The organism is Serratia sp. Nf2 (assembly GCF_003028435.1).
In the GTDB taxonomy this organism is placed as follows: Bacteria; Pseudomonadota; Gammaproteobacteria; order Enterobacterales; family Enterobacteriaceae; genus Serratia; species Serratia marcescens_L.
Window position 1 is genome coordinate 55,888 of the sequence record NZ_PYTW01000001.1, and the last position, 56,966, is coordinate 112,853.

The 56,966-nt window shown below is 59.2% G+C and carries 52 protein-coding genes, 1 pseudogene and 1 riboswitch (1 of these 54 running past the window's edge); of the genes and pseudogenes, 28 read left to right on the plus strand and 25 right to left on the minus strand.

Features of this window, described 5'->3' with window-relative positions:
• Positions 1–724, plus strand: partial view of an aldehyde dehydrogenase gene (locus tag C9411_RS00285; RefSeq protein ID WP_107226176.1) — the 3' end only. It extends 743 nt beyond the left edge of the window; the window shows 724 of its 1,467 coding nt (coding positions 744–1,467); its start codon lies beyond the left edge, outside the window; it ends in the stop codon at positions 722–724.
• 161 nt (positions 725–885) lie between these two features.
• Positions 886–2,271 (plus strand): cytosine permease, encoded by a 1,386-nt coding sequence (locus C9411_RS00290; RefSeq protein WP_107226177.1) that lies wholly within the window; start codon positions 886–888, stop codon positions 2,269–2,271.
• Here C9411_RS00290 and pqqF read toward each other — a convergent pair.
• The 7 genes from pqqF to C9411_RS00325 all read right to left on the minus strand — a co-directional run bounded on the left by pqqF (position 2,268) and on the right by C9411_RS00325 (position 8,981).
• Complete coding sequence (gene pqqF, locus C9411_RS00295) at positions 2,268–4,592, minus strand: pyrroloquinoline quinone biosynthesis protein PqqF (protein WP_107226178.1); 2,325 nt, start codon at positions 4,590–4,592, stop codon at positions 2,268–2,270. The genes C9411_RS00290 and pqqF overlap by 4 nt on opposite strands.
• Before the next feature lie 2 nt (positions 4,593–4,594).
• On the minus strand, positions 4,595–5,731 hold the full coding sequence (gene pqqE, locus C9411_RS00300; protein WP_107226179.1) for a pyrroloquinoline quinone biosynthesis protein PqqE: 1,137 nt from the start codon (positions 5,729–5,731) through the stop codon (positions 4,595–4,597).
• Complete coding sequence (pqqD, locus tag C9411_RS00305) at positions 5,724–6,002, minus strand: pyrroloquinoline quinone biosynthesis peptide chaperone PqqD (protein WP_016927749.1); 279 nt, start codon at positions 6,000–6,002, stop codon at positions 5,724–5,726. Before pqqD ends, pqqE begins: the two co-directional genes overlap by 8 nt.
• Positions 6,002–6,757 carry a pyrroloquinoline-quinone synthase PqqC gene (pqqC, locus tag C9411_RS00310; RefSeq protein WP_107226180.1) on the minus strand — a complete coding sequence of 252 codons (756 nt, stop codon included), beginning with the start codon at positions 6,755–6,757 and terminating at the stop codon, positions 6,002–6,004. The genes pqqD and pqqC overlap by 1 nt, the downstream gene beginning before the upstream one ends.
• A gap of 9 nt (positions 6,758–6,766) precedes the next feature.
• Positions 6,767–7,678 carry a pyrroloquinoline quinone biosynthesis protein PqqB gene (gene pqqB, locus C9411_RS00315; RefSeq protein ID WP_107226181.1) on the minus strand — a complete coding sequence of 304 codons (912 nt, stop codon included), beginning with the start codon at positions 7,676–7,678 and terminating at the stop codon, positions 6,767–6,769.
• A 58-nt stretch (positions 7,679–7,736) separates the two neighbouring features.
• Positions 7,737–7,814 carry a pyrroloquinoline quinone precursor peptide PqqA gene (gene pqqA, locus C9411_RS00320; protein WP_004937827.1) on the minus strand — a complete coding sequence of 26 codons (78 nt, stop codon included), beginning with the start codon at positions 7,812–7,814 and terminating at the stop codon, positions 7,737–7,739.
• Positions 7,815–7,931: 117 nt separating this feature from the next.
• The gene (locus tag C9411_RS00325; protein ID WP_107226182.1) at positions 7,932–8,981 is read right to left on the minus strand and encodes a dipeptidase; all 1,050 of its coding nucleotides are present in this window, start codon (positions 8,979–8,981) and stop codon (positions 7,932–7,934) included.
• Positions 8,982–9,395: 414 nt separating this feature from the next.
• Here C9411_RS00325 and C9411_RS00330 point away from each other — a divergent pair, with 414 nt between their 5' ends.
• On the plus strand, positions 9,396–9,866 hold the full coding sequence (locus tag C9411_RS00330) for a DUF2846 domain-containing protein (protein ID WP_033653174.1): 471 nt from the start codon (positions 9,396–9,398) through the stop codon (positions 9,864–9,866).
• Between the two features lie 116 nt (positions 9,867–9,982).
• On the opposite strand, the gene C9411_RS00335 is transcribed toward C9411_RS00330, so the two are convergent.
• The 4 genes from C9411_RS00335 to C9411_RS00350 form a co-directional block, all read right to left on the minus strand.
• On the minus strand, positions 9,983–10,879 hold the full coding sequence (locus C9411_RS00335) for a LysR family transcriptional regulator (RefSeq protein ID WP_107226183.1): 897 nt from the start codon (positions 10,877–10,879) through the stop codon (positions 9,983–9,985).
• Positions 10,880–11,020: 141 nt separating this feature from the next.
• Positions 11,021–12,490, minus strand: a complete 1,470-nt coding sequence (locus C9411_RS00340) for an aspartate aminotransferase family protein (RefSeq protein ID WP_107226576.1) — start codon at positions 12,488–12,490, stop codon at positions 11,021–11,023.
• 18 nt (positions 12,491–12,508) lie between these two features.
• Positions 12,509–13,891: a diaminobutyrate--2-oxoglutarate transaminase gene (locus C9411_RS00345; RefSeq protein WP_071845411.1), complete on the minus strand. Its 1,383-nt coding sequence runs from the start codon at positions 13,889–13,891 to the stop codon at positions 12,509–12,511.
• Between the two features lie 505 nt (positions 13,892–14,396).
• Positions 14,397–15,617, minus strand: coding sequence for an NADH:flavin oxidoreductase/NADH oxidase family protein (locus C9411_RS00350; RefSeq protein ID WP_107226184.1), 1,221 nt, complete (start codon positions 15,615–15,617; stop codon positions 14,397–14,399).
• Between the two features lie 72 nt (positions 15,618–15,689).
• On the opposite strand from C9411_RS00350, the gene C9411_RS00355 reads away from it, so the two are divergent.
• Positions 15,690–16,112, plus strand: coding sequence for a MerR family transcriptional regulator (locus C9411_RS00355; RefSeq protein ID WP_063989861.1), 423 nt, complete (start codon positions 15,690–15,692; stop codon positions 16,110–16,112).
• Here the strand turns inward: C9411_RS00355 and eno are convergent.
• Genes eno through C9411_RS00370 form a run of 3 tightly spaced genes read right to left on the minus strand, consistent with a single transcriptional unit; the run spans position 16,099 to position 18,796 of the window.
• Entirely contained in the window at positions 16,099–17,382 is a 1,284-nt protein-coding gene (gene eno / locus C9411_RS00360; RefSeq protein WP_107226185.1) for a phosphopyruvate hydratase, read from the minus strand. The genes C9411_RS00355 and eno overlap by 14 nt on opposite strands.
• A 16-nt stretch (positions 17,383–17,398) precedes the next feature.
• Complete coding sequence (locus C9411_RS00365; protein WP_107226186.1) at positions 17,399–17,827, minus strand: universal stress protein; 429 nt, start codon at positions 17,825–17,827, stop codon at positions 17,399–17,401.
• A 3-nt stretch (positions 17,828–17,830) separates the two neighbouring features.
• Positions 17,831–18,796: a DHHA2 domain-containing protein gene (locus C9411_RS00370; RefSeq protein WP_080473393.1), complete on the minus strand. Its 966-nt coding sequence runs from the start codon at positions 18,794–18,796 to the stop codon at positions 17,831–17,833.
• A 39-nt stretch (positions 18,797–18,835) separates the two neighbouring features.
• Positions 18,836–18,911: riboswitch (Fluoride riboswitch) on the minus strand.
• A 168-nt stretch (positions 18,912–19,079) separates the two neighbouring features.
• On the opposite strand from C9411_RS00370, the gene C9411_RS00375 reads away from it, so the two are divergent.
• The 3 genes from C9411_RS00375 to C9411_RS00385 all read left to right on the plus strand — a co-directional run bounded on the left by C9411_RS00375 (position 19,080) and on the right by C9411_RS00385 (position 22,339).
• Positions 19,080–20,960 carry a diguanylate cyclase domain-containing protein gene (locus C9411_RS00375; protein WP_107226187.1) on the plus strand — a complete coding sequence of 627 codons (1,881 nt, stop codon included), beginning with the start codon at positions 19,080–19,082 and terminating at the stop codon, positions 20,958–20,960.
• A gap of 70 nt (positions 20,961–21,030) precedes the next feature.
• Positions 21,031–21,879, plus strand: a complete 849-nt coding sequence (locus tag C9411_RS00380; protein ID WP_107226188.1) for an AraC family transcriptional regulator — start codon at positions 21,031–21,033, stop codon at positions 21,877–21,879.
• Positions 21,880–21,931: 52 nt separating this feature from the next.
• Positions 21,932–22,339, plus strand: a complete 408-nt coding sequence (locus C9411_RS00385) for a DUF2000 domain-containing protein (RefSeq protein ID WP_107226189.1) — start codon at positions 21,932–21,934, stop codon at positions 22,337–22,339.
• Positions 22,340–22,351: 12 nt separating this feature from the next.
• Here the strand turns inward: C9411_RS00385 and C9411_RS00390 are convergent, their stop codons facing one another.
• Complete coding sequence (locus C9411_RS00390) at positions 22,352–23,221, minus strand: LysR substrate-binding domain-containing protein (protein WP_107226190.1); 870 nt, start codon at positions 23,219–23,221, stop codon at positions 22,352–22,354.
• 181 nt (positions 23,222–23,402) lie between these two features.
• On the opposite strand from C9411_RS00390, the gene C9411_RS00395 reads away from it, so the two are divergent.
• The 5 genes from C9411_RS00395 (at position 23,403) to C9411_RS00415 (ending at position 28,959) form a co-directional block, all read left to right on the plus strand.
• Positions 23,403–24,575: a nitrate/nitrite transporter gene (locus C9411_RS00395; protein WP_233221848.1), complete on the plus strand. Its 1,173-nt coding sequence runs from the start codon at positions 23,403–23,405 to the stop codon at positions 24,573–24,575.
• Positions 24,576–24,613: 38 nt separating this feature from the next.
• Positions 24,614–25,636 (plus strand): FAD-binding oxidoreductase, encoded by a 1,023-nt coding sequence (locus C9411_RS00400; protein WP_233221849.1) that lies wholly within the window; start codon positions 24,614–24,616, stop codon positions 25,634–25,636.
• Between the two features lie 235 nt (positions 25,637–25,871).
• Positions 25,872–26,189, plus strand: a complete 318-nt coding sequence (locus C9411_RS00405; protein WP_038871643.1) for a cupin domain-containing protein — start codon at positions 25,872–25,874, stop codon at positions 26,187–26,189.
• Positions 26,190–26,545: 356 nt separating this feature from the next.
• On the plus strand, positions 26,546–27,337 hold the full coding sequence (locus C9411_RS00410) for a helix-turn-helix domain-containing protein (protein WP_063989869.1): 792 nt from the start codon (positions 26,546–26,548) through the stop codon (positions 27,335–27,337).
• An 86-nt stretch (positions 27,338–27,423) separates the two neighbouring features.
• A complete protein-coding gene (locus C9411_RS00415; RefSeq protein ID WP_107226192.1) occupies positions 27,424–28,959 on the plus strand; it encodes a phospholipase D family protein in 1,536 nt (511 codons plus the stop codon).
• 136 nt (positions 28,960–29,095) lie between these two features.
• Here C9411_RS00415 and C9411_RS00420 read toward each other — a convergent pair whose 3' ends face one another.
• Together C9411_RS00420 and C9411_RS00425 are read right to left on the minus strand one after the other, a co-directional pair.
• Complete coding sequence (locus C9411_RS00420) at positions 29,096–30,481, minus strand: MmgE/PrpD family protein (RefSeq protein WP_063989871.1); 1,386 nt, start codon at positions 30,479–30,481, stop codon at positions 29,096–29,098.
• A gap of 2 nt (positions 30,482–30,483) precedes the next feature.
• Entirely contained in the window at positions 30,484–32,034 is a 1,551-nt protein-coding gene (locus C9411_RS00425; protein ID WP_107226193.1) for an MFS transporter, read from the minus strand.
• A gap of 117 nt (positions 32,035–32,151) precedes the next feature.
• On the opposite strand from C9411_RS00425, the gene C9411_RS00430 reads away from it, so the two are divergent.
• Positions 32,152–32,811 carry a TetR/AcrR family transcriptional regulator gene (locus C9411_RS00430; protein ID WP_233221850.1) on the plus strand — a complete coding sequence of 220 codons (660 nt, stop codon included), beginning with the start codon at positions 32,152–32,154 and terminating at the stop codon, positions 32,809–32,811.
• 4 nt (positions 32,812–32,815) lie between these two features.
• Here the strand turns inward: C9411_RS00430 and C9411_RS00435 are convergent, their stop codons facing one another.
• Together C9411_RS00435 and C9411_RS00440 are read right to left on the minus strand one after the other, a co-directional pair.
• A complete protein-coding gene (locus tag C9411_RS00435) occupies positions 32,816–33,931 on the minus strand; it encodes an ABC transporter substrate-binding protein (RefSeq protein ID WP_254623418.1) in 1,116 nt (371 codons plus the stop codon).
• 23 nt (positions 33,932–33,954) lie between these two features.
• On the minus strand, positions 33,955–36,096 hold the full coding sequence (locus C9411_RS00440; RefSeq protein WP_158263868.1) for a TonB-dependent siderophore receptor: 2,142 nt from the start codon (positions 36,094–36,096) through the stop codon (positions 33,955–33,957).
• 136 nt (positions 36,097–36,232) lie between these two features.
• Between C9411_RS00440 and C9411_RS00445 the strand changes: the two genes are divergently transcribed.
• The 9 genes from C9411_RS00445 to C9411_RS00485 all read left to right on the plus strand — a co-directional run bounded on the left by C9411_RS00445 (position 36,233) and on the right by C9411_RS00485 (position 47,055).
• Entirely contained in the window at positions 36,233–36,457 is a 225-nt protein-coding gene (locus C9411_RS00445) for a hypothetical protein (protein ID WP_063989876.1), read from the plus strand.
• Between the two features lie 300 nt (positions 36,458–36,757).
• Positions 36,758–38,362 carry an AMP-binding protein gene (locus C9411_RS00450; RefSeq protein ID WP_107226195.1) on the plus strand — a complete coding sequence of 535 codons (1,605 nt, stop codon included), beginning with the start codon at positions 36,758–36,760 and terminating at the stop codon, positions 38,360–38,362.
• Positions 38,359–39,087, plus strand: coding sequence for a thioesterase II family protein (locus tag C9411_RS00455; RefSeq protein WP_107226196.1), 729 nt, complete (start codon positions 38,359–38,361; stop codon positions 39,085–39,087). The genes C9411_RS00450 and C9411_RS00455 overlap by 4 nt, the downstream gene beginning before the upstream one ends.
• Positions 39,088–39,129: 42 nt before the next feature.
• Positions 39,130–40,158 (plus strand): pyridoxal-phosphate dependent enzyme, encoded by a 1,029-nt coding sequence (locus C9411_RS00460; RefSeq protein WP_107226197.1) that lies wholly within the window; start codon positions 39,130–39,132, stop codon positions 40,156–40,158.
• A gap of 22 nt (positions 40,159–40,180) precedes the next feature.
• Positions 40,181–40,738 (plus strand): hypothetical protein, encoded by a 558-nt coding sequence (locus tag C9411_RS00465; RefSeq protein ID WP_063989880.1) that lies wholly within the window; start codon positions 40,181–40,183, stop codon positions 40,736–40,738.
• Positions 40,739–40,778: 40 nt separating this feature from the next.
• Entirely contained in the window at positions 40,779–41,954 is a 1,176-nt protein-coding gene (locus C9411_RS00470) for an FAD-binding oxidoreductase (protein ID WP_063989881.1), read from the plus strand.
• A 13-nt stretch (positions 41,955–41,967) separates the two neighbouring features.
• On the plus strand, positions 41,968–44,847 hold the full coding sequence (locus tag C9411_RS00475; protein WP_107226198.1) for a type I polyketide synthase: 2,880 nt from the start codon (positions 41,968–41,970) through the stop codon (positions 44,845–44,847).
• A 16-nt stretch (positions 44,848–44,863) separates the two neighbouring features.
• Complete coding sequence (locus tag C9411_RS00480) at positions 44,864–45,901, plus strand: Glu/Leu/Phe/Val dehydrogenase dimerization domain-containing protein (RefSeq protein ID WP_063989883.1); 1,038 nt, start codon at positions 44,864–44,866, stop codon at positions 45,899–45,901.
• Between the two features lie 56 nt (positions 45,902–45,957).
• The gene (locus tag C9411_RS00485) at positions 45,958–47,055 is read left to right on the plus strand and encodes a hypothetical protein (RefSeq protein ID WP_063990349.1); all 1,098 of its coding nucleotides are present in this window, start codon (positions 45,958–45,960) and stop codon (positions 47,053–47,055) included.
• A 52-nt stretch (positions 47,056–47,107) separates the two neighbouring features.
• Here C9411_RS00485 and C9411_RS00490 read toward each other — a convergent pair whose 3' ends face one another.
• From C9411_RS00490 to C9411_RS00500, 3 genes are all read right to left on the minus strand, one after another.
• Positions 47,108–48,049: a sugar phosphate isomerase/epimerase gene (locus C9411_RS00490; RefSeq protein ID WP_107226199.1), complete on the minus strand. Its 942-nt coding sequence runs from the start codon at positions 48,047–48,049 to the stop codon at positions 47,108–47,110.
• 10 nt (positions 48,050–48,059) lie between these two features.
• A complete protein-coding gene (locus C9411_RS00495; RefSeq protein ID WP_107226200.1) occupies positions 48,060–49,235 on the minus strand; it encodes a Gfo/Idh/MocA family protein in 1,176 nt (391 codons plus the stop codon).
• Between the two features lie 67 nt (positions 49,236–49,302).
• Positions 49,303–50,226, minus strand: a complete 924-nt coding sequence (locus C9411_RS00500; protein WP_107226201.1) for a substrate-binding domain-containing protein — start codon at positions 50,224–50,226, stop codon at positions 49,303–49,305.
• 317 nt (positions 50,227–50,543) lie between these two features.
• Here C9411_RS00500 and C9411_RS00505 point away from each other — a divergent pair, with 317 nt between their 5' ends.
• From C9411_RS00505 to C9411_RS00515, 3 genes and pseudogenes are all read left to right on the plus strand, one after another.
• The gene (locus C9411_RS00505) at positions 50,544–51,554 is read left to right on the plus strand and encodes a LacI family DNA-binding transcriptional regulator (protein ID WP_107226202.1); all 1,011 of its coding nucleotides are present in this window, start codon (positions 50,544–50,546) and stop codon (positions 51,552–51,554) included.
• Positions 51,555–51,762: 208 nt separating this feature from the next.
• Positions 51,763–52,149 (plus strand): hypothetical protein, encoded by a 387-nt coding sequence (locus C9411_RS25930; protein WP_233221852.1) that lies wholly within the window; start codon positions 51,763–51,765, stop codon positions 52,147–52,149.
• A pseudogene (locus C9411_RS00515) lies at positions 52,128–52,580 on the plus strand (serine hydrolase); the annotation flags it as partial. The gene C9411_RS25930 and the pseudogene C9411_RS00515, both read left to right, overlap by 22 nt.
• 537 nt (positions 52,581–53,117) lie before the next feature.
• On the opposite strand, the gene C9411_RS00525 reads toward C9411_RS00515, so the two are convergent.
• Positions 53,118–53,453 (minus strand): hypothetical protein, encoded by a 336-nt coding sequence (locus tag C9411_RS00525; protein ID WP_107226205.1) that lies wholly within the window; start codon positions 53,451–53,453, stop codon positions 53,118–53,120.
• 25 nt (positions 53,454–53,478) lie between these two features.
• On the opposite strand from C9411_RS00525, the gene C9411_RS00530 reads away from it, so the two are divergent.
• The gene (locus C9411_RS00530) at positions 53,479–53,856 is read left to right on the plus strand and encodes a VOC family protein (RefSeq protein WP_107226206.1); all 378 of its coding nucleotides are present in this window, start codon (positions 53,479–53,481) and stop codon (positions 53,854–53,856) included.
• An 85-nt stretch (positions 53,857–53,941) separates the two neighbouring features.
• Here C9411_RS00530 and C9411_RS00535 read toward each other — a convergent pair whose 3' ends face one another.
• Positions 53,942–54,400 carry a YbaK/EbsC family protein gene (locus C9411_RS00535; RefSeq protein WP_107226207.1) on the minus strand — a complete coding sequence of 153 codons (459 nt, stop codon included), beginning with the start codon at positions 54,398–54,400 and terminating at the stop codon, positions 53,942–53,944.
• 168 nt (positions 54,401–54,568) lie between these two features.
• On the opposite strand from C9411_RS00535, the gene C9411_RS00540 reads away from it, so the two are divergent.
• Complete coding sequence (locus C9411_RS00540) at positions 54,569–54,994, plus strand: DUF2231 domain-containing protein (RefSeq protein ID WP_107226208.1); 426 nt, start codon at positions 54,569–54,571, stop codon at positions 54,992–54,994.
• 10 nt (positions 54,995–55,004) lie between these two features.
• Complete coding sequence (locus C9411_RS00545) at positions 55,005–56,306, plus strand: sorbosone dehydrogenase family protein (RefSeq protein WP_107226209.1); 1,302 nt, start codon at positions 55,005–55,007, stop codon at positions 56,304–56,306.
• Between the two features lie 41 nt (positions 56,307–56,347).
• On the opposite strand, the gene C9411_RS00550 is transcribed toward C9411_RS00545, so the two are convergent.
• Entirely contained in the window at positions 56,348–56,956 is a 609-nt protein-coding gene (locus tag C9411_RS00550; RefSeq protein WP_107226210.1) for a class I SAM-dependent methyltransferase, read from the minus strand.
• Positions 56,957–56,966: the final 10 nt, after the last annotated feature.

The window sequence follows — 56,966 nt, forward strand, 5'->3', positions numbered from 1 at the left end:
GCTGGGCGGGAAATCGCCGTTTATCGTCTTCGACGACGCGGATCTGGCGAGCGCGGCGAATGCGCAGGTGGCGGCCATTTTCGCCGCGTCGGGCCAGAGCTGCGTCGCCGGTTCGCGCCTGCTGGTGGCGGAAAGCATCAAAGACGCGTTTTTGGCCCGGCTGACGGAGAAGGTGCGCAGTATCCGCATCGGGCCGCCGGATCGCCAAGACACCCAATTCGGGCCGCTTTGCACCCGGCAGCAGCAAGAACGGATCGCCGCTATCGTCAGCCGCTCGTTGGAGCAGGGGGCGAAACTGGTGATTGGCCACGCGGCGATCGATTCACCGGGCTTTTACTACCCGCCGACGATCGTCGACTGCAGCGTGCAACCCGGCGCCGAGTGCGTGAAGCAAGAGCTGTTCGGCCCGGTATTGTCGGTGTTGACCTTCAGGGATGAAGCGGAGGCGATTCAGCTTGCCAATGATTCCGCCTATGGCCTGGCGGCCGGCATTTTCACGCAGAACCTGACGCGCGCGCATCGGGTGACCCGTCGCCTGCGGGTGGGCGTGGTGTGGCTGAATACTTATCGAGCGGTATCGCCGCTGGCGCCGTTCGGCGGTTACGGCAAGTCGGGATTTGGCCGCGAGGGCGGGATTGACGCCGCGCTGGAGTACACCACCAGCAAGACGGTGTGGCTGCGTACCAGTGACGATCCGATAGACGATCCCTTCGTCATGCGCTGACTCAGCGCAATCAGGCGCGATCTCGGATCGCGCCGGCAGCCCTGTTTTTATCGCGTTGATACAGGCGACCGCAATGTCGCCGGGGCAAACGCACGCTTTTTTCGGCGTATTCGCACCCTACAGGCTGCAAAAAATAAGAATCCAGGTTAACCGGGGGATATATGAATTCTCAGCCAGAGCAGACCGCGTTTATTGAAGACAAGTCGATCGATTTTGTTCCCGCCGGGGAGCGCCACGGCCATGCCCGCAGCCTGTTCACCCTGTGGTTTTGCACCAACATTGCGCCGCTGGCGGTCGTGACCGGGGCCATCTCCACGCAGACGTTTCATCTCGATATTCTCTCGGCGCTGAGTGCGATTATCGCCGGCCACCTGTTCGGCGGCATTTTTCTGGCGCTGACCTCGGCCCAGGGGCCGCAGGTCGGGATACCGCAAATGGTGCAAAGCCGGGCGCAGTTCGGCCGCTATGGTTCGTTGTTGGTGATCGTGTTCGCCACGGTGATCTATCTGGGGTTCTTTATTTCTAACATCACGCTTTCGGGCAAGGTCATCCATAACGTTATTCCGTCATGGAACATAGGTGTTGCGACGGTGATTGGCGCGGTGCTGGCGACGTTGATCGGGGTGGTGGGCTACCGTTTCATCCACAAGATCAATAAAGTCGGCGCCTGGGTGATGGGCAGCGCGCTGATTCTCGGATTGGTATTGATGTTTTCTCAACCGCTGCCGGCGGATTTTTGGCAGCGGGGATCGTTCAGCATTGCCGGTTGGTTCGCCACATTCTGCATCGGCGCCGTCTGGCAAATCAGCTTCTCGCCCTACACGTCAGACTATTCGCGTTACCTGCCGGCGGAAGTCGGCATTGCCAAACCGTTCCTGTATACCTACTTCGGCGCCTGCAGCGGTACCATTTTAGCCTTCGTGTTCGGCATGGTGGCGGTCAATCTGGTCGCCGGCAGCGACGATGTCATGGAGGCAGTGCGCCAGGCGACGGGAGGGTTGGGTCCGGTGCTGATGGTGCTGTTTCTGATCAACATCATCTGCCATAACTCGATGAATTTGTACGGTGCGGTGCTCTCGTTGATTACCGCCGCACAGACCTTCTTACCGCAGTGGATGCCAAATGCGCGCATACGTACGCTGTTCTCCGCAGTGATTTTGCTGGGCTCGGTGTGGGTGGCGCTGGTTGCCTCGGCCAACTTCGTTCATCTGTTCCTGAACCTGATCTTTGCCTTGATCTCGGTGCTGATCCCGTGGTGCATGATCAACCTGATTGATTTTTACCTGCTTAACCGCCAACGCTATGACATCTCGGCCATTTTCAGCGCTGACGGCGGGCGCTATGGTCTGCTCAACACCCGCGCGCTCGGCGTTTATTTCGGCGGTATTGCGGTGCAGGTGCCTTTCGTCGAGAACGCGTTCTTCTCCGGCCCTTACGCCAATCTGATCCCGGGCGCAGACATTTCCTGGGTGATCAGCATGGTACTGACCGGTATCGCCTATCCATTGTGTTGTTCACGACGGGCTAACTGGGCAGTGCAGCTTTAAATGTCATCGCCCTGGAAAAGCCGCTGCTGCCAGTGCGACAGTTGGGTCAGCGTGACTGGCGCAGCGTCAGCAATGGCCACGCGATCTTCCAAGGCAATTTCTCGGGCACGCTGCAACGATTCGGTGCTGAGGCGCTGCAAACTTTGCCACAGCGCCTGCTGCGTTTGCGCCAGCTCGCTTGCGCTCACGTGCGTCAGTTCATGACGCATCTGCAGTAAGAATTCATCGGTTAACTGCTGCAGCTGTTCAACGTTGAACGTCGGGGATTGCAGGGCGAACAGCAGGCCTTCGGCATCGGCGCAGCGATGGAAGGCGCATTGCACCACGTAGCCAACGTTGCGATCCACGCGCAACCGCTGAAAATAGCGCGGCGCGTAAAGCTGGGCCAGCACGCGCAGCGCCCAACGGCCTTCGGCTTCGTCGTTCGGCAGCGGGTAAAACTGCAGCAAGGCGTGTTCGGTGCCACTTTCCGTCAGCGTGACGGGGCGATGATGCTGATGTGCCGGCCGCGGCGGCTGCGCGGCTACGGAATAGGGGAAGTCGTACAGCAGGTGCGACAGCGACTGTTTTAACTCGCCATCGCCGCCGATCAAGGTGGCATGCCATTGTGCCGCTGCTGATGTTGGCGTGCTGAGCGCCGCCGGCAATTGGGCTAACAGGCGGCGAATGGCGATATCGTTTTGTTCTTTCAGCTGCGTATGGCGCAGGTTTCTTGCCGCCTCGTTGAGGATAGCCGGCGGCAACACCGCCAGCGCCCGGTTTACGACGCTCAGCCCGTGGCAAAGCAGCGCGTGGCTGCCCGCCAGCTGCAGCAGCCACACGCCCTGGTGGCGTTCGAAGCTTAAATGCCCCTCCCGATGCGCCAGATCTGCCGCCCCGGGGCGCAGCGCCGCCTGTAAGCCGTAGGCCTGTTCATCGCTGAAGGGGCTGGACGGCGTCGGCCGCAGCAGCAGCACCGGCTGCGCCTCGTCGGGGAGCAGATGCCGCAGCGGCGCCAGGCCGGCAGGCAATGTCGGGCTCGGCAGCGCCGCCGAGAAGGAGAAAAAGCGGAAAGGTTCCACTGTAGACGTCAGCGCGGCGCCGGCGAAGGGGCTAAGCGCCAGCGGCAACCCTTGAATTTCACGGGGATCGCCGCCGCCATCGGGCCGCACGGCCAGGCGACGGCGCGGCGCGCTAATCAGCGCCGCAATATGCCGTGGCCAATCGTCGTTCGGCTCCACCGGCGGCAACCCAAACGCTCTGGCGCGCAGCTGATCGAGCGGCGCCAAACGGTGGAAATCGCGATTTGCCAGCCGCTCGTAATGCGCAAGTTGAGCCGGTGCCAGCATCTGCAGCGCCTGCAACCACGCCAGCAGCGCGCTTTCGATGTGGGCAGCTTCAGCGGCGGAACCGTGATTGACGGTAAAGATAAAACTCAGCAGCGCGTTGTTCTCACTGCAGCGCGAATAATCGAGACGAACGGCGTCGCACCACGCCTGAGCGCGCAGCCGGGCCAGCAATCCGCCGGGGGCTTCGTCCAGCAGCAGGCGCTCCAGCCGCCGCAGCCAACCGCGCGAATGGGAGCGCGGCAGGGCAAACACCAGCCTCAGCTGCGGCGTGCCGGGAAGAGACAGAGTGTAATCTTCCGCAGCGGTCAGCGGCGGTGAGGCTTCGTGCGGGGCGGCGTTGCCCGATGGCAAGCGGCTGCCGCAACGCTGTGCCAGCGCATGCAGCTGCGCCAACGACTGCGGGCCTTGCAGCCACAGCGTCATATTAGGCGCGCGAAAATAGCGCTGGTGAAACTGCCGCAGCGCCTGATGCAAGGCGAAAATGTCGTTGCCGAAAGCGGCGCGGCTGCCGATATGAAAGCGATGCATTGCGTCAAGGCCGCCAAACATCTGCCGCTGTGCGGCTTCGCAGCGGGTTTCAACCTCGGCGCGCAGCAGGCGGTATTCGGCGTCGATGACCTCAACCTCCTGTGCGATCGCTTCGGCCGCCAGCTGTGGGGCGGCGAGCAAATCGCTCAGGCGCGCCAGCCCCTGCGCCAAATGATCGGCGCTCACCTCGAAGAAAAACGCGGTTTGCGTAGCCTGGGTGGTGGCGTTCAGTCGGCCACCCACCGACGGTACCCAGCCCATAAGGCCATCTTGCGCGCTGAAGTTCGCACTGCCGCGAAACAACATATGCTCCAGCAGGTGCGCCAGGCCTGGCCAGGCGACGGGCGCCTGAAAACTGCCTGCCTCAATGCGCACCAGCGCGGCGGCGGCGGCGACGGCAGGATCGCTTATCGCCTTGACGGCCAAACCGTTGTCGAGCTGCCACGAGGCGGCGGTGAGCGTCATCGTCAACCCTTGAAAATCAGACGAGAGTTGGTTTGATTGCGAAAACGCAGCTGATCGATACCGATCTGCGAACGGTTCGCCGCTTCCCGCGCCGCCAGAATGGTGCCGTGGTGCGGCGATTTGCCGCATACCGGGTCGGCGTTGTCGGCGTTACCGGTCAGCATGAACGCCTGACAACGGCAGCCGCCGTAGTCTTGCTCTTTCTCCGAGCAGGAACGGCAGGGCTCCGGCATCCAGTCATAGCCGCGATAACGGTTAAAGCCGAACGAGTGGTACCAAATATGCGGCAGATCGTGCTCCAGTACCGACGGGAAGGCGATCGGCAATTGACGGGCGCTGTGACAGGGTAACGCCATGCCTTCCGGCGTCACGCTCATGAAGATCGCTCCCCAGCCGCCCATGCAGCCTTTGGGGCGCTCCTCGTAGTAATCCGGCGTGACGAACAGCAGGTTGGCCAGCTTGCCGTCGGCGGCCATGCGTTCGCGGTAGCGTTTCACCACCGCTTCCGCGTCGGCGATCTGCTCGCGGGTCGGCAGCAGGCCCTCACGGTTGAGGTGCGCCCAACCGTAGAACTGGCAGGTCGCCAGCTCGACGTCGTCGGCGTCCAGCTGGATCGCCAGTTCGATGATGCGGTCGATCTGGTCGATATTATGGCGATGCAGCACGAAGTTGAGCACCATCGGATAGCCGAGCGCCTTGACCGCCTTGGCCATGGCCAGCTTCTGCTGAAACGCCTTGGCGGATCCCGCCAGCGCGGCGTTCAGCGTTTCGTCGCTGGCCTGAAAACTGATCTGGATATGGTCCAGCCCGGCGTCGGCGAAGGTCTGCAGCTTCTTCTCGGTCAGGCCGATGCCGGAAGTGATCAGGTTGGTGTAAAAGCCGAGATCGCGCGCGGCGGCGATCAGCTCGGGCAGGTCTTTACGCACCAACGGCTCGCCGCCGGAAAACCCGAGCTGCACGCTGCCCATCGCCCGCGCCTGGCGAAACACCTCGATCCACTGCGCGGTGGTCAGCTCTTTTTCCTGCGCGGCAAAATCGAGCGGGTTGGAGCAATAGGGGCACTGCAGCGGGCAGCGGTAGGTCAGCTCCGCCAGCAGCCAGAGCGGCGGGTTCACCGCCGGCGCGCGTGCATCAGTCACGGAAGGTCACCCATTTTTGTTCGTAGGCGCGCTGGAAAAATTCCAGCACGTCATCCGCCAACCCCTCGGCGCCGGGAAAGCGGGCGTTCAGCTGCGCGATGATGCCGTTCAGCGTGGTGTGGCCGTCGACCAGCTGCAAGATGGCGGCGGCGCTGTCGTTCAGCTTGGCCATACCTTCCGGGTAGAGGATCACGTGGCTGTTTTGCACTTGCTCCCATTGCAGGCGGTAGCCGCGGCGGAAGACGGGGGTGTGTTCAGGGTTCAGCGTCATTACACCAGCCTCTGGTTGTGCCATACCCGCGCGGCGGTCACGCTGTGGTAAGGCGGGCGGTTCAGGGTATAGGCCATGCTCATGGCGTCCAGCATGCTCCACAGAATATCCAGCTTGAACTGCAGGATCTCCAGCATGCGCTGCTGCTTTTCAACGGTGTCGCAATAGTCCAGCGCCAGCGCCAGGCCGTGTTCCACATCGCGGTTGGCCTGGCCGAGGCGGCTGCGGAAATAGTCGTAGCCGGCGGCGTCGATCCACGGATAGTGCTGCGGCCAGCTGTCGAGGCGCGACTGGTGGATTTGCGGTGCGAACAGTTCGGTCAGCGAGCTGCAGGCCGCTTCCTGCCAACAGGCGCGGCGCGCGAAATTGACGTAGGCGTCCACCGCAAAGCGCACGCCCGGCAGCACCAACGCTTCAGAGAGCAGGGTGTCGCGCTGCAGCCCGACGGCTTCGCCCAGGCGCAACCAGGCTTCGATGCCGCCTTCGCTGCCGCCGTAGCCATCGTGATCCAGGACGCGCTGCACCCATTTGCGGCGGGTTTCCGGCTGTGGGCAGTTAGCCATGATCGCCGCATCCTTAATCGGAATGCTGGTCTGATAGTAGAAACGATTGGCCACCCAGCCCTGGATCTGCTCACGGGTCGCTTCGCCGTTGTGCATCGCGATGTGGTACGGGTGGTGAATATGGTAATAAGCGCCTTTGGCGCGCAGCGCCGCTTCAAATGCCGGCGGAGTCAGGGGCAGTGGTTGCGTCATGGAGGTTCCCTACAGTTCGATATTCATGCCGTCCCAGCTCACCTCGATGCCGGCGTCGGTCAGGCTTTGCCGCTCTACCGAGTCTTCATTGAGGATAGGGTTGGTATTGTTAATGTGGATCAGGATTTTGCGCCTGGCGGGCAAAGTGGCGAGCAGGGCCGCCAGCCCGTGTTCTTCCGCCAGCGCCAGATGCCCCATGTCCTTGCCGGTATTGCGGCCCACGCCGGCATTGGCCAGCTCGTTGTCGCGCCACAGCGTGCCGTCGATCAGCAGGCAGTCTGCGCGGCGCAGCCACGGCAGCAGCGCCTCGTCCGGCTCACCCAGGCCCGGCGCGTACAGCAGCCCGACCCCGCGTGCGATATCTTCGATAAACAGCGCCACGTTATGGCCCGGCAACGGGCGATCGCGGTACGGCGAATAGGGCGGCGCATTGCTGAGCAACGGAATGGCGGTAAAGCGCACGGTCGGGCAGACCGCCGTGTGGAACGGCTCGCCGGGCGTTACCGGGTGGTGAATCAGCCCGCCGTTCCAGTGGGAGAGCATGGGAAACACCGGGAAGCCGGTGCTGAGATCGTCATGCACTTCGGGCGTGCACCAGACGTGATGCGGGCAGCCTTCGCGCAAATTGAGCAAGCCCGCGCTGTGATCGATCTGGCTGTCGGTCAGCACGATCGCGCCGATGCCGGTGCCGCGCAGCACCTCGGGATTATTCAATTCGGGCGAGGCCAGCAACTGATGGCAAATGTCCGGGGAAACGTTGCACAGCACCCAGTTTTTACCGTCGTCGCTGACGGCGATAGAAGACTGTGTGCGGCGCTTGGCGCTGATGCTGTGGTCGCGAACGCCCCGGCAGTTGTCGCAGTTGCAATTCCACTGGGGAAAGCCGCCGCCCGCCGCCGAGCCGAGAACTTTTATCTGCATGTCTAAACCAGAAAGAGAGGGAAAGAAATGCCCGCGCGAAAGGCGGGCAGACGGGCGATTAACGGTTGGAAATGTACAGCGTCACTTCCAGCCCCAGACGCAGGTCAACAAACTCAGGTTTAGTCCAGGTAGTCATAGCGGTGCTCCTTAGCATGCATCGTAATATGTCGAGCCTAATGAGAAACGTTCGCATTAGGCTGGCCCAATGTTGACGAAATGTGACGGAGATCGCAACCTTTAAAGCGTAACCGGGTTATTCACCCCAAGTGGCGGCGAGCACGTTCAGCCAGTTGCGCCAGGTCAGCTTCTCCAGCAGCCGGTTATCGAACCCGGCCTGTGCCAGCGCTTGCGTCAGCAGCGGCAGGCCACCGACATCCGCCAACGGTTGCGGTACGTTGACCCCGTCAAAATCAGAGCCAAATCCCACGCGATCTTCACCAAGTTTAGCGATCAAATACTCAACGTGTTTAACAATTTCTGTTAAGCCGGTTGTTGCACTGTCACGTTTGCCGTCCGCACGCAGGAAGGCGGTGCCGAAATTGACGCCGACCATCCCGCCGCTCTGGGCGATGGCGTCCAGCTGTGCGTCGGTCAGGTTGCGCGGCTGCGCGCAGAGGACGTGGGCGTTGGAGTGTGTAGCGACCAGCGGCGCGCGGCTCAACGCGGCGGTTTGCCAGAAGGTTTTTTCGTTCATGTGCGAGACGTCGATCATGATGCGGCGGCGGTTGCAGGCGCGGATCAGCGCCTCGCCGGCCGGCGTCAGGCCGGGGCCAGTATCGGGTGAGCCGGGGAACGACCCGCTAACGCCGGTGCCGAAGGCGTTCGGCAGATTCCAGAATGGCCCGATGCTGCGCACGCCAAGCCGGTAGAAGGCCTCCAGCTGCGTCAACTCCGCATCGATCATGCTGGCGCCTTCAATATGCAGCACCGCGGCGATTTGTCGGTTGAGGCGGCACTGCTCTATCTCGGTGGCGGTGCGACAGATGCGCAGCTGCCCCTGAGAAGCCTGCTCCAACTGTTGCAGGATGGCGATTTGCCGTTCGGCGATCGCCAGCGGATCGAAGGTGGCCTGCGCCTCGTCCTGCGTTTGGTTGCGCATCTGGGCGATGTAGCTGACCGGGGGAATAAATACCGCGAACAGTCCGCCGAAAAATCCGCCGCGCCGCATGCGGGAAAAATCGAGGTGGCCCGGCGTGACGCGGGAATAGAAGGCGGCGGCCGGATCGTCGTCGTGCTGCAGCCACAGATTGAGCAGCAGGTCGTTATGGCCGTCGAACACCGGCCAGAGGGGGGGAAGCGTCATGGGCATTTCACTGAGTCAGGCATCGTGAACGCTATGTTCTCCCATCGAGCGAGGGGGAACAACCCCCGCGCAGCGGGGAGATTCTGAATGCAGTGGACATACGGAGATTAACCTGAACGAAATTATTTTCGGCCAGTGGCCAAGGAAGTTTAAACGTGCGAGTCAGCGCTGATTAGGCCAATTAAGTTGATGATTCTGTAATATTTTAGACATTGATTCTTGAATCAAATTTTATTTGTGGCAATATCGTCATCGCGTGTCTGTTGGGCACGATTTCTCCCCTAACTCACTGTTTGAAAATGAATTTATCCACCATCAATATAATAACTGTTAGTTATGTTTAATGTGATAATTAAATGTTCACAGTGTATTAAGCGTTGTTCCTTGCTTCATTTTTATACCGAAGGATTTTTCATGACCAAAAGACTACTCCTCTGCGCCTCACTGGCGAGCGCATTATTGTTAAGCGGGTGTGCAAGCATCCCCCTCGCAACAGATCAAGAATCAGCGCACGCCAAAAGTTTCCCGGCGCTGGATGAAAACAAAGCGGGCCTCTATATTTATCGTGACAGTTTTGTCGGCAAGGCGCTGAAGAAAGATGTTTATCTTGACGGCAAATGCGTGGGTGAGACCGCGGATAAAACGTTTTTCTATACCCAGGTTGACGGCGGACAACAGCATAAAATCTCTACCGAATCTGAATTTTCTCCTAACGATCTTTCCATCTATACCGAAGCGGGGAAAAATTACTTCGTAAGACAATACATTAAGATGGGAGTATTCGTCGGTGGTGCCGGTCTGAGTCAATCGACAGAGGACGAAGGCAAACGTGTTATCTCTAAAGCTGCGGTAAAACTTGCCAAGGGCGGCCATTGCGATAACTAATGCGCAGTGACCGTGGAGTTTCAGGGTTATTCCTCCTGAAATTCCCATTATCTATTTAAACCTTCGCTGTTTACTTTACGATTATGAACGGAGTGACGATGTCACTCCGTTTTTCTTTAACGACAAACGCCCAACACCAGCTGCCGCAGCCAGCGGTGATCCGCCTCGGCATCCAGGCGCGGGTGCCACATTTGCGAGACGGTAATGGGCGGCGTTTTCACCGGCAGCTCGAAGACGCGCAGCGGGCCGCCCGCCGGTTGAGTATGCAGGAAGGAGGCGGGCAGCAGCGCCAGCAGGTTCGAGGCCTGCGCCACCGCCAGCGCGGCCGGAAAGCTCGGCACCACGGCGGCAATCTGGCGCGTCAGCCCCAGCTCCGCCAGCGCGGCGTCTACCGGCCCGAGGATGCGCCCGCTGCGCGAGGCCACCACGTGGCCGCAGGCGGCGTAGTCGGCGGCGCCGATCTCCGGCTGCTGCGCCAGCGGGTGCGCGGTTCTCATCACGCCGACGAAGCGATCGCGGAACAGCGCCTGCAGGCGGATTTCCGGGCCCATGTCACCCAGCACACCAATCTCCAGATCGACCAGTCCTTCACGCAGGGGGCGGTCGCTTTTCTCCGGCTTGGGCGCAAAGCGCAGTCGCACACGCGGCGCCTGTTCGGCAGCAGCGGCGATCAGCGCCGGGCCGAAGGCTTCGACGAAGCCGTCATTAGCGCGCAGCGTAAAAGTCCGATCCAGCACGGCGGGATCCAATGCCCCCTGCGCCGGGCGCAGCACCGCGCGCGCTTCGAACGCTGCGTGCCGCGCCCGCTCGCGCAGCGTTTCGGCATAGGGCGTCAGCACCATATGGCGGCCGGCGCGCACCAGCAGAGGATCGCCGGTGGCCGCGCGCAGCCGGCTGAGGGTGCGGCTCATCGCCGAAGCGCTTAAACCGAGACGCCGTGCGGCGCCGGCAACGCTGCCCGCCGTCAGCAGCGCGTCGAGTGCGATCAACAGGTTGAAATCCGGATCGGTCATGCGTGGGTGTCCTGTTGTGCTGGAAATGCGGGAAGGCGTTTGCTGCAGTATATCAGCGTAAACGCTGCGTCTCCTGCGATGGAGGATCAATAAAAAAGCCGATAACGGAGGTTATCGGCTTGAGTGGCAGGCTGGACGACGTTACGCCGGCAGCTGCTGTGCGGTTTTCTCGACCAGCGCCAGCAACAGCTTGATGTCTTCCAGCGTCACGATCGGGTTCAGCAGCGTCATCTTCAGGCAGGTCACGCCATCGAACTCGGTCACGCCGACGTTGGCGCGGCCCGATTCCAGCAGGGCGTCGCCGATGCGCTGGTTGAACAGCGCGACGGCCGCGTCGCCGTTCGCCGCCAGCTGCGCCGGACGGTAGCGGAACAGCACGCTGGCCAGCTGCGGCTGCATCACCAGTTCCAGCGATTCCTGATCGGCGATGTAACGCGCCACCTGCTGCGCCAGCGTCACGCCATGATCGATGATCTCGGCGTACTGCTTCTGCCCCAGCGCTTCCAGCCCCATCCACAGCTTCAACGCATCAAAGCGGCGGGTGGTCTGCAGCGACTTGGACACCAGGTTCGGCACGCCTTGAGCTTCGTCGAACTCGGAGTTCAGGTAGGCCGCCTGATAACGCATCAGCTCATAGTGACGCTCGTCTTTCAGCAAGAAGGCGCCGCAGCTGATGGTCTGGAAGAACTGTTTGTGGAAGTCCAGGGTAATGGAGTCCACCAGTTCCAGGCCGTCCAGGTAGTCGCGGTACTGCTCGGAAAGCAGCAGCGCGCCGCCCCAGGCCGCATCCACGTGCACCCAAATCTGCTGCTCCGCCGCCAGTCGCGCGATGTCGCGCAGCGGGTCAATGGCACCGGCGTCGGTGGTGCCGGCGGTGGCGACAATCGCCATCACCTGCTCGCCGTTGGCCTTGGCCTGCGCCAGTTTTTCCGCCAGATCGTTCACGTCCATGCGGGCGAAGCGATCGGTTTTCACCAGGGTGACGGACTGATAGCCGAGGCCCATCAGCGCCATGTTCTTCTGCACCGAGAAGTGGGCGTTTTCAGAACAGAACACCTTCAGCTTGCGCAGATCGCCTACCAGGCCGTCCTGCTGCACGGAGTGGCCCTGACGCGCGAAGAACGCATCGCGCGCCAGCATCAGCCCCATCAGGTTGCTCTGGGTGCCGCCGCTGGTGAACACCCCGGCGTCGCCGGGCTGGTAACCGACCTGGGCGCGCAGCCACTCGATCAGCTTCATTTCGATCAGCGTAGCCGACGGGCTTTGATCCCAGGAGTCCATGCTCTGGTTGGTGGCGTTGATCAGCACTTCGGCGGCCTGGCTAATCACCAGGCTCGGGCAGTGCAGGTGCGCCACGCACTGCGGGTGGTGTACCGACAGGCTGTCTTTCAAAAAGTACTCGATGGCGCGCTCGATCGCGGCCTGGTTGCCCAGGCCTTGCGGGGTGAAGTCGAGCGTGATGCGCTCGCGCAGTTCGGCCACGCTTTTGCCCTGATACATTTCAGGCTGTTGCAGCCACTGCACGACGGCTTCACTGCTCTGCGCGATCGCCTGGCGGTAAGCCTCGGCGCTGTGCGCCGAGGAAGCCAGAATCGGGTTTAACTTGGACATCGCGGTCATTCGCTCCAATCAGACTGGCTTGACGCCGGCGGCCAACAGCGCCTGCTCAAATTTATCCAGGAAAATACCCAGCTCATCATTGGTGATCAACAGGGAAGGCAGTAGACGCAACACGCAACCGTTGCGCCCGCCGCGCTCCAGGATCAAACCGGATTCGAAGCATTTTTTCTGCAGCAGCGCAGACAGTTCGCCATCGGCCGGGTAGCAGCCCATGTGATCCTGCGCTTCGTTCGGCTTGACGATCTCGATGCCGATCATCAGGCCCAGGCCGCGGACGTGACCGATCACCGGATAACGTTTCTGCAGCTCGGCCAGTTTGCCTTTCAGCCATTCGCCCTGCGCGGCTACTTTGTCGGCGACCTTGTGTTCTTTCAGGTATTGCAGGGTGGTCAGGCCGGTGGCCATCGCCAGCTGGTTGCCGCGGAAGGTGCCGGTGTGGTGACCCGGTTCCCAGGCGTCGAACTCTTTCTTGATGCCCAGTACCGCGAGCGGCAAGCCGCCGCCGACCGCTTTCGACATCACGATGATGTCCGGCTCGATGCCTGCGTGTTCGAAAGCAAACAGTTTGCCCGTACGGGCGAAACCGGCCTGAACTTCGTCGATGATCAGCAGAATGCCGTGTTCCTGCGTCACTTTACGGATGCGCTGCAGCCACTCGGCCGGTGCCGGGTTAACGCCGCCTTCGCCCTGAACGGCTTCCAGGATCACCGCCGCCGGTTTACGCACGCCGCTTTCCACGTCGTTGATCAGGTTGTCGAAGTAGTAGGTCAGCGCCTTGACGCCGGCTTCACCGCCGATGCCCAGCGGGCAGCGGTATTCATGCGGATAAGGCATGAACTGCACTTCCGGCATCATGCCGTTGATCGCCGCCTTCGGCGACAGGTTGCCGGTGACCGACAGCGCGCCGTGGGTCATGCCGTGATAACCGCCGGAGAAGCTGATTACGCCGGAACGGCCGGTGTGCTTTTTCGCCAGCTTCAGCGCGGCTTCCACCGCATCGGCGCCGGACGGGCCGCAGAACTGCAGGCAATACGCTTTGCCTTCGCCCGGCAACAGAGAGAGCAGGTAATCGGAGAAACGATCTTTTAACGGGGTCGTGAGATCGAGGGTATGTAACGGCAAGCCGCTGGTAATGACATTTTGGATGCTTTGCAGGACGTCGGGGTGATTATGTCCAAGAGCCAACGTTCCCGCCCCGGCCAGGCAATCAAGATATTGATTATTCTCAACATCAGTGATCCAAACGCCCTGGGCTTTCGCAATTGCCAACGGCAATTTGCGCGGATAACTCCTAACATTCGACTCAAATTCGGCTTGGCGCGCCAAATAGGTTTCATTGTTTCCGTTTAATGAGTTTGCAACTAAAGTATCAATACGGACTTTATCCGTCATCATATCTCTCCTACAACCGAAGGTCTCAACACGCTCCGATTGAATTAATGAATTAGAAAAGTAACTGCCTTGTGAAAAGCGCGACCAATATATGGCTTTTTCGCCCGGGACTCAATAGCCGATTTTGTTTTGAATTGTTTGCTTTTTTCTTAGGCTCATCAATATGTTGTTGATTTGTTGACCGTTGGTTTTGCCGGCAAAAAACAACATATCGTTAACATGGCACAAAAATCCGTTCCGTCGCCAACCAGCAGGCGGCTTTAATACGCTTATTAATAAGGTGAATTTCCGATTAATAACATAAATAGGAAATAGCGGCTTATTTTTATCTATTCACCACCTTAAGTCCTATAGCGTTTATATACACAAAATTTGTGATGAATATAAATGGCCAACCGTTAAAAGCGCAGCATCCAGATCGGTGATTTCTTTCAGATTTCACGTAGCGCGATCAAAAAAGCGCGATTTTTACGCAGCGCCGGCCGGTTCGCCGGCGCCGTTGTCGTTAACGTTGCCGTAACCAGGCGTGGTAGCGCTGCAGGATGCGGCGGGTACGCCACTGATCGACGATCAGCGTGAACAGCGGGGAGTAGCGCACGCTGCGCGGCCGATTGTCACTCAGCGCGCGCATTCGGCGCTTGACCAACGCCATGCGGGCGAGGGACGCCATCGCTTTGCTGCGCCAGGTAACCGGGGCAGGCAGCGCATGGGGGGCCGCACCGGTTTGCCAGCGCCGCGGCATATCGGGCACTTCCGCCATGGCGGTGGCGATGCCGGCGACCGCGACGCCGCTGTCCAGCACCCGCTGCGCCACCGAAGGACGGGCGATACCGCCGGTGGTCATCACCGGCATGCGGGCCACTGCGGCAAGATCGCGGGCGAAGGACAAAAAATAGGCTTCCCGCGCCAGGGTGCGGCCGTCCGCCGTTTCACCTTGCATCGCTGGGCTTTCGTAGCTGCCGCCGGACAGTTCGATCAGATCGACCGGCAGGTCGTTCAGCATCAGCACCACCTGGCGGGCATCGTCCGATGAAAAACCGCCGCGCTGAAAATCGGCGGAGTTCAGTTTGACCGCCACGCAAAAGCCTGGCGAGACGCGCTCACGCACCGCACGCACCACCTCCAGCAGCAGGCGGGCGCGGTTCGCCAACTCGCCGCCCCAACGATCGTTGCGTTGGTTGGTCAGCGGCGAGAGAAACTGGGAAATCAGGTAGCCGTGCGCCGCGTGGATCTCCACGCCGGTAAAACCGGCCTGTTCGGCGGCGTGCGCGCTGGCGGCGAAGCGCGCGATAACCTCGGCGATCTGCGTTTTATCCATCGCCTGCGGCTGGGCGAACAGCTTGCTGTGCTTGCCCATCGCCAGCGGGATGGCGGAGGGCGCCCATGCGTTGCCGCCCATGTTCGCCATCACCTGCCGGCCCGGGTGGTTAAGCTGCATCCACACCTGCGCGCCGCCCTGGCGTGCGGCCTTGGCCCAGGTTTCGAACGGGGCGAGCGGCGTGTCTTGTTCCAGCACCACGCCGCCGGGGCCGGTCATGGCGCGGCCGTCGATCATCACGTTGCCGGTGATGATCAAGCCGGCGCCGCCTTCGGCCCAATGGCGGTATAAGCGCCACAGCGCCGGGCCGGGCAGTTGGCCCGGCCCGGCCAGATTTTCTTCCATCGCCGCCTTGGCCAGACGGTTGGTCAGGCGGCTGCCGTTGGGCAGTGTCAGTGGGGTAAACATCGGTTTTGCGCTCCTGTCGTAAGGGGAATGGCGCTATACTAGGTTTAAAGTTAACTTTAAGGTCAATAGGGCATGAAGATCGGAGAATTGGCGCAGCGCGCCGGCGTGGCTGCCTCAGCGATACGCTACTACGAGCAGTTGGGGTTGCTGCCGAAACCGGTGCGCGGCGTCAACGGCTATCGGGTCTACGGCGATAGCGCGCTGGAGCGATTGCACCTGATCCAAATCGGCCAAAATCTGGGGTTTTCGCTGCAGGCGATCCAACGCGTGCTGGCGCTGCAGGGCAGCGCTTATCAGGATGGGTTGATACGTGGCGTCGATGAACGGCTGGCGGAGATCGAGCTGATGATGGCCACGCTGGATGAACAACGAGAAACCTTGTTGACGACCCGGCTGACCTTATTGGAGTCCGGTGTCGCCGGGCTGTGCCAAGCCAAGGGCGAAAAACAGGCCGACGCATCGCCGGCCCGGCCGGCAAAGCTTAGCGGCGTTTAAAGGCGGAACGCCCGGCATACACCGCTGCGGCGCCCAATTGGTCTTCGATGCGCATCAGCTGATTGTATTTTTCGATGCGCTCGCCGCGGCTTGGCGCGCCGGTTTTCAGATGGCCGGCTCGCATCGCGACCGTCATGTCGGCGATAAAGCTGTCGACGGTTTCGCCGCTGCGGTGTGAGATAAAGGTGCCCCAGCCGTTCGCCTGGCAGAGCTGTACGGCGGCGAAGGTTTCGCTCAGCGTGCCGATCTGGTTCAGCTTGATCAGCGCCGCATTGGCCAACCGTTCATCAATCCCGCGCTGGATGTATTTCACGTTGGTGACGAACAGATCGTCGCCGACCAGCTCCACCTGATCGCCCAGGGCGTCGCTCAGAATACGCCAGCCGGCCCAATCGTCCTCGGCCAAGCCGTCTTCAATCAGCACGATGGGGAAGTCCTGCACCAGCCGCTGGTAATAGGCCGTCATCTGGGCTGCGTCCAACTCGAGGTTCTCGCTGCGCAGGCGGTACTGGCCGTCGGCGTAGAATTCGCTCGAGGCCGGATCCATGCAGATCGCGATATCTTCTCCCGGCCGGTAGCCGGCTTTCTCTATCGCCTGCACGATCAGCTCCAGCGGCTGGCGGTTTGAGGCGACCGCCGGCGCGAAACCGCCTTCGTCGCCGACGCCGACCGACAGGCCTTGCGCCAACAGGATTTGGCGCAGCGTCTGATAGACTTCACTGCCCCAGCGCACGGCCTCGCGCAGCGACGGCGCGCCCAGAGGGGCTATCATAAACTCCTGAAAGTCTGCCCCTTGCCAGCGGGCGTGCACGCCGCCGTTGATGATATTCATGCAAGGCACCGGCAACAGGTTGGCGCCGATGCCGCCCAGATAACGATACAGCGGCAGCTGCGACAATTGCGCCGCGAGGCGGGCGGCGGCCAGAGAAACGCCGAGCAGGGCGTTGGCCCCCAATCGGCTCTTGTTCTCGCTGCCGTCCAGCGCGATCAGCCGGCGGTCAATCTCCGCTTGTTGACGCACATCCACCCCGCGCAGCGCCTCATTGATCGCCGTTTTGACGCTGTGCACCGCCTCCAGCACGCCTTTGCTGCCGAAACGGTGCGGATCGCCGTCGCGGTGCTCCACCGCCTCTCGCGACCCGGTGCTGGCTCCCGAAGGCACCGAAGCCCGGGCCACGACGCCCCCCGCGCTCATGTCGACTTCGACGGTTGGGTTGCCGCGCGAATCCAGGATCTCTCTGGCGGTTACGTTTTCAATCTCATAGCTCATGGATGATCACCTCATTCTAGGGAGTAGGCACGTGCTTTATCAGCACGTCGATCGACAAATGGTTGATGAATTCGAAGCCGAAGGAGGCAAAGACGCCAAACGGTCGGTTCTGATGGCCGAGTAGCAACAGATCGATGCCTTCGCGGGCAATCAGGGCTTCAACGTCTTTGAAGCGATGGATGCTGACGATTGCGCGCACCTCCAAGGGGATTGAGCAGTCTTCCACCAGGCGGCTGAGCATGGCTTTGGCGGCGATCACCTCGCTGGACTGGCGATCTTTGGTCAGCGAATCGCTGAGGTAGTCCAGCTCGGCATAGTCGGCGCTGATTTGCGCCACGGTAATGCGCGTATTCATCTGCTGATTGAGGCGTTCGGCATGGCGCAACAACCGCCGGCCGTCGCGTTCATCCTGCACCAGCAGTAAAGCATGTTGATAGAGCGACATGACTTATCTCCCTGCGTTAGCGATCTGGAGGGTTAACCACGGTAAAACCTCTTTTTTCCGGCTCGTCATATCGGGCAGCGATACCTGACGAATGCCGAGCACCCGGTTTGACGAGAAATACAGAGTGGAGCGGCGGCGGGTGATATCGGTGACCAGCAGCGCGGTCATCTCCAGCCCGGCTTCCTGCTTCGCTTGTTCAAGCGCCTGTTGCAGGGCGGGCAACAGCGGATCGATGTCGCGCATGGCCCGCACTTCTATCTGCGACAGCAGCAGCGAGACGCTATGGATGCGGTAATTCTTGGCGTCACGGTGCAGCAACTGCGCGGCGGATTGCCCCGAGAGATCGGTTTTAGCGGCCAGCAGCCCGGCGGTGAAGGCGTCATAGTCGACGTGAGAGATTGCGCGTAACCGGGTGACCGCCAGACGATCCTGTTCCGTGGTGGTCGGCGCGCTGAGCGCGACGGTATCGCTCAGGATGGCGCCCAGCAGCAGCGTGGCCTGCGCGGCGTTAAGTGGCATCGGCTTTTCTGCCGTCAGGATCTGCAGGATCACGGTGGCGCAACAGCCGACGGCGCGCACCCAGACATCGGGCGGGTTGCGGGTGACTAACGTGCCCAGCCGATGATGGTCGATAACGCCGACCACGTCGCTGTCGGGCAATGAGGCCGGCCCTTGTTCGACGTCGGTAAAATCGACCAGCCAGACTTTACGGTCACGAAGATCGCCTTTCAGCAGCGCAGGCGCTTGCACGCCGGCGGCGGCCAGTATGTAGCGGGTTTCCGGCGTCAGGTCGCCAAGGCGGAAAGCCACGGCCGGTTTGCCGAGGTGATTGAGCCAGTCCGCGACCACCAGTGCGCTGCAGATGCTGTCGCTGTCGGGATTTTTATGGCCGAAAACGTACAGGGGCATTTCCCGCACGGCGAGATCGGGCTGAGTCGGAAAAGGGGTAAGACGTGAGATTTCATTCATAGCGACTCCTGACATACCTGCCTAAAAATAAAGCGAAGTTGTATATCAGGCGTCATCATCCGGTTCGAGTGAACGCGGCGGTTGGGAAAGGTGGAACACCATCACCTTGTGAACGACTGTAGCGCAGCGCGGTGGCAAACGCAACGTCCGGCAAAGCTGGCGAGAATGCACAATCGGATTGATACTGAGTGAGTCTATGATGGACAAGGATATTTGCCGCTAACCGACGGAAACGCTGAACGGACTTACTGCCGGATCCGTGGGTGCCACAATGGGAGACAACATGCTCGAACCCTGCTTCCCCGAAAACGAAGCCGAACGCCTGTCGGTATTGAATTCGCTGAACGTGCTGGATTCGAACTCGGTGGAAAAACTGGATCGCATCACGCGGTTGGCGGCGAAATACTTCGGCGTGACCATTGCGCTGGTGTCGCTGATCGACCGGGATCGCCAATGGTTTTTGTCGCGCTACGGTCTGGATCCCCGGGAAACGCCGCGCAATATCTCGTTTTGCGGCCATGCCATCTTGCAACGCGAAGCGTTGGTGGTACCCGATACCGCCGAAGACCCGCGCTTTTTCGATAATCCGTTGGTGATCGGCGGGCCGCGGATCGGCTTTTACGTCGGGCAGCCGCTGCTGTCGCTCGACGGGTTGCCGCTCGGCACGCTGTGCATTATCGATAGCCAGCCGCAGCCGTTTTCCCCGGAACAACTGGCCGATCTGCATGATTTCGCCGCCGTGGTGGAGGAGTACCTGCAAAGCATTGAACGCCACGTCTATACCGAAAACCTGAAGTCCGACCTGCAGCGCACGGAGGCCCTGTTCGAACAGACCTTCGCCCAGGCGGCGGTAGGGATGGCGCTGGTTTCGCTGCAGGGGTATTGGCTGCGGGTAAATCCGCGCATTTGCGAAATGCTGCATTATTCCGAACGTGAGCTGATGGATCGCACCTTCCAGGACATTACCTATCCGCTCGATCTCAACACCGACCTGGAAAAGCTGCAGCAGCTGCTGAAAAATGAAATCAGCACCTATTCGATGGAAAAACGCTATTTCCGCGCCGACGGCTCGATCGTTTGGGTGCAGTTGACGGTGGCGCTCAATCGCTTGCCTAACGGCAAACCGGACCATTTCATCTCGGTTATCGTCGATATCAGCGAGCGCAAGGTGGCCGAGGCCGATCTGTTCGCGTTGCAGCATGAGCTGGAGGAACGCGTCGAAATTCGCACGCGGGAGCTGAACGTGGTGGTGAAAAAGCTCAACGAAGAGATTGAAACCCGGGTGCTCGCCGAATATCAGCTCAGTGCGGAGAAGGAGCGTTTGCGCGCCATTACCGACAACATGCCGGCCTTAATCAGCCAGATCGACGGCAATGAACGCTACCTGTTCGCCAACAGCGCCTACAAAACCTGGTTTGGTCTGGAGGAGTCCAGCCTCAGGGGAATGACGGTGCGCGATTTCATGGGAGAAAGCGTTTATCGGATAGCAAAACCGATGATCGAACGGGCCCTCGCCGGCGAAATGGTGAGTTTTGAGAATGAGCTGCAGACCCGGCAGGGGCTGCTGATGATCCACACCACGCTGGTGCCGTGCGAAGCTCAGGGCTTTTACATTCTCGCCATGGACATCACCGAGCTTAAGCGGCTGCAGCAGCGGTTGGAATATGACGCAACCCACGACATGCTGACCGGATTGACCAATCGCCGCGCGTTTCTACGCCGGTTGTCGGGCACGCTGCAGGCCTGTTGCCATCAGCGGCAGATGGCGCTGTTGTTTATCGATCTCGACGGTTTCAAGGCTCTTAACGACAGCTATGGCCATGAGTTCGGCGATCTGATCCTGAAGACGTTCGCCACATTGCTCAGCGCCTGCGCCGGCGAGCGCCACAGCGTCTCGCGCTTGGCCGGTGACGAGTTCACGGTGATCCTGTGGCCGTTGACGGATCCGCGGCGCGAAGTCAGCGAGTTTTGCGAAAACGTGTTGGCGCATCTGGCCAAAATTACGCAGATCGGGCCGCAGAAGGTGCGGCTTTCCGCCAGCATCGGCGCGGCCATTTCCCCACGCGGCGATGTGACGGAGGAGATGCTGTTGACCCGCGCCGACGGCGCGATGTATCAGGCGAAATCGGCCGGAAAGGGCACTTTCGCCATCTGCGAGTTGTGAGCGTGCAGCGGTGACCGTCTCCGGGTAAGCTGTTTTTCTTTTCCTGTGAGCAGAACTCCGGACTTATTGTATGGCGTCTAATCATCAACACAAAGACTGGCTCGAACTGCGACGCGATGACGAAACCGGCATCGAGAGCGTCAATGCCCACTTTCAGGGGCATGCCTACGATCCTCACGATCATGACGAAATGCTGGTGGGCGTCACGCAGCAGGGTTTGCAGCGTTTCAATTGCCACCGCTCATTGCATACCAGCCGGCCGGGGCGCGCCATGCTGATCGAGCCGGGCGCGGTGCACGATGGCCATGCGCCGCAGGCCGAAGGGTTTACCTATGCCATGCTTTATCTGCCCCAGCATTGGGTATCCGCCGCTATGCACCGCCGTGGAATGGGAGACGCCTCCGTGCTGGAAGGCGCCTTCCACAGCACGTTGACCGACGATCCGATGCTGGCGGCTGCGATACAACAGGCCTTTTTCTCGTTGCACCATAGAGAGGGGCGACTGGCGCGCGATCAAAGCCTGGACCATCTGCTGACGCTATTGTCACGGCATGTCCGAGTCAGGCCGGCTTCCCAACACGATGACGCTTTGGTTGAGATGAACCGCTTACGGGACTATTTGCATGCACATATGGCGGATAATCCCAGTCTGGATGACCTGGCGCTTCAGTGTGGTCTGGACCGTTTCCGCCTGACTCGCCAGTTCACCCGGGCTTTCGGTCAGTCGCCGCATGCGTATTTGGTTCGGCTGAGGTTGCGCGCCGCACGCTTGTTGTTGGCGCAGGGGAAAGAACCGGCGCAGGTCGCCATGCAGGTGGGCTTTGCCGATCAGAGCCATTTGGGTCGCTGGTTCCAGCGCGCCTACCGTTTATCACCGGCGGTCTATCAACGCCAGTGCACAAACGTTCTATACCGCTGATTTGCCATTTCCGATGATGTGCTTTTAACAGCACAACGGAGTAGAGCGGAAGATGTTTGAGACTAAAATAGCGTTTATCGTGCGTGACGATCTGCAGGCTTGGCAGCGGCTGAACGTGGTGGCTTTTCTGGCGACGGGGATCGCCGCCGCGGCCCCGGAAATCATCGGCGAATGTTATGTGGATGCGCATGGCAGACGCTACGGCGGCATTTCCGGGCAGCCGATGCTGATTTTCGCCGCGGATTTACCGAGCCTGCAAAATGTGCATCGTAAAGGGCTGGAGCGGGAATTGACGCTGATCCCCTATGTGCACGCCATGTTCGCGACCGGGCACGATGAAGCCAACCGGCAGGTTTTTCTCGCTGAAGATGCGGACAATCTGGATTTGGTCGGTCTGGCTCTACGCGGGCCGAAGAAAGCGGTGGATAAGGCGATAAAAGGCCTGGCGCTCCACGGCTAACCCTATCGGGACCTAAGCCTGGAACGCCTGCAGCCAGTCGGCGAATGTTCTCACGACCTCATCGTCCCGTTCGCGCAACAGCAGGGAGTAAACGCCGGTTCGGATAGTCAACGCCGGGAAAGGCGACACCAGCCGGCCGGACGACAGATGTTTGGCGCAGAACAGGTAAGGCACGACGGCCAGCCCCAGGCCGTCCTCGGCCGCCTGAATGGCGGCAAAGGTATGGTCGAGCGTGAGTGGCGGCGGCGAGGCGTCCAGCGCCGTCGGGTAGGTGTTCAGCCAGCTGTGCCATAAATCCTCACGGGCGCGGATGCGGATGGCGGTATGCCCAGCCAGCGTGCCGGGCGCACTGACCGGCATGGCGCGCAAATAACTCTGGCTGCAGACCAACAGGCTCTCTTCCTGCAGAAAAGGGATCGCTTTCAGCCCGGAGAAGTGCGCGGGATCGCGCCGAATCGCCAGATCAAACGGCGTATTGCGATCGACGGCCCCTGTGCTGGTGGTGATATCAATCGCGACCTCCGGATGAATCTCATTGAACGCCGCCAGCTTCGGCATCAGCCAGTGCATGGTGAACGTCGGCAGGCTGTGCACCACCAGCCGCTGCCGGCCCGCGCTCGCTTTCAGTGCACTTTCCGCGGCATACAGTTCGCTTATCACCCGGGACGCGGTGCGGGAAAAGTTCTCGCCGGCCTGCGTCAGCCGCACGGACTTGTGTCCGCGATAAAACAGTGTGATCCCCAGCTGTTCTTCCAGGCTGCGAATGTGGCGGCTGACCGCGCCGGTGGTGAGAAACAGCTCATCCGCAGCGGCACTGAAGCTGCCAAGGCGGGCGGCGGCTTCGAAAGCGGACAGGTGCGGCAGGGAGTGAATTTTTTTCATAGGTTGAGTCTAGCTCAACCAAATGAGCGAGGAAAGATCGTTTGTCAGCCGTTGATTTTTCTCACTATTATCACGCATCTTTCCCGGTTTGCCGAGCGTGCCATGCAGCGATTTTCCTCGTCTGTCGTTCGTATTAGTCGAATTATCCTCAGCCCTCGATGGGCAGAGAGACGGCGCTGAGATGCGAGCTTTCTTTCTGCTTTGCGCGAGCCGGGCCGGCCTCTGCCTGGGCACCATGATGTTCGCCGGTGCACTGCCGACCATCAGAAGCGAGTGGCAGCTCGACGCCGCCGCCGCCGGTACGGTGCAAACGGTGTTTAGCCTGACTAACGCGCTGGCGCTGCTGGTGGCTTCCTGGTGGTGTGATTCGCTGGGTGCGCGCCGGGTTTACCTGCTGTTTTCCTGGCTGGGCGCCGCTGCGCTGATGCTGTTCGCCGTGTTTGCCCATTCTTATGCCGGCGCGCTGGTGTTGATGGCCTTCGTCGGCCTGACGCAGGGCGGCGCCTATACGCCGGCGCTGCTGCTGGCGATGGGGATGAACGGCCCGGCGCGGCGCGGTTACGCCATCGGCATGATGCTGGCGGCCAGTTCGTTGGGGTATTTTCTGTCGGTTTTCATCGCCGGGTGGAGCGCCATGCGCTGGGGCGCCGGCGTGGCGTTTTTCCTGTGTGCCGCCGGTGCGTTGCTGGGGGCGCTGGCGGGTTCGTTGGCCCTGATCGGTTATCAGGAACCGCAGCTGCGCACGCTGGGGAGGCAGACGAAACGTGAAAACCATGCTATCACCTATGCGACCTTGCTGTTGCTGATCGGGTATATCGCCCACAGCTGGGAGCTGCTCGGCAACTGGGCCTGGGCGCCCAGCCTGGTCAGCGAGGCATTGAGCGGTTTCTCTCTGGATCCGCTGAGCGCCGGATTGATCGTCGCGGCGGTGATCCACCTGGCCGGCATGGCTGCCACGCTGATTGTCGGCACCGTTTCCGACTATTTCAATCGCGCATCGGTGCTGATGTTTATGGGCGCCGCCGGCGCGCTGGGATCGCTGCTGATGGGGTGGTCGGCGAACTGGGGGCCGGGCTGGACGTTGCTGGCCGTCAGCATCGGCAGTTTCTTTATTCTCGGCGATTCCGGCGTGCTGTCGGCCGCGATGGCGGACAATGTGCCGCCGCAACAGCTCGGTAGCGTGATGGGCTGGCGATCGTTACTGGGGTTTGGCATTGGTTCGTTCGCTCCTTTATCCTTTGGCGTCGTGATGGACACCACCCAGAGCTGGGGGGCGTCTTATGCCGTGTTGGCCGGCGGCGGTGGGGTAGCCTGTCTGGCGGCAGGGCTTTTTTGGCGACAATACCTGAAATGAGGCACGGGCATCATTAAATGAATGGAACAACATCACGCATGGTTATCGTGGGCGCCGGGATTGTCGGGGCATCGATCGCCTATCATCTGGCGCGTCAGGGGCAGCACGTTATCGTCGTTGAGCAAGCGTATCCTGCGGCGGGGGCCACGGGCAGATCGTTCGGCTGGATCAGCGAAGGCGTGCCGGAGGGCGCTCCCGACGAATTTCTGCGGCGCGAGATCGTGGCAGACTGGAGGCGCCTCGCGCAGGAGATCCCAGCTCTTTGGGTGAATTGGTCCGGCGCGCTCAGCTATGGTCAGGCGCCGGCGACGCAAAACCCCGACAATCGGCTTTTGCCCTCCGCCGAGATGAACGCGCTGGAACCGGAGCTCAGGCAGCCCGATAGCCAAGCCTATTTTGCGGCGCGTGACGGCGCCGTCGATCCGCAAGAAGTGACACAGCGGTTGCTCGAGTGCGTGAGCGCGTGGGGAGGGGAGTTGCTCCTGGGGCGAATCGTCACCGGATTTTTGCGTAAAGAGGGGCAGATAACCGGCATCGTTACCGAGGAAGGCGCGATCGCCGCCGAACGGGTGGTGCTCGCCTGCGGCACGGGAATCTCCGCGCTGCTGGACGGCAGCGGATTCACGCTGCCGATCGAGGCGTCGCCGGCCATTTTGTTGCGCTATCACGCGGCAACGCAGGCGGTGAACACGCTGATCGCGGGCGATGACGTTGAAGTGCGCCATGCGCAAAACGGCGATCTGCTGGCGGCGGAGGATCACCCTGCACACGGCGATGTCAAACGGGTGGAAAGCGATGCGCAATCGGCGATTGAAGGGCGCCTGCCAGGCGCGGCGCCTTTGCAACTGCAGGCGTGTTCGGTGGGGATGCGCCCCCGGCCGCGCGACGGTTATCCCATCATCGGAGCGCTGGGCGCTACCCGGCTCTATGTGGCGGTGATGCATCCGGCGGTGATGTGCGCGCCGACGCTTGGCCGGCTGGTCAGCGACGAGCTGCTGTATGGCGCCAATCCCGCCATTCCACACGCTTATCGCCCCGCGCGATTTGACGACGGGAAGTGAATATACGCTCAACCTGGCAGCGGTTTTTTGCGCCGTCGGCGAGGCTCTTATATATTTAGTAGCATGCCTGAGGCAGGTTAGGCATGAAACGGCGGTCGGTCGGGCCGCTGCAAGTACGACAGTTAATCCGTTCGCCAAGAGGCTGCGAGCCTGTGCTTTCGGTAGGGACAGCCGCCAACCGTTTTACGGCGACCGAAGGCGGAGCAGCTACTCACAGGTCACGAGGACACTTACCATGCATAAGAGAACACTGGCGTCACTGCATTACGAAAACATGCCTTACGATGGGGTACGTTTTCACATTTTGAAACGGGAGACGCCTGGCCATACGGCGTTGCTGAAGTTGGATGCGGGCAGCCGCCAACCGGCGCGTTTTCATCCGGGGTGGGTGAAACTGATGGTGCTGAGCGGTGAACTGAAGGTTGACGATCAGACGTTGCAACCCCATGAGATGTTAATCATTCCTGCCAATACCGCCTATACGGTACAGGCCATTACTGAAGTGATTTGTCTGGCGATTTCCGAACTGGACGGCGCCGAGTTGGCCCGTTGAGGTGATAACACTAATGGATAGAGGAGAGCCTAGGTGCTCTCCCTATCCCTGCAACATTAAGCCGCCCCCAGGCTGAGCTACCTGCTGATTGATGCGTATACCTCCTGACTTATGCTACCACGCTTTCCCTTTCCATCACTTTCGGCCACGCCGCCCCCGCAACGAGCCGCCATCGCGCAGCGCATGCGCAATGTCATCGCCTTTGTTTTACGCAGAACGATGAAATTTTGGTGTAAATAGTGAGTTTCTTCGCATAAGGCCCCTGGTGTGGCTTGCGAGAACGTCACTATATGGAGGATCATGCGGCCTCTCTATCAAATAAAAGACATTCGCGTTATCAAAAGGGACAAACGACCATGGGATTCGAAGTCGACAACGCCGAAACGAAACGCATCGACCTCAGTAGCCACGAAAACTCCTCGTTCGAGGTGACGGGGCTGGTGAAACACTATCCGGCGGGCTTTGTCATTCCTTACCACTCGCATAAACGCTGCCATTTGCTCTATTCGCAGCAGGGCGTTATGGCGGTCGAGGCGAGCAGCGGGCGCTGGATCGTGCCGCCCACCACCGCGGTCTGGCTGCGGCCGGGGGTAGAACATCAGATCGTTATGCAGAGCAACATTTGCGTTTACGGGATTTTGGTCGACGAAATCACCGCCGCGCGTTTGCCGCTGCGCGACGGCGTATTGCAGGTCTCACCGCTGCTGCGAGAACTGATCGCGCAGTTGGCGACGCTGGCGCCCGAAGGGGCGGAGACCAAACGGCACGCGCTGCTCAGAGCGCTGTTCCTCGAGGAGCTGAGCCTGCAGCCGCAGCTGGCGTTGCATCTCCCCTGGCCGGCAGAGGCGAGAATGGCCGAGATTTGCCGGCAGTTGGTCATCACGCCGGCCGACGATCGCGGCATTGAGGCCTGGGCCGATTCACTGTCGATCAGCGTAAAGACCTTTCAACGCCATTTCAGCCAACAAACCGGCATCACCTTCGGCCAGTGGAAACAGCGCCTGCGGCTGCTGTCGTCCATTCCGCTGCTGCTGGCCGGCCACTCGATCATCCACGCCGCCTTCGAAAGCGGTTACGAGAGCCACAGCGCCTATTCGGTGGCGTTCAAAAAACTGTTTGGCGTTTCGCCTTCGCGCTTTACGCTATAGCCTTATGGCAGAGCGCGTTTCTCCTATAGATTGAAGCAACCTAATGACGTATAAAGCAAAGCAGTCAACCTCCGAGGCCGCTTCCCGTGATAAAAATTGTCGTGTATCTGATTCTCGCCGTGACGATCGCCATTATTGCGGCAAGAGTCCTCTTTCGTTTGCCGGATATCTCCCAGCGTCTGCCGCAGGCGGCGTTGCCGGCGGATCCTGCCGCCCAATTGCCGGCACGGGCCGCCGAACTGATGGCGGCGCACCCAGGCCTGAGCGGCGTGGTGCCGCTGGCCAGCGGACACGATGCGTTCGCCAGCCGCCTGGCGTTGGCGCGGATGGCGGAAAGGTCGATCGACGCCCAGTACTACATCTGGCATAACGACACCTCCGGGCAGATCCTGCTGAAAACCCTGTATGACGCCGCCCAACGCGGCGTGCGCGTGCGGCTGTTGCTGGACGATAACGGCGTCGCCATGGACGAAACCCTGGCGGCGCTGAACGCCCAGGAAAACGTCGAGATCCGCCTGTTCAACCCATCGACCGTGCGCACGCCGAAGCTGGCCGGCTACGCCTTTGACTTTATGCGCATGAATCGGCGCATGCATAACAAGTCTTACATCGTCGACGGCGCCGTGGCGATCATCGGCGGCCGCAACATCGGCGACGAGTATTTCCAGGTCGGCGACGAAAACTATTTCCTCGATCTCGACGTGCTGAGCGTCGGCAGCGTAGTGGCAGAAACGGCCGAGGTCTTCGATCGCTACTGGAACAGCGCGTCGGTGTTCGGCGTTGAGCAGATTATCCGGGGCAAAGGCAATCTTTCCGCCTTCCTGGCGCAGGCCACCGCCACCGAAAGCAGCGATCGGGCTCGCAAACTGGCGGTGCAGCTGGAAACCAGCGCGGTGCGCTTTCGCGATGGCGTCGTGCAGCCGGAGTTCACCCAGGTAGAGCTGGTGGCCGACGATCCGGCGAAAGGGTTGGGCAAGGCTTCGCGCGATCGGTTGATGGTGACGCAGCTCGGCAAGATCATCGGCGGTGTCAACCAGCAATTGGATCTGGTCTCCGCCTATTTCGTGCCGGGCCGGGAAGGGGCGAGCTTCTTTGAATCGCTTGCCAAACAGGGGAAATCCATTCGCGTGCTGACCAACGCGATGAACACCACCGACGTGCTGGTGGTACATGCGGGCTACGCCAAATACCGGCGTGAGCTGCTGCAGGCCGGCGTCGAGCTGTTCGAGCTGAAGCTGCGCGCCGGTCAACCGACCGGGCGCAAGGAACTCAAGCCGCTGGGGCTGTCCGGCGCGGCGCTGCACGCGAAAACCTTCGCCATCGACGATAAGCGGGTATTTATCGGTTCGTTCAATTTCGATCCGCGTTCGGCGCACCTGAACTGCGAAATGGGCTTCTTGATCGACAGCCCGACGCTGGCGGCCGACACCCGCCAACTGTTTGATGGCCCGCTGGAATACGCCGCCTATCGGCCGGTATTGACGCCCGAGGGCAAAATGGTCTGGAACGAAGCCTTCGAAGACGGCCATACCGAGGTGCATCAGCAGGAGCCCGGCGCCGGCTGGGTAAAACGCATCGTTCTTACCGTGGCCGGCTGGCTGCCTATCGAGTGGATGCTGTAAGGCCGGCGAATGCCACCGCCACTCGATAACCCAAACGTGGCGAAAGTGATCGCCACGCTCGTAGAGATTTACACGCCGAAGTGACAGGGCGCACCCCGCCGCGTTAACTCCGGCGATCTGCGCTGGCTAAGCCTGACTAGCGTCCCTCCTGAGTTGCGGCCAACAAGGCTTGTAACGAGGGCGCTTCGACCAGATTCTCGATACAGGCCATCAGCCGTCGCGCGTTATGCTTTAATCCATGATTCGGCGACTGCTCACAGCAGAGAAGAAATTTATCCCGAATATCCTGCATATCCGCCGGGTTCTCGGGCCAGCCGCGGCCGAACTCGGCTTCGAGCCGCAGCGTATCGCCTTTTTCGGGCGTAATATGAAGTTCGAAGCGGTCAAACCGTTCGAAGCCGTGTTGTTCATGGACCTCGATACGCTGCGCTAGCGCAACGACCGCAGGTTCTGTCGCGAAGGCCGCACTGAATTCGAGAGCGCTGGCTTGGCCGCGCAGCAGCGCGTTAGCGATGATGTAACGCGCGCTGAATTGCGCATCGATTTCGGCCGTTTTCTGCGGCTCGTAAGGTGCACCGCACACCATGCGCATGGTCGGTGACGCGTGCAGCGTGATCTTCGCTCGTTCGGGATCGGGCAATTGCCGGTGTGGCCCGTCGTTCAAGAGCGTTTCTGTCAAAGCCAGCAGAATGCTGCAATGTGGGTATAGCTTGAAGCAGGTCGCTTCTTCCCCCAGAAAGGCAATGCCCAGTTGGTGGGTCAGCATCCCCAGATCGGGTTCGCCCGGCGCATAGAGATTGAAAAAACCGTTCTCGCCGCTCAGGACGCGTTTGGGGCCGCTTATCCCCGCCTGAGCCATCAAGACGGCTTCCAGCGCATGGCGCGCCACCAATCCCTGGCTGATGCGCACCGCCAGCGTCTTGTCCTGATAGTGTTGGAAGGTGCCGATGCCGAAATCGAACGCCAGACCGATGGCGTCGGCGAAAGCTTGCTGATCCAGGCGCAGCAAGCGGGCGGCGATCGCTGCGCCTGAAAACAGGCCAAGGATATTCGAGTCGAATCCGCGGTAGAAAAAGCCGTTCGCCTGCGCGGCAAGGTTGATGCGTTGGGCGAAGTCCTGGCCGACGGCCAATGCCGCCAACATATCCAATCCGGAAGCACCCGACAGCTCCGCCGCCGCCAGCGCGACTGGAATATCCGAAGAGCTGGGATGCCAGCCGGGGGAGAGAACGTCGCAGTAGTCGAGCGCACGAGCTCGCACGGCGTTGACGAACGCCGCCTGCGGCGCGGCGAGGCGTTCTTCACTGCCGATAATGCTGGCCTCGGCGTTGCCGCTCCAGCGTCTGGCCAGCGAGAGCGCCGCATCAACGCCACTTTGGTCATAGCCTGCGGCGAGACAGCCAAGATTATCCATCAGTCGTTTGCATTGGAATGCCAGGACAGCGGGGGGAACCATGCATGCATCTATCTGTGAAGCGAAAGCGATCAATTCCTCGATCGGGTCGACCGATAATTTTGTCATGTTTATTCCTCGTTCAGTCGTTCAGCGGACTTGCTCAGCAGGGCGTTTTCAGCCTGCGGATGCAGACGGAAACGCGGATGCAGCATGATCAGCAGCCACACGGTCATCGCGATGCTGAGCAATCCGGCCCAAAACATGGCGATCCCGAAACCGTCGGCGAAGGCGCTGTGCGTCAGATCTTGCAGGCGATTCGCGCCCAGCGCGTCCACGGCCGTCTGCTGTTGCTCTATCACCGCTACCCGGGCGATTTCGGCGGCCTGTTCCACCCCCTGCGTGTGCAACGCCGCTGTCAACGTCGTGACCGCTTGCATGCTCATCAATGTGCCCAGCAGCGCGATGCCCAGCGTCATGCCGGTTTGTCGCAGCGCGTTCATCGTTGCCGATGCCATCCCAGAGCGCTGCGGCGCGACGGTGCGCATCACCAGCGCGCTGGTCGCCGGCATCGACAACCCCATGCCGAAGCCGAGTAGTGCCAAATACAGCGCCACCAGGGGGTAAGACGAGCTGGCGTGCAGCTGCGTCAGTAACAGCAGGGCAATGCCCATCAGACCATAGCCGGCGATCATCAGCGAGTTCACACTCAGTTTGGCGGACAGGCGGCCAAAACCCGAAGCGGCCAGCGCCATGGCGAGAAACTCCGGTGCCATGCGCCAACCGGTGTCGGCGGGGCTCCAACCCTGAGCCTGTTGCAGAAACAGCGAGACGAAGAAGACGCTGCTGTAAGCGGAGAAGCCAAGCACGAAAGAGGCGAAGTTGTAGCCGGTAAAGTCGGCGTGACGAAACAGACTCAGCTGCAGCAAGGGGCGTTTGACCCGGGTTTCCACCCATAGAAACAGCGCAAACAGCACCAGGGCGGCGTACAGCGGAAGGCGCGACTGCACGCTGTGCCAGCCGAACTCGCCGGCGGCAATCAGCCCATAGGTCAGCGCGCCGAGCCACAAGATGCTCAGCCCTTGCCCTAGCGGATCGAGCGCAGCGTGTTCCGGATGCGAGCTCTCTCTCAATCCCCAACCGCCCAATACCAGCGCGACGATCCCGACCGGAATGTTGATCCAGAAAATGCCCGGCCAACCGGTGGTGTGTACCAGCAGGCCGCCCAAAACCGGGCCGATCACCAACGAAAGCGCATTGACCGAGGACCAAATGCCGATCGCGCGGGTCCGCAGCTGTTCTTCCGGAAACGCGTGGGTCAGCAGGGACAGCGCACCCGGGATGACGGCTGCACCGGCGATACCCTGGATCACGCGACCGGTCAGCAGCATGCCGAGGTTGGTCGCGAATGCGCAAACGATCGAACCAACGGTAAACAGGGCGACGCCGAAGAGCCAAATGCGTTTACGGCCAAACCTGTCGCCCAGCGGGCCGGACGAAAGGATCAACGCGGAGAGGCATAGGGCATAAGCGTCAACGACCCACTGCAAGCCCGACATGTCGGTTTGCAGTGATTCCAGCATCGTGGGCAGCGCCACATTGACGATGCTGATATCGAGCGACGCCATAAATGTACCCAGACAGATGGCGGCAACGAGCGAAATCCTGCGCATACCGGACATAAAGGGGCTCCTTATTGAGAGAAGGTGATAGTGAAAACTATTCTCACCTTATATTATGACTGACCGTCGGTCAATGGAGTGTGAATATTGATTTCACTGCGCTAGGTCGGCTGGTCAATGGCAACAACATTGGTTACGATGGCCGCTGGATCCACACTGGACGTTGATATGAAGACAAAAGAAAAGATGAAAGAAACACAGCCTCGAACCAAACCGGCAGAAGTGCGCCTGGATGAATTGATGGATGCGGCGCAGAAGCTGTTTATCGAAAAAGGATTTGAAGCGACCACCATCAGCGATATTGTCCGTGACGCCAACGTCGCCAAAGGAACGTTCTACCACTATTTTCCGTCCAAAAACGAAATGTTGTCCGCTTTACGTATACGGTTCACCAATCACTTTATCGAGAAAATTCAGCTGGCTATCGATGAATGTGCGCAAGATGACTGGTTGGCGCGCCTGAGAGCCTGGTGTGATGCCGGCGTGGCGACCTATTTTGAAGGTATGGAATTGCACGATGCGCTGTATCACGATCATCATTATCATACCCGGGGCAATCAGGATCGTGATGCCGTGCTGGAACAGATCCTGACGATTTTAAACGATGGCGCCGCGGCGGGCGCCTGGAGTCTGAATAATCCGCACTTGACCGCCATCCTGATGTATCACGGCATGCACGGCGCCGTGGATGACGTCATGGTCAACCCCAACGCCGACCGCCAAGGACTGGGGGCGGCGCTGGCGCAGGAGTTCATGCGTTTGCTGGGATGCCGCTGATCGTTCACGGCTCCGCATCGAGCGATACCCAGTAACCGGGCTGATACGGAATGGGAAGAAAACGCGCGAAAAGCTCCGCAAAGGTCACTTCGGGATCGACGCCGGCGAACAGCGACGGATGGAACCAGGTGGCCAGTCGCTCGATAGCGACGAAATTAAAGGGATGATCGTAAAACGGGTGCCAGATGGCATACGCTTTTCCGCTCTTTGCCGCGGCCAGGGTGCGATAAGCCGGGCGTCGCATCAATTTTTCCAACTGCGTTTTTGCCAGCGCCAAATCTGCGCCGGGGCCAAGGTTGACCCAGTCACCTCCAGGTGAATAATGACTCCAGTTGCTGCCGGTCACGACGATTTTATCGGGCCGGGAAGCGATCACCGTTTCCTGGCTTAGTGAACCGTAAACGCCGTGGATATGCCTCTGGGCCAGGTTGAATCCACCTGCGATATTCACCATTTCACCGTAGTTGCCATTTCCCCAAGACAGACAACAATCGTCGTACAACCCGGCGGCGCGCTCCATCATTACGCGTGGGCGCGGCGGAGCCCGTTTCGCCAGCGTATCGAGGATCGTATCGAGATGTCGCTGACGGAAGCGAATCAAGCTGTCTGCGCTTTGTGGATTATCAAACAGCTGGCCCATGATGGCGATGCTTCTGGCGCTGTTGTTCATCAGGCCGATGCTCATATCGACAAATACCACGGGGATATTCGCCGCCGTGAGCTTAGCCATCAAACCGCTCGCTTCCAGCGCCGAGCGAGTATTCGCATTGAGCAACATGACTTCGGGCCGCAAGGCGATCAGCCTTTCCAGATCGAATTGCATCTGCTGCACTCCGGCAAAGGTCGGCAACTGCGCCAGCTCCGGAAAATGACGCAGATACAGCCGATAGCTATCCAGGTCGGCGGTGCGAAAATTGTCTCGCCAGCCCACCAATCTTTCCATCGGCGCGCGGGGATTAAGCGCCGCGACGGTATAAAACAGATTGCCTTCCGCCAGGAAAATACGCCGCAGGGGATAACGTAAGGTCACCGTCCGCCCGACGATATCGGTCACGGCCTGCGTATCGGCCTGCGCGCGCAGAGATCGCAACGGCGAGGAAAGCGCCAGCAAAGTGGCCACCTGCAGAAAACGCCGTCTGCGCATCAGAAATACCAACTTATCGAACCGGTGACGCTGCGTTCGATGCCGATGCTGCAGTAAGGCGCGCTGGTGCAACTGGCGACATAAGATTTGTTGGTCAGGTTGTTGATGGTCAACCCCAATTCGAGGTTATACAGGCGCGGATCCCAGGCACCCGGCGTATAGCGAACGGTCATATCGCCGAGCCAAACGGCAGGCACTTTGAATGTGTTGGCGCCATCTCCCCAACTGGCCCCCAGGTAGCGAGCGCCGCCGCCGATCAGCAGCCCCTGCAGCGGCCCTTTAGTAAAGCGATAGTCCAGCCACATCGAGCCGGTTTGCGCCGGAACACCGACCGGGTGTCGCCCCTGGGTGTTATCGTTGGCTTGAGTCACGACGTTGTTGACCCAGGCATAGGCCAGCATCAGGTTAAGGCTATCGGTCAGCGCCGCACGCGATTCCAGCTCCACGCCGCGAGAACGTACTTCGCCAGTCTGGGTGTAATAGCTGGGATTGAGGGGATCGATGGTGTTCACATCGCGCTGCGTCAGTTGGTAAACCGCCAGGCTGGTCATCATTGCGCTGCCGGGCGGCTGCAGTTTCAAACCCATCTCATACTGAGTGGAATGGGTGGGTTTGAACGGCGAGCCCTGAGCGTCAGTGCCGGTCAGCGGATCGAAGGCGGTAGAGACGCTGGCCCACGGCGCCAGGCCGCTGTCGAACGGGTGGCTCAATCCGGCACGATAGCTCCAGGCGGCGTCATTGGTTTGCGTTTGGGTATGGGCCAGATTGTCACCGGTACGCATACGCGACCAGTCATGACGGCCGCCCAACAGCAAATGCCATCCGCGCCAGCTGGCTTCGTCCTGCCCGTATAAGCCGGTGCGGTGGAAACGTTGCGTTGTCGACGTGCGTGAAACCGCAACAGGATCGAATGAAGGGCGGTACTGACCGGACCAGGGATCGAACGTCACGGTTTGCGATCCCCACCAGTCTTTATCCAGTTTACCGGTCTGGTAGTCGATGCCGGCCAACCCTTGGTGGGCGATGGCGCCGGTAGCGAATTTCACCTCGGCCTGGTTATCCATCACAAGGCTGTCCGCCTGACTCGGGGAATCTTGGTAGACCGCCGTCAAAAGGCGGTTGTCCGGCGTGATGGCGCGGGTAAAATCGCGCCGCACCGCAGAGTCTACATGGGAATAGCGCAGGTTTTGTTTTAATCGCCAGCGATCGTTCAACTGCACTTCAAACAGTGAGGTCACATCATATTGCGTGCGGCTTGAGTTCTCGTGCGCCGGATCGCTGTAATTTTTATCGGTATCTATCTTGCCGCGCGCATTGGGCAACAGCCCCAGAACCTGGGCGGGCAGGGTGTTGTAATAGCCCGACTCGGGTTCACGCAGATAGTGAGTCAGCACGGTCCAACGCATGCGTTCGTTGGGCTGCCAGGTGATGGCAGGTGCCAGATAGAGACGCTTCTGCCGGGTATCTTCTATCTGCGAGCCACGCGTGGCCGCCAGGCCATCGACACGATACAACCACTGTTCGTCATCGGTTAGTGCGCCGGTGGCATCGAGACTGAGGGAACGCGTACGGTCGTTGCCGACATCCAATTTAAGCTGATTCGACTCGGTAGCGGAAGGCCGTCGGGAAATCATATTGATTACGCCTCCGGCACCGCCCTGGCCGTATAACGAGGAGGAGGGGCCATGCAAGACTTCGATGCTTTGCAACCCCCAGGTTTCAATCTGTGGCCCCCAAATGCCGGTATTGCCGATGACGCGTAAACCATCCAGATAGTAGTCCGCCTCAAAGCCGCGCATTCTGGCGAAGTCCACGCCGCTGGAAAATGCACCGAAGCGTTCTACGGCAACGCCGGCGCTGTAGCGCAGCGCCTGGCTGACCGTATCGGCTGATTGCACGTCCATTTGCTGTCGATTGACCACCGAGACGAATTGCGGCACGTCGACCAGCGGTGAACGGGTTTTGGTTGCCACCTCCGCTTGTTGGGCCGCGTAGCCCTGTGGAACGTTGCCCGAGGACGAACCGTCAGCTACCACCCATATCGACTCTTCGCCTGCCGCCAGAGTCAGGCAAGGCACCATGCCCAAAAAAAACGGGCAAAGATAAGCGTGTCGCAAATGAAATCCGTTGAATTTATTCAAAAATAATCCCTCTTCAAGTAAGCGTCTCGCTGTGGGGCGGGAGCCTGGCCATCTCAGGCAAGCGTTAAAATACCCATTGACCGACTGACGGTCAATATGAATAATTATCAATACCATTTAACGATTGGATAACATTATGAAGACTCTGGATGATTTATTGGCGCTGTTAGCGGAGGTGGGCGTACCTGAAGACGTACTGCAAGCGGCGGATGGCAGCTGGCAACTGCGCCAGGATTTAGCGCTCAGTTCGGCGGAAACCGTGGCGTTGCAAGCTCTGTTGAAGGCCCGCTGCGTCGATGCGCCCTCGCTGTGGGGAGGGCAAGACTATTCATTAGATCAGCTTATTTCTGAAATATCATAAGCAACTATGAAAAAGACATTTTTTATAACCTTATGTTTAAAAACAAATTTACGACAGAATGGTCCGTATGAAACATAAGGTATACAAATAATTAACCCCAAAGTAATTGACTGACGGTCGGTCGTAGTGTTTGATGGCGACCAGAAAATGAAGTGTTTTTGAGTCCATTTTGCTGTTCATTGTGAGCCAATACAGAAGTGACGGCGCCGCCTGACCGAGGTGCCGAAAGCTGTTTGTTTAACGAATTGTGATTGAGAAAGATAACAGTCAAACAGTGAGTTAACTCATTATGGAGTCGCTATGGTTAGTGTTGGGGATTCAATCAATCAACGTTTATTAAAGGCCCTTCAACAACATGGACAGCGCCCGGCGCTTTTTGAACGCGGGGAGGTTTACAGTTACGACTGGCTGAACGGCGCGGTCGCTTCAGCCGCCTTGAAATTGCGCCAACTAGGCGTGCAGAAAGGCGATCGGATCGCGTATCAATTGCGCAATACCCGTGAAGCGGTTGTCGTCATGCTATCTTCGTTGATGCTCGGCGCGATCCCGGTGCCGATATTACCTTCTTATCGTGAGAAAGAGCTGAGGCACATTCTGCATCTGACCGCGCCGAAAGTATTCGCCTTGCAGCGCGGTTCCCGCCGCTATAACCCACTTGCCGCTCTGCAGACGCTGTTGACGGAAGGTCTCAATATCGATGTGATACTGGTCGAAGATTACGATGACGCCGGGCACGATACTCGCTACCTGAACCTGCAACATTTCTGTTCACCCCTGATGCCTTCGCCGCCACTTCACGCCGTCATCATGACCCCGTCGGATACCGCCGTCATGTTGCTTTCGAGTGGCACCACCGGTTTGCCCAAGGCGATCGCACGCAAGAATGGCGGTTACAGCTATATGATTGAATGCGGCTGTGACGTGTTTGCTCTGGACAGCCAGTCGGTCTATTTCGCTGCGATGCCGGTTTCACATGGATTCGTCCTCAATTGTCCCGGCATACTTGGTACGCTTTCTCGCGGCGGCGCTGTGGCGCTCGCCGATGCGCCCTCGGCGGAAACGGCGTTGGACGTGATCGAGCGATGCGGCGTAACGCATACCACGCTGGTGCCTGCTCTACTGTCGCAATGGAGCGAACTGCAGCAAAAAACGCCGCGCAACCTGACAACGTTGTGGCATGTCCAGGTGGGTGGGGCCAGAGTGACGCCAGAGCTGGCGGCCTCCTCGTCCCGCAGTCTCGGCATTACCCTGCAGCAATGTTATGGCATGAGCGAAGGGCTGTTGTGTTTTAACGCGGTTGACGACGATGATGCGGTGCGGTTCAGCTCTCAGGGCCGGCCTTTGAGCCCCTATGATGAAGTACTAATCGTCGATGAAAATGGCTGTTCTTTGCCCGTGGGTAAATCAGGTGAACTGATCACCCGTGGCCCTTATACGCTCACCGAATACTACCAAAATCCCCAGGCGAACCTTGCCGCGTTTACCGCTGACGGCTTCTACCGCACCGGCGATCTGGCGCACGTCGATGCCGCAGGCAATATTTTCATCGATGGGCGCGTCAACGATTCGATTAACCGTGGGGGAGAAAAATTCAGTCCGAACGAGATAGAAGAACTGGCAGAACAACATCCTGCCGTGGTGCGAGCCGCTTGCGTGGGCATGGCGGACGATCTGTACGGTGAGGTGCCGTGTCTGTTTGTCACCAGTACGGATGACACGCTGACCCTCAGCGCATTGCGCCGTTTCTTTGAGAAAGAAGGGCTGGCGGCGTTCAAGGCACCGGAAAAATTGATCGTCATCGACGCCATTCCCATGAAAGGCATCGGCAAGATAGATCGCCTGACGCTGCGCGATTTGCTGCGCCAGGAGCCGTCCGTCAGAAACACGGCGGGGTTGAACTCATGACGCAATTGCGCACTTCTCTCGGCTGCGCGGTGAGACTCAGCCGCCCGCGCAGTTCGCCGGTCACCAAACAATTGGTGGTCTTTCCGCATGCCGGCGGCGGCGTAGCGTTCTACCAGCACTGGCGCGAGCTGCTGCCGGACGAGGTGGATCTGTTCATCATGCAATATCCCGGCCGGGAAGATGCGCAAGACGCGCCGGCCTGGGAAACGGCCCAGCACGCCATTGCGCGCTGCGTCGATGCGCTGCATGCCTCGCTGGGCATCGCGCCGGCGGTGATTTTCGGTCACAGCATGGGTTCGCTGCTTGCCCTGCAGGTTGCCGCGGCGCTGCAAACGTCGCGCTTTCGCATCGACACCGTTTTGTCGGCCCAGCGCGCGCCGTCAGAACTGAAATTACTCCGGCAGGAAAGCCAGCGGCAAGAAGTGTTGGACCACATCCTGGCATTCAGTGAAAGCAGCGGCGCGTTGACGCTGGATGAGCTCACTCGCCCGCTTGTCACCCGATTGATACAGCAAGACCTACGGCTGTTGGGTGAACTCAGCGCAGAACCGTTGCCCGGCCTGCAGCCGCGCATTTTGGGCGGCAACAACGACCCTTTGGTTAGCCGCTCCGCGCTGTCGCAGTGGAAAGTAGAACTCCCCGGCAGCCAGGTTCAACTCCTGACGGGCGATCACTTTTATTTCATGCAGGATACCGCTGCATTTCTCCGCCGGCTGCTTCAGTAACGCTGGCTTATTTGTCAACGTATGGCTTTAAAGGAACCTCTGATGAATTTTGAGCTGTTTAACCCACAGGATTGCGCACCGGATACGGAGAAAGCCTTTACTCTGTTCCCCCAGTTGAAAAAATTCTATGCGGCGTTAGGCAACACCCCGCTGGTTGAAGTGCCCTCGCCAAAGGGGAAGGCGTCGATTTACGCCAAGTTCGAGTTTGAAAATCCGTTTGGCTCGGTGAAGGATCGCACTGCGTTCGGCCTGTTTTGCGATGCTATCAATCAACACGATTTCGCCGCCGGTGAATTAAAATTGCTCGATTCCTCGGGGGGCAATATGGCGAAAGCGCTGGCTAAGCTCGGCAACATGTGCGGGATAGCGGTGCAAGTTGTGATCCCGGATTCATCCCCGCAACCGTTGATCGACACGCTGAAGGGGGACAACGCCGTCGTTACCTTGGTCGATCGCAATCAGTTCCTGCTCGGCGTCATTGCGCGCAGCCAGCAGATTGCGCATGAAGATGGGAGTTGGACGCTGTTATCCCAGCATCTCAACCTGGTTAACACCGCCGTACATCAGCATGCGACGGGCGCAGAGATCCGGCGGCAGCTGAACGGCGAGCGTGTCGATGGTTGGGTTTCCGCGGTCGGTACTGGTGGCACACTGTCTGGCGTCGCGGCGGCGCTACGTCAGGATAACCCACAGCTGATCGTGTGGGGCAGCACGCCGCGCGAACTGCCTTACGGTACGTTGTCCGCCCCGAATGGAGAACCGAAATTCGCCGGCGCCGGTGGACTGGGTTTCGGTTTCCGTCAGCCTTTCATCAGTAAGCTGATGCCGCAAGAGCCACCTTTCAATCCGGTTTCTTATCGGGAAGCACTCAGTGCGATGCATGAGTTCCATCAACTAACCGGTGTCAAAATCGGTGCCTCTTCCGCCGCCAACTGGAAAACGGCCTGTAAGCTGGCTGAAACGTTGAGCGCAGATCAACGCATTGTCACGCTCTTTGCCGACGCGGGTTCCGATATCGACCGAGAAAAAGGGCGCGAGTGGTTTAAACAATTTGAAGCATTAACCGTTTAACAACGTTTGAAAGGAATGTTTTATGGAAATTATACAGGGCAATAATAATGTATTGGCTGAGTTGATTACGCTTGGCGATTATGTTCGCGAATTAATCAGTTCCGGCAAAGACACTGCGGAAATTGAACGTGTTCTGGCATCGAAAGACGGCTATAAAAATGTCACGATCCTTTCCGTTATAGAAATGGCCAATATTACCTTCAAAGCGAAAACGAATAATGCGCCTAACGTGGGTGATGCCAATTCACATACTGACCTGCTGGTGGATCAGCAAGGGCATGATATCGGCACGATGAAGGGCCAGGGGTGGAAAATCGCGTCACTGCCTGACGATAGCGTGATTTCCTGGTATCACGAAACCGCTGAAACGCCGCTGGGACGGATCGAAACCGCCGGCATTTGGAACTCCAGCGCCATTTGGGCAGGGCAATGGCAATCGCTGTTCGCCGCCGGCGTTAGCGGGGATGTCATGGGGAAAATCGGCGTTCGTCAGCTTTATCAGGATATTCCGCGAGAAAAATATCTGACGCTGATCGTTCTGTTGCCGTTGGATCAGATTAAAAGCTTGATTAAAAAATAATTCTACTAAACACACACAATATCCATTGCGAGGGATAGGTATGCACACGTCAGTACACTGGGATGTCATTATTATCGGTGCCGGCCCCATAGGGCTGGCCGCCGCGTGGAATTATGCGCGTGAACATCAGGATCATAAAATTTTGGTGCTGGAGCAATATGCGCTATTTACGCAATTAGCGGGTACCAGCGGGGAGGAGCGCCATTGGCGTTTGCAATATTCGGAATTGGAAATCTTCCGCCTTACCCTGGAAGCCGACAAATTATGGCGGCAATTGGAACAACAGGCGGACAGAAAACTGATCCACCGCATTGGCAGCCTGTGGTTCGGCGATGCGGATGTCTGGACCAATGAGGGGCAGATCCGTCAAACCATGCTGTCGATGGATGAGATGAGGTTGCCTTATGAACGTCTGACGATGCGCGAAATCGAACGGCGCTACGGTTTTACCGGGCTGGACAGCAACTATGAAGGGTTCTTGCAGCAAGACGGAGGGGTAATCGACGTTAAAGGTACCCTGACGTCGCTTTACTCTCTGGCTAGCGAGGCCGGCGTGGAATTCCAGTTCCAGCAATGCGTGAAGGCCGTGGAACCGGATGCGCGGGGGGCAACGGTACTGACGGCGCAGCATCGCTATCGCGCCCGTAAGGTATTGGTCGCTGGCGGGCCGGGCAGTAAGAAGCTGCTGCGCCAACTGGATATCGATCTTGCGCTTTCCACCTATGAGATGGCCTGCATTAGCATGCTGCGCAGTCAGCGTCTGGGGGCCAACGATCCTTTCTGGTTTGCTTTCCAACCGCCGGTAGAGAGCGACAGTAACCTGTTTTACGGTTTCCCGCCCAATCCGTGGTCAGTCAATGGATTTGACCGACTTGGGACCGATTTTGAAGTGGATCCGATCACCGAAGCCAATGCGCCGAGTTATCGGGCCAACCCGCAGCACGTTGAGCGAGCGCTCGAGTTTGCCCGGCGGCATATGCCGTTCCTCGAGCCGGACAAACAACATTCCGCCGCGAGCTGCTTGGCGGTGTTGCCCACCGATCCGGCGCGCCAATTCTATCTCGACAGCGCCAAAGGCCGCTGCCACGGCGGCGAGCATCTGGTGGTTTCGGCAGGCGGATGGGCATTCAAATTTACCCCTCTGATGGGGCAAATTTGCGCCGATCTGCTGGCGGAACGAGAACCGCGTTGGGACATCAGCGCATTGCGCTTCTAATCGGAGAACCTCTATGCAGCAGGTGAACAGCAATGACCGGGATATCGCCTTGGTGGGCATGGCCTGCCGCTTCCCGGGTGCCGAGGATGTGGAAAGCTGGTGGCATAACTTGATCAACGGCGTCGAATCGCTGGTTCGCGTCGACAACGAGCAAGTTGACTCGGCCGACGGGGGCTATATTCCCGTCGCCGCACCGGTGGCCGGCGACATATCCCGCTTCGACGCGGGATTCTTCGGCCTGAGTGCGCGCGAAGCGCTGCTGATGGATCCCCAGCAACGGCTCTTTTTAGAGTGCGCCTGGCACGCTCTGGAAAACGCCGGGGTAACGCCGGGTGAGCTTGACGATACGGGCTTGTTTGCCGGCTGTAGCAGTTCCGATTATTTGCGTCAGGCACAGGGCTCTGCGTTGCTCGACAAACTCAACCCTTCGCCGTTCGAACGGCAAATCGCGAGCGACAAAGACTACCTCACCAGCCGAGTGGCCTGGCACCTGGGCATCGGGGGGCCGGTGTGTAATGTACAGGCCGCTTGTGCCACTTCGCTGGTGGCGGTTTACGAAGCGGTTCAAGCGTTGCGCAGTGGCCGTTGCAATATGGCTATGGCCGGCGCTTGTACCCTCAGGCTCCCGCAACATGAAGGATATTTCGCGCAGCAAGGCATGGTGTTTTCCACCGATGGGCACTGTCGACCGTTTTCTGCAGATGCCAGCGGCACGGTGTTCGGCAGCGGCGTCGGCATTGTCGTGCTGAAACGGCTGTCTGACGCACAGGCGGCCGGCGACGACATCATTGCGGTGATCAAAGGCGTAGCGATGAACAATGACGGCGCGCGCAAAGTCAGTTTTACCACCACCAGTTTGCACGGCCAGCAACGCCTGCTGCGCCAAGCTATGGACGATGCCCGCCTGGCACCGGAAGATTTTCGTGCCATCGAAGCGCACGGCACGGGAACGTTGGCCGGGGATCCCATCGAATTTGAGGCGCTGAGCGGCGTTTTCCGCGAGCGGACGACGCACCGGGCTTTCTGCGCCATCGGTGCAGTCAAGGCCAACGTCGGGCACCTGGAAACCTGCGCCGGCATGGCGGGACTGATCAAGGCCGCGCTGCAAATCAAACACGGTTGGCTCACGCCGCAGATCAACTTTGGCTCGCCGAATCCGGAAATGGCATTAGCGGAAAGCCCGTTTGAGTTTCTGTGCTCCGCTCAACGTTGGGATCGTGACGATCCACGCAACGCCATCGGCGTTAGCGCCTTCGGCATCGGCGGAACCAATGCGCATGTCGTGCTGGCAAGGCCACCGAAAACGCCTCAAATGCGGGCGGCGATAGCGCCGTTGGCGACTGTCGTGCCGATCAGCGCGCAATCGGAGCAGGCCTGGCATCGCTTGGTCAAACGTTACCAACAGCGGCCATGCGGCGAGAACGACGAACGCCTGGCCTGGAGCGCACAAAGTGGAAGAAAGTCGCTGCGTTATCGCGGCACTCTGCATATCGGCGAGCAGGGCGTGTTGAGCATGAAAGAAAGCATGGTGGATACGGGAAAAGGGCGTTTGTCGGTAGTTTTCCAATTTCCCGGCCAGGGAAGCCAGTTTATCGGTATGGCCAGCGAACTGATGACGCAGGATGCGATATTCAAAACGCTGATGAATGACAAGCTGCAGATATTGCAAACACAGGCTGCACTGGATCTCTCCCCGTTGTTTACCGGCCAGGCGGCCCCCGAAACAATTAACAACACGGCCTTGACGCAGCCGGCTCTGATCGCCGTCGAGATCGCCGTGGCCGAACTGTTGAAACATTACGGCGTCGAGCCGGATTGGGTCGTGGGGCACAGTTTGGGTGAGATTGCCGCCGCCTGGGCTGCCGGTGTGTTCTCGGCGCAAGACGCGTTGGTGTTCGCCGCCCGGCGCGGGCATCTGATGGCCGGGCTGCAGCCTGGTGCGATGCTGGCGGTAGAACTGAGCGCTCAGCAAGCCCAACCCTGGCTTGGCGATCGGCTGTCTCTGGCGGCGGAAAACAGTGAGAACGGCTGCGTGCTTTCAGGCCCGGCGGAGGCGATTCGCGCCTGCGAAGGACAGATGCGGGACAGGGGAGTACGTTGCAAGGCGCTGAGCGTTTCGCACGCGTTCCACTCGGCGTTGATGGATCCCATTCTTGATGAACTGGCCAGCATTGCGCCGCCGCCGCGTGAATCGACGTCGAGGGTCCGCTACGTCTCCGCATTGCTGGCGACCGAAGTCGCTCCCGCAGCGCTCGATGCCCGCTATTGGTCGCGCCATGCCCGTGAACCGGTGGATTATCACCGCGCCTTGCAACACCTACCGCGGCGCGGAAAAACGCTTTTCATAGAGGTAGGGCCGGGATCGACACTCACTGCGCTGGTCGCGCAGCTAAAATCCGCCGGCACCGTAACGGCGGTGCGCACCTTGCCTCGCCGCGACGAAGCCCAGAGCGAAACCGCCGTGTGGATCCAGGCGCTGCAAAAAATCTGGCGTGCCAGCGTCAACGTTAACTGGCGCCGCCTGTGGCAACAGCCTCCTTCCCGCATTGCATTGCCAATGTATCCCTTCGATCCGGCGCAATGGTGGTTGGGCGAGCGAGATATGCAGGGGCCGGAAGCCGGACGAACATCGACGACAGCGGATAAACCCGATCCGCAGATGGCGCGCATCTGGCGCATTTGGGGCGACGTGACCGGCGTGAACCCTGATTCCAACCACTGCGACTTTTTTGACGCCGGCGGGCAATCGCTGATGGCATTGCGGCTGATGGCCTTGTTGGAACAAGAGTTTGGCCGGTCGGTAGGCATGGCCGATTTCCTTAAGCGGCCAACGCCGTGGGGCATAAAACAACAGTTAGACCAGGCTGGAGCATTCGAGCAAGAATCCCATTAAAACAGGATGGCAAATTATGTCAGTTAACAATGAATTGCTGAATACGCACAACCAATATCAGGTAGAAACGATCGTAATCGACGACGAAACGTCATTCACCCTGGCTTACTCGTCGCAGATCAAGCTGCTGCCGGCCAATGGCGGGATCCGCTGGCGCAACTATGCGTCCCGTAAGCAGCAGGAAGAAGAGGCGATCATGCTGGCGCAGCGCATGTCGCTGAAGCATGGATTGTACAATACCGGTTTCAGCGGCGGAAAAATCGTGGTCAACAGCAAGCGTTCTCCCCAAGAGCAACCGGCGGTGCTTGAAGCGATCGGCGACCTGCTCAACCGTTATGGCGGCACCATGTTTACCGGATGCGATATCAATACTGGCAATCGAGAGATGGACTATTTGCGGCAGTTTACGCCATGGATCCTGAATGCCATGGACAGCCCGCAAGTCGACACGTCGGTGGCGACGGGCTACGGCGTCTGGAGCTCGATGAAAAAGGTGTTGACGCTGCGGCTCAATCATTTGCCGCGGGCCCGCATTGCTATTCACGGCATGGGTAAAGTCGGGGCGGAAGTGGCGAAACAAAGCCTGCTGTTCGGTTGCGAAGTGACGGCGTATGACATCAATCCTGCGGCGCAGTTCCCGCCTGGGGTCCGCCGCGTCAGTGAAGACGAACTCTGGGCGCAACCCAGCGAGGTGCTGTGCATCGCATCCTTGTCCAACATATTAAATGCGCAGAACGTTGAACAACTGAATACGCGTTGGGTGATTAGCAGCGCCAATTCGCCGTTCAGTACGCCGCAGGCAGAACAGCGGCTGCTGGCGCGCGGCATCCATTATCTGCCGGACTATGTCAGTAATGCCGGCGCGGTGATCTGCGACAGCATCGAAATGGCGTTCACCGACCGGTATAACCAAATGAATCAGGAACAGGTCAATGCCTATGTGCATTCCGTGATTGGCGCCAAGACCGAGGAGTTGCTGCAGCGTGCTCAACTGCTCAATTGCGATGTCGGGCAATTGTTGCAACCGATAAAATCCGCCGCCATGGTGGCGTAACAATGGGCCGGGAAGCCTGCGCTTCCCGGCCTTGGCTGTTTAACGAGTATAAATTCATGATCATCGTAAAAGACGCTTTGCGGAGCAAAGTGGAAACCGAGTCACAGGGGCACCGCACCGTGCTGTATACCGCAAGTGGTCAACCCAGTTATATGCATGTGATCTCTCGCTTTACGCTGCAAGAGGTCACATCAGGGTTAGGAGAGGCGGTTCATCCTGCCTTTATCGTCAACGGCCAGCTTAAAGACGCCTTTTTTTATGGCTGCTATCCGGGAACTCTGGTCGATGGAGAACTGGTCAGCCAACCCGATACGGCTCCGGCGAGCCGGCACGATCTGGCCACATTTCGTCGGGCGGTGGCGCGCAACGGCGCCGGATGGCATATTGGCACCAACGCGGAATGGGCCGCGCTGATGTTCTGGTGCCGCCATCAAGGATGGCCGGAGTTGGGCAATACCGAGAGCGGCCGGTCGCATCACGATCGCCGTCAGTATGGTAAACGATGCGACGGCGGTGCCGTGGGCGATGAACAGGGCGATCCGACAACCTTTACCGCATCCGGCCCGGGAGCCTGGTATCACGACGGTACGCCGTACGGCATCGGCGATCTGTGCGGTAATTTGTGGGAATGGCAGCACGGGCTGAAATTGGTCGCGGGGGAAATTCTGCTCTTGCCGGATAATGACGCCGCGATGCCAATGACCGACGATGAAGACGAACGCTGGCGCGCGGTCGACCTGGCGACGGGGGCATGGGTGTCGCCCGGCAGTGGAGGGACGGCTAAATTCGATGCAGTCTCACCCATTCATACAGGCAATGCCGGTGCGCCGCTTATTACCGACTCTATTCAGCATTTTAACGGCGACCCGCAGGATAACGGATATCCGCCTGGCTTGATGGACGATGCGTTCGATCGTATTCGCATGGCAAGCGGGGCACCGTTACCGGATGTGTTGAAAATTCTTGGCATTGTTCCTCATCACCGGTGTGAGGACGGCGATCAGGTTTACCTGCGTAATTACGGTGAACGCATTCTGATGCGCGGCGGCGCCTGGTATTCCGGCGCCGCCGCCGGGCTGAGAACGCTGTGCCTGAGCCATGGTGCGGGGCACGCCAGTGCTACGGTCGGCGCCCGGCCGGTATGGTGTTTATAAGCTGTTGGCAATGCACGGGTCTGCGCAGCGGCCGTGGCCGCCGCGCCTGGCTTTACTGGCTGATGCTCTGCTGCAACGCCTGAACGGAAGAAACGATGCCGGCATCGACCGACATGGTCAGGTCTTCCATTTCGAGCGACACCCAGTCGTTGTAGCCCATCATGCGCACCACCGAGAAGAATTCCTTCCACCACTGCAGATCCCGCCCACAGCCGACGGCGACATAGTTCCAGGCCCGGCCGGCCACGTCGTCGATCGGTTTGGTTTCCAGCAGCCCATTAACCTCGACGACGCCGCGCTCAAGGCGCACGTCTTTGCCGTGCACATGGTGAATGGCGGGGCCGAGGGCGCGGGCCACCGCGATGGGATCCGCGCCCATCCAAATCAAGTGGCTGGGATCGAGGTTCAAGCCCACCATCGGGCCAACGGCCTCGCGCAGCCGGAACAGCGTTTCCGGGTTCCACACCAGCATGGCGCTGAAGTTTTCCAGCGCAAAGCGCTCGACGCCGCACGCTTTCGCCCGGGTGACCAGCGCCTGCCAATAGGGGATCGCCACTTCATTCCATTGATAGTCCAGACAGTTTTTCACCGTCGGCGGCCAGCTGACGGTATAGGTGATCCAGTTGGGGATGGTGTCATGCGGGCTGGCCGGGGGCAGGCCACTCATCATAACGATCTTTTTCACTCCCAGCAGCCCGGCCAGCTCCAGCGTATTGTCGGTTTGGCGCTGATGGCGTTGCCCCAGTTCGCCGGGATCGAGCGGATTGCCGGAGACGTTGAGCGCGGCGATCTCCATGCCGCGGCTGGCCAGCGCCTGCTGCAGCTGCCGGCGTTTGGCAGGGTTGGCCAGCAGATCGTCGATATCCAGATGGGGCGCCGGAGACCAGCCGCCGGTGGTCATTTCCACGCCGCGCACCCCCAGCTCCAGCAGCCGATCCAGCATCTGCTCGAAGGGTAAATGACCCAGGCTGTCGGTACAGAATGAAAGTTTCATGGTGCTTTCCTTATTGGTAATTAACCCAGGTGGCGCCGTTGTCGGCGGAACGAACGCAGTTTTCAATCCAGCGCACGCCTTCCAATCCGGCGTCGATATCCGGATAGATCAGCGCGGCCAGTGTCTGCCGATCGCCGCGCTGGCTGGCGCTGATGGCGATGGCGAACTTGAGGTAAATATTGGCCCAGGATTCGGCCAGGCCTTCGGTATGCAGCGCACCGAGCCGCTCTTCGGCCAGGGCGCTGTCGTCCAGATAGGGCATGCCGTGGTGCAGCATCTGGTTGGGCCGCCCCTGGATCTCATAGCGCAATTCGCCGGGCGTGGAATCGCTCCATTGCAGACTGGCGCGTGAGCCCACCACGCGGATGCTTTGGCTGTCCATCGCGCCGGCGTTGACGGCGGAGGCCCACATGCGGCCGACGGCGCCGTTTTCGTAGTGCATCAGCACCATGGCGTTGTCTTCCAGCGGGGCGCGTGAAGGAATAAAGCTCTGGCGATCGCACAGCAGGGAGGCAATCTTCATATCGGGCATCACCAGCTGCGAGATGTAGAAGGTGTGGGTGGAGATGTCGCCCAGCACAAAAGAGGGGCCGGCGATTTTCGGATCGACGCGCCACTTTTGCGCCTCGAACGTGTCCGCGCTTTCGTTGGCATTGAAGCCGTGGGTGTATTGCAATTCGACCATGCGTATTTCGCCGATGTCGCCGTTTGCGATCATAGCGCGCATCTGCATCAGCAGAGGATGGCCGGAGAAGCCGTAGGTTACACCGACGATCAGGCCTTTCTCCGCCGCCAGCGCCTTGATTTCTCTCGCCTCCGCCGTGGTGAAGAACAGCGGCTTTTCGCAGATGACATGCAGGCCGGCACTCAGCGCGGCGCGCGTGATTGCATAGTGGGTGCCGTTGGGGGTGGCAATGGTCACCACCTCAACGCCATCTTCACGGTTGGCTTCTTGCTCCAGCAGCTGTTGATAGTTGTCATAGCAGCGGTCGGCGGGCACGCCGAGATTGACGCCAAACTCGCGTCCGCGCGCCGCGTCGATATCAAAAGCGCCGGCAACCAGCCGATAGGCGGTGTTGTCGCGCAACGCGCCGGAACGGTGCTTGTAGCCCACCTGGCTGAGGCGGCCGCCGCCGATCATCGCCCAACGCAGCGGGCGAGGGATGCTTCTTTCACCATTTAACATGCTGACTCCTGATACTGTGGCTTTGCACTCGGGTGCAAAATGGGTTGAAAAAGAGAGTGGCAACGGTTTATTTCTGGTTCATCTGTGCAAATTGCGGGTAGTTTTCTCGCATCACGGTGGCATAAGGCACCCAGTTGTAAGGCTCAGTTTTAGCGTGATCCAACATTGCTCGGGTCACTTGCACCGCGCCGAGCGCCTGGGCTTTGGCATCCTGGAAAATGGTCACCGCCAGGTCGCCGTTTTTGATAAATTGCAGGCCGTCTGGCGTGCCGTCGATACCGGCGACCAGCACGCCATTCTTTTTGGCCTGCTTCAGCGCCATGATCGCGCCGATGGCCATCTCATCGTTGTTGGCGGCGATCGCATCGATCGGCGTGCCGTTCAGCAACCAGCCGGAAACCACGTCGACCGCTTCATTGCGCTGCCATTTGGCGGTCTGTTTCTCTACCACTTTCATGTCTTTGTGTGTGGCGATTACCGCTTCTACCGCACGGGTGCGTTCGCGGGTTTCTTCGTTGGAGAGGGCACCCATCAGGATCGCCACGTTGCCGCGGTAATTCATTTTTTTCGCCAGGGCCTCCATCTGCAGGCGGCCGCTGAGCGCCGAATCGGAGCCGACGTAGGCCGTCGCGCCGCTAAGCGGCACTTCGGGCTTGCGGTTGACGAAGATGAGGGGGATCGCGGCGCGTTGGGCAGCCGTTATCATCGGCTGGACGCCTTGCGTATCGACCGGGTTGAGGATAATGGCGTCCACGCCCTGATTAATCAGATCGTCTACCTGCTGCACCTGCAGGGCGACATCGCCCTTGGCATCGACGAACTGGCCTTGCAGCTGCTGCGCAGCCAGTTCTCGTGCCATTTGGCTGCGCAGGATGGAGACGAAGTTGAGATCGAAGTTGGCCAGCGCCACGCCGACCTGGTAGATCTTGGCCTGGGCGGTCACGACAAACAGCGAGCAGGCTAACATCAACAGCAGTCTGGTTTTTTTCATTACGGTATCCTGTCGAGATGAGAGGTGTTGTGTTAAAGCAGTGTATTTGCAACCGGGTGCAAAACAAGAGACAAGACGGCGATGAGTCTCTGAATGCCACCGTGAATGTCGGCTATGGATAAAATTCGGTCAACTGGGGAAAGGTGAAAACAGCGTGGACGATCACAAACTCTTTACCTTTTGCACCCGGTTGCACAACAAATTGCAATCGGGTGCAAAAACGGGACATAATTGCAGCAGGAATGCCGACGGGCGCTTAGGGGATCTGAGCGAGCAGGGTATAGTTTGACTTCATCGAAGCCGGGATCGACGCAACCATGATAAAACACCACAAAGCCACCGCCAGCGACGTCGCCGAAAAGGCCGGCGTCTCTAAATGGACGGTATCGCGCGCCTTTACGCCCGGCGCGTCGATCTCGGACAGCGCGCGTGAAAGCGTACTGGCGGCGGCGGCCGAGTTGGGCTATCGGCCAAACCTGCTGGCGCGCAGCCTGTCGCAAAAACGCACGCACATCATCGGCGTGGCCATCGACGAGATGAAGAACCCGCATTCGATGATGATGCTCGATATGGTCACCAAACAGCTGCAAACCCGCGGCTATATGGCGCTGCTGCTGAACATCACCGCCGGGGAAAACTACCGGGCGGTGATGGCGATGGCCGATCAGCTGCAGGTCGATGGCATTCTGTTCCTGGCGACGGTATTAACCCAAGAGTGGGCGGCCATCGCGCAAGATCTGCATCAGATCCCGCTGGTGCAGGTATGCCGCAATACGGAAAGTGAACATATCGATGTGGTCAATATCGACGGTTACCGCGCCGGCGAAGAGATTGCTGGGTTGCTGATAGAACAAGGTTATCAGCGCTTTGGCTACATGAAGGGGCCGGACACGCAAAGCAGCCATTTGCTGCGTATGGAAGGCTACCGCGACAAACTGATGGCCGCCGGCTTTCAGTTGGATCGGGTGCTCACCGCCGGCCACTACGATCGCCAACGTGGTTTCCAGCTGATGAGCGAATACCTGCAGGCAACGCCGGAAAGCGAGCGGGTTGAGGCGCTGTTCTGCGAGAACGACGTGTTGGCGCTGGGGGCGCTCGAAGCGCTCAGGCAAACGGCGCCGGCGTCTGCGATGGCCGTGGTAGGCTTCGACGATATCGACGAGGCAGGCTCAGCCAATTGGGCGCTGACCAGCTACAACCAACGTATCGACCGGCTGGTCGAGGAGGCCTTGAATCGCCTGCTCGACAATCGCGCCACGGTAGATGGTGCTTGGCGGCACGGGGAGTTGCGGGTTCGGCGGTCGCATTTGGCTGGGAAACCGGCGTAAGGATTTCTTTTTGTGTGACAATGTCACTATTGAGACTTGATGAGAACACATCGAGATAAAAAGAAAAAAACTCTATAGAAGAGAAAGTGTTACATCCAGAGGCCCCATAGCCAGCGGTGGCAAGTACCGCTGGGAACGGCATAGCAAACAGGCGGACGATGAGCAGTTGCCGCTGCGTGAAAGCATGCATGGGCGGATACAACATGGCATGGATTACACGCCGCTATTTCAATTTTTGCTCAGTAAAGTGGGCCAACCCTGGAGTGAAGTGCACAGCGAAGCGGTTAGTCGGTTGGATAAAGAAGCACCTATTTTTTACCTGGTGGCACTGCACCGTAAAAACTGGCAGAGCTATGTCTGCTGTGATGAGTCGAGCTATTACAGCGGACTATGCATAGATGAGCACGGGATACTGCAGAAAGTGAACCCGGCATTCACCGCAGAAGATGTGCCGGTGAGGTGCCGTTGTTGTACCTATACGTTCAACGGGGAACTGGTGCCCGTCACGGAAAAAAACTGGCAAAAACCCTATGAGAAGGAATCCTGGGAGCAGCTAATTTTGCTATTTTTTCAGGTGGGGGACCGGAGGCTCTGACCGCATTTATGAGATCTATAGGAGATACGGTTACTCGCTCTGACCGATATGAGCCAGAATTGACTGTCAATCCCGTGGATGATTTGCGAGATACAACGACTCCTGATGCGATGAGCAAGAGTATCAAGAAAATTTTGACCGGCGCAGTTCTCAGTGATTCATCAAAAGCGCAATTGAAAGAATGGATGGTCAATAACAAAGTCGCTGATAATATGCTTAGAGCGTCTCTTCCTAAAGGATGGAAAATCGCCGATAGGTCAGGTGCAAGTGATTATGGTGTCAGAGGGATAACTTCGATGGTCTGGTCAAATAATCATGATCCTGTATTCATCAGCATCTATGTGAGAAAAGCGGATACCTCTTTGGATGAACGCTCAGCGGTGATTCGTACTTTAGGTTCGCATATATTTGACGAATACCTTAGCCACTAAAGAATAGTAGTAAGAGGTTAGGGGTTCTACGGAAGAGCCCCGATAAGCAGCAGAGAGTTACGTACTTAGGAAATCTCCACGCTATGGCGGTTAGCATTTATCATGCTTAATTTAACATAATATACATTATGCGCACCTGGGTGATGATATGTGGATTCTGCCGTCCAGGCCTGATTCATGGGCTTTCTCCTGTGGCTTGCCATGCCGGCGCCGGCTGCTCATGCCGCTGAACTAATTCGTTTTTCAACCGGCCATAAGCCGCTGGGTTTTGCCGGCGGTCTTCTGCAGCCTGGTGTTTGTGTTGCTCAGCAATACCATGATGCTTGCGCAGAAAATCTCTGAACGCCAACTCTGTTCACTTGCTGCAGCAACGCCTGCCGGTAATGCCATTCTCGCCACGCGGCGTAGATCTCATATCATGCATCTTGTCATTCATACCATCCAACGCCGCCAGGCTTTCAATCTCCAGCAAGATATCAATCGTTGGTTTGGCACTGCTGTACTACCGATATGATGAATTGCCGTTAATACGCCAGCCTACATCTCGCGTAGTTTCAACGCTTCATCTTGATAACGTTCCAGCCACTGCGTCTCATAGCCCTCGACCGTGATGCTGCGTGCGCCATTTCCCGTTTCAGTAATGATGACCGGACATGATTTTCTAAGGCGCATACCTGCCGATATTGGCCAGAAATCCCCTGCTTTTTTGATCGCGCTACGTGAAATCTGATAAAACGTGGCTACTTCGACACTGCAGATTTCTCCAAAATGCGTCATATAAACGGACAGTATTTGCACGTTAAATGCGTATTGGCGTCCTTTTTCATCGCTTTCGGCGCCCGCCGCGGCGTTGGCTATACTGAATGGGAACATTCTTCCACGCTGCTGGAGTCTCTCCATGTTTGACCATGTGAAATTTGGCGTCAGCGACTTTGCCCTTAGCAAAGCGTTTTTCCTCAATGCGCTGGCGCCGCTGGGCGTAAAGATCGTTGCCGAAGGCGAGCCCGGCTATGGCGTCGAGCTGTGTTCCGATCGGGGTAACGTGTCATTGTGCCTGTTTCAAACCGATGAAAAGCCGGCGTATCTGCACCTGGCATTTGCCGCAGGCAGCCGTGAACAGGTCGATACGTTCTACCACGCCGCGCTAAATGCCGGTGGCAAAGACAATGGCGCACCTGGTTTACGGCCCAATTACCATGCCCACTACTATGCGGCATTTGTGATAGCCCCGGATGGTCACAATATCGAGGCGGTTTGTCATAACCCGATGAGCTAGTGATTTTTCCTGTTAAAACAGCACATTAACCACGAGGTAACGCATTGTATTTAACATAATACAATTGTGACATCGTCACTTAACGTTACCCCGTCACGTCAATCCACTCTGCTCCGGTAATGCTGGCCAGGCGTTGTGGCGCAATTCTCACACCTGAGTTATCGCTGCCACCTGCCGGAAGCACTTCACCGTAGCTGCACAGGCTGCGATCGCAGTAAATTCTCACCGCTGCCGGTGCGGCAAAGGGGCAAACGCCGCCGGGCGGATATCCGGTCAGCGCCTCCACATCCTCTGCCGGCAGCATGCGCGCCTTTACGCCGAAGAATTGTTTGTACTTCTTGTTATCGATTCTGGCGGTTCCCGCCATCACCAACAGCACCACGTCGTCGTTCACGCGAAACGACAGCGTCTTGGCGATCTGCCCGCTCTCCACGCCAAAGGCTTCCGCCGCCAGCGCCACCGTGGCGGTATTCTTTGCCAGCACCGTCACCGCCGTTTCCGGCGCGTGCTCGGCCAGAAATCGCTGAACGCGCTCTATACTCATGCCCTACCTCCCGATGTTGCTAAACCATTGATAATGCCGCAGTGAGGGTTTCGGTTTTAACATCGCATGCTAAAAATGAGAATCAAAATTGTTCAAATCGGTGAATCTGAACAAAGCTTTAAGGGGCCTACGCCTTTTTTACCTATCATTTTTCATGGAGATACCTGCATGACCACGCAAACGACAGCAAGGCCCTCTACGGTCGCGGTGGCCGTCTATGAATGGCTCAACCCAATACCTTATGGGTTTTTCACCGCAGCGCTGATTTTCGACATCATCTATGCCTGCACGGCGAATATTCAGTGGGTCAATGGTGCCAGCTGGCTGATCGCCATCGGCCTGGTTTTTGCCATTATTCCCCGGCTGATTAACCTGGTTCAGGTGTGGTTCGGCAGCGGCCGGCTGCAGGGTTCACCGGTCAAGCTCCATTTCTGGCTGAATCTGGTGGCCATCGTGCTCGCCATCATCAACGCTTTCGTGCATAGCCGGGATGCGTATGCCGTGGTGCCGCAAGGTTTGGTGCTGTCTGCGATCGTAGTCGCGCTGCTGAGCCTCGCCAACATTCTGCTGGCCGTGGGCGCCCGCGCAAAATAAGGAGGTTTTCATGAAGCTATCATCCACCGCGATTGCGCTTTCCGCCGTGCTGGCGCTGGCCGGCTGCGATAACAGCGCCGTCATTTCGCCGGAACAACAAATGGGGCCGGATCCTGCGTTGCCGGCGGCACAAGACTTCCTGATGCCGCCGATGCAGGTGCCAAAGGGCGTCGGCTGGCAACAGAACCAGATGCCGAAAGTGGCCGAGGGTTTAAAAATCGACAAGGTGGCGGACGGTTTGCTGCATCCGCGCCAGCTGCTTACCCTGCCCAACGGCGATGTCCTGGTGGTGGAAGCCAACGGGCCGGGCACGGAGGCGGTGAGCACGCCCAAGCAGCTGATCGCCGGGTTGGTGAAAGGCCAGTCCGGTAAAGGGGGCAAAGGCGGTAACCGCATCACCCTGCTGCGCCCAACCGCCGACGGCCGCTGGGAAAAGCATGTTTTCCTCGAGGGGCTCGATTCCCCATTCGGCGTCCAGCTGATTGGCAACACCCTGTACGTGGCCAACACCGGCAACATCATGCAGTACGCCTATCAGCCGGGCGAAACGCGCATCAGCGATGCGGGTAAAGAGCTGGCCGATCTGCCGGACACCATCAACCATCATTGGACCAAGGCCCTGCTGGCCAGCCCGGACGGTAAAAAGCTGTATGTCGGCGTCGGTTCCAACAGCAACATCACCGAAAACGGCCTGGCCGTAGAGTACCGGCGCGCCGCCGTGCTGGAAGTGGACACCGCCTCTGGCGCCAGCCGCGTCTTCGCCAGCGGCCTGCGCAACCCGACCGGGCTGCAGTGGGAACCGCACAGCGGCAAGCTGTGGGCCATCGTCAACGAGCGTGACGAGATCGGCGCCGATCTGGTGCCGGACTACCTGACCTCTGTGCAGGACGGCGGCTTCTACGGCTGGCCTTACAGCTATTTCGGCCAGCACGTCGATCGGCGGGTGCAACCGGCGCGGCCGGATCGGGTGGCGAAAGCCATCAAGCCGGACTACGCCCTCAGCTCGCACGTCGCGCCGCTGGGGCTGCTGTTCTATACCGCAAGCGCACTGCCGGCCGAGTATCGCGGCGGCGCCTTTGTCAGTGAGCACGGCAGCTGGGATCGCTCGCCGCTGAACGGCTACCGGGTCAGCTACGTGGCGTTTGAGCAAGGCAAACCGGTCGGCAAACTCAAAGCGGTGGTCACCGGCTTTGTCTCCGACGACGAGAAGGAACTCTATGGCGCACCGGTAGGATTAACGGTCGACAAGGCCGGCGCCCTGCTGATTGCGGATGACGTAGGCAACACCGTTTGGCGCGTCAGCGCTAAATAACGTTAACGGGCAGGTTCTTGGGGGATCTGCCCGTGACATTGTCACTCAACACCCTGCGCCAACCAGACCGTTCTTCCGCCGCAGGCGGGATCTTCCACCACATGGTCAACCACGCGGAAGCCGTTCTCCTGCAATAAACGTCTGTACTCCTCCGGTGCCAGGCTGGCGTGAAACAGCGGCTGTCCTTCGAAGCTGCCGATCGCCACGCCGTCGGCTGGGCCGCTGGTGAACATCAGTACGGCGTGCGGCCCAGCATGTCGTCTGAACAGCGGAAACATCCGGCGCTGATCGTCGCGCGCCAGATGAAAGAAGCTGTCCCAGGCCAGCAGGCCGTTGAACTTCGCTGCTAAATCCAGCTGGCGCATATCCATTTGCCGCCATTCCTGCTGCGGAAAACGCTGCCGGCAGCGCGCGATCATCGCCTGCGCACCGTCGATGCCGGTGACCCGATGCCCCTGTTCGATAAAATAGGCGGCAATCGGCACGCCATTGCCGCAGCCAAGATCCAGCAGCCGCGCATTGGCCGGGGTGAGCTGCAAAAAGCGGTCGAGCCACGGCCGTTCAAACAGCGTGGTGGGTCTGAGGCGTTCCCAGGCGGCGGTATGTTCGTCATAAAGCGGAATAATGGTGCTCGCCAGTTTTTCCGTCATTAATATTGTC

Coding starts and splice junctions, on each gene's coding strand:
- C9411_RS00290 (WP_107226177.1), top strand. CDS start 886: ATGAATTCTCAGCCAGAGCAGACCGCGTTTATTGAAGACAAGTCGATC.
- pqqF (WP_107226178.1), bottom strand. CDS start 4,592: ATGACGCTCACCGCCGCCTCGTGGCAGCTCGACAACGGTTTGGCCGTC.
- pqqD (WP_016927749.1), bottom strand. CDS start 6,002: ATGACGCTGAACCCTGAACACACCCCCGTCTTCCGCCGCGGCTACCGC.
- pqqC (WP_107226180.1), bottom strand. CDS start 6,757: ATGACGCAACCACTGCCCCTGACTCCGCCGGCATTTGAAGCGGCGCTG.
- pqqB (WP_107226181.1), bottom strand. CDS start 7,678: ATGCAGATAAAAGTTCTCGGCTCGGCGGCGGGCGGCGGCTTTCCCCAG.
- pqqA (WP_004937827.1), bottom strand. CDS start 7,814: ATGACTACCTGGACTAAACCTGAGTTTGTTGACCTGCGTCTGGGGCTG.
- C9411_RS00325 (WP_107226182.1), bottom strand. CDS start 8,981: ATGACGCTTCCCCCCCTCTGGCCGGTGTTCGACGGCCATAACGACCTG.
- C9411_RS00330 (WP_033653174.1), top strand. CDS start 9,396: ATGACCAAAAGACTACTCCTCTGCGCCTCACTGGCGAGCGCATTATTG.
- C9411_RS00335 (WP_107226183.1), bottom strand. CDS start 10,879: ATGACCGATCCGGATTTCAACCTGTTGATCGCACTCGACGCGCTGCTG.
- C9411_RS00340 (WP_107226576.1), bottom strand. CDS start 12,490: ATGTCCAAGTTAAACCCGATTCTGGCTTCCTCGGCGCACAGCGCCGAG.
- C9411_RS00345 (WP_071845411.1), bottom strand. CDS start 13,891: ATGACGGATAAAGTCCGTATTGATACTTTAGTTGCAAACTCATTAAAC.
- C9411_RS00350 (WP_107226184.1), bottom strand. CDS start 15,617: ATGTTTACCCCACTGACACTGCCCAACGGCAGCCGCCTGACCAACCGT.
- C9411_RS00355 (WP_063989861.1), top strand. CDS start 15,690: ATGAAGATCGGAGAATTGGCGCAGCGCGCCGGCGTGGCTGCCTCAGCG.
- eno (WP_107226185.1), bottom strand. CDS start 17,382: ATGAGCTATGAGATTGAAAACGTAACCGCCAGAGAGATCCTGGATTCG.
- C9411_RS00365 (WP_107226186.1), bottom strand. CDS start 17,827: ATGTCGCTCTATCAACATGCTTTACTGCTGGTGCAGGATGAACGCGAC.
- C9411_RS00370 (WP_080473393.1), bottom strand. CDS start 18,796: ATGAATGAAATCTCACGTCTTACCCCTTTTCCGACTCAGCCCGATCTC.
- C9411_RS00375 (WP_107226187.1), top strand. CDS start 19,080: ATGCTCGAACCCTGCTTCCCCGAAAACGAAGCCGAACGCCTGTCGGTA.
- C9411_RS00380 (WP_107226188.1), top strand. CDS start 21,031: ATGGCGTCTAATCATCAACACAAAGACTGGCTCGAACTGCGACGCGAT.
- C9411_RS00385 (WP_107226189.1), top strand. CDS start 21,932: ATGTTTGAGACTAAAATAGCGTTTATCGTGCGTGACGATCTGCAGGCT.
- C9411_RS00390 (WP_107226190.1), bottom strand. CDS start 23,221: ATGAAAAAAATTCACTCCCTGCCGCACCTGTCCGCTTTCGAAGCCGCC.
- C9411_RS00395 (WP_233221848.1), top strand. CDS start 23,403: ATGCGAGCTTTCTTTCTGCTTTGCGCGAGCCGGGCCGGCCTCTGCCTG.
- C9411_RS00400 (WP_233221849.1), top strand. CDS start 24,614: ATGGTTATCGTGGGCGCCGGGATTGTCGGGGCATCGATCGCCTATCAT.
- C9411_RS00405 (WP_038871643.1), top strand. CDS start 25,872: ATGCATAAGAGAACACTGGCGTCACTGCATTACGAAAACATGCCTTAC.
- C9411_RS00410 (WP_063989869.1), top strand. CDS start 26,546: ATGGGATTCGAAGTCGACAACGCCGAAACGAAACGCATCGACCTCAGT.
- C9411_RS00420 (WP_063989871.1), bottom strand. CDS start 30,481: ATGACAAAATTATCGGTCGACCCGATCGAGGAATTGATCGCTTTCGCT.
- C9411_RS00425 (WP_107226193.1), bottom strand. CDS start 32,034: ATGTCCGGTATGCGCAGGATTTCGCTCGTTGCCGCCATCTGTCTGGGT.
- C9411_RS00430 (WP_233221850.1), top strand. CDS start 32,152: ATGGCAACAACATTGGTTACGATGGCCGCTGGATCCACACTGGACGTT.
- C9411_RS00445 (WP_063989876.1), top strand. CDS start 36,233: ATGAAGACTCTGGATGATTTATTGGCGCTGTTAGCGGAGGTGGGCGTA.
- C9411_RS00450 (WP_107226195.1), top strand. CDS start 36,758: ATGGTTAGTGTTGGGGATTCAATCAATCAACGTTTATTAAAGGCCCTT.
- C9411_RS00455 (WP_107226196.1), top strand. CDS start 38,359: ATGACGCAATTGCGCACTTCTCTCGGCTGCGCGGTGAGACTCAGCCGC.
- C9411_RS00460 (WP_107226197.1), top strand. CDS start 39,130: ATGAATTTTGAGCTGTTTAACCCACAGGATTGCGCACCGGATACGGAG.
- C9411_RS00465 (WP_063989880.1), top strand. CDS start 40,181: ATGGAAATTATACAGGGCAATAATAATGTATTGGCTGAGTTGATTACG.
- C9411_RS00470 (WP_063989881.1), top strand. CDS start 40,779: ATGCACACGTCAGTACACTGGGATGTCATTATTATCGGTGCCGGCCCC.
- C9411_RS00475 (WP_107226198.1), top strand. CDS start 41,968: ATGCAGCAGGTGAACAGCAATGACCGGGATATCGCCTTGGTGGGCATG.
- C9411_RS00480 (WP_063989883.1), top strand. CDS start 44,864: ATGTCAGTTAACAATGAATTGCTGAATACGCACAACCAATATCAGGTA.
- C9411_RS00485 (WP_063990349.1), top strand. CDS start 45,958: ATGATCATCGTAAAAGACGCTTTGCGGAGCAAAGTGGAAACCGAGTCA.
- C9411_RS00490 (WP_107226199.1), bottom strand. CDS start 48,049: ATGAAACTTTCATTCTGTACCGACAGCCTGGGTCATTTACCCTTCGAG.
- C9411_RS00495 (WP_107226200.1), bottom strand. CDS start 49,235: ATGTTAAATGGTGAAAGAAGCATCCCTCGCCCGCTGCGTTGGGCGATG.
- C9411_RS00500 (WP_107226201.1), bottom strand. CDS start 50,226: ATGAAAAAAACCAGACTGCTGTTGATGTTAGCCTGCTCGCTGTTTGTC.
- C9411_RS00505 (WP_107226202.1), top strand. CDS start 50,544: ATGATAAAACACCACAAAGCCACCGCCAGCGACGTCGCCGAAAAGGCC.
- C9411_RS25930 (WP_233221852.1), top strand. CDS start 51,763: ATGGATTACACGCCGCTATTTCAATTTTTGCTCAGTAAAGTGGGCCAA.
- C9411_RS00525 (WP_107226205.1), bottom strand. CDS start 53,453: ATGTTCCCATTCAGTATAGCCAACGCCGCGGCGGGCGCCGAAAGCGAT.
- C9411_RS00530 (WP_107226206.1), top strand. CDS start 53,479: ATGTTTGACCATGTGAAATTTGGCGTCAGCGACTTTGCCCTTAGCAAA.
- C9411_RS00535 (WP_107226207.1), bottom strand. CDS start 54,400: ATGAGTATAGAGCGCGTTCAGCGATTTCTGGCCGAGCACGCGCCGGAA.
- C9411_RS00540 (WP_107226208.1), top strand. CDS start 54,569: ATGACCACGCAAACGACAGCAAGGCCCTCTACGGTCGCGGTGGCCGTC.
- C9411_RS00545 (WP_107226209.1), top strand. CDS start 55,005: ATGAAGCTATCATCCACCGCGATTGCGCTTTCCGCCGTGCTGGCGCTG.
- C9411_RS00550 (WP_107226210.1), bottom strand. CDS start 56,956: ATGACGGAAAAACTGGCGAGCACCATTATTCCGCTTTATGACGAACAT.